We start from the raw sequence: 56,257 nt of genomic DNA on the forward strand, positions 1-56,257 counted from the left end.
TAATCTTTTTGCCTTCCAGCAAGTAGGGCAAGGCTTTTTCCAGGCCCAGCATCCGCACCATGCGCACCACACCGCCGCCACCCGGCAAAAGCCCGAGGGTGACTTCCGGCAGGCCAATCTGTACCGACTTGTGGTCCAGCGCCACACGGTGCTGGCACGCCAGGCAGATCTCCCAGCCACCGCCCAGCGCTGCGCCGTTGATCGCGGCCACTACCGGTTTGCCGAGGGTTTCCAGGGTGCGCAGTTGCGCCTTCAGCACCAGCACGCTGTCGTAGAAATCCTTGGCGTGGGGCTTGTCGACCTTGATCAGTTCATTAAGGTCGCCGCCGGCAAAGAAGGTCTTCTTCGCCGAGGTGATGATCACGCCCGCAATCGAATCCTTCTCGGCGTCCAGGCGGGCGACGGTGGCCGCCATGGCCTCGCGGTACACCCCGTTCATGGTGTTGGCGCTCTGGCCGGGCATGTCGATGGTCAGCACCACAATCTGGTCCTGGCCCTTTTCGTAACGAATGGCATCGGTCATGACTGATTCCTTAGGCTCAGAGGCGTTCGATGATAGTGGCGATACCCATGCCGCCGCCGACACACAGGGTGGCCAGGCCATAACGCTGCTGGCGTACCTCCAGCTCATCAAGCAAGGTGCCGAGAATCGCGCAGCCCGTGGCGCCCAGCGGGTGGCCCATGGCGATGGAGCCACCGTTGACGTTGACCCGGGCGGCGTCGATGCCCATGTCCTTGATGAACTTGAGCACCACCGACGCAAACGCTTCGTTGACCTCGAACAGGTCGATGTCTTCAACCCGCAAACCCGCCTTGGCCAGTGCCTTGCGGGTTGCCGGTGCCGGGCCGGTCAACATGATGGTGGGGTCGGTACTGGTGACAGCGGTGGCGACGATCCGCGCCCGGGGTTGCAGGCCGAGTTCGCGACCTTTGGCTTCAGAACCGATCAGCATCAGCGCCGCGCCATCGACGATCCCGGAACTGTTGCCCGGTGTGTGCACGTGGTTGATGCGCTCGACGTGGCTATAGACTCGCAACGCCGTGGCGTCGAAGCCCATCTGGCCCATCATTTCGAAGCTGGGCTTGAGTTTGCCCAGGCCTTCGAGGGTGGAGTCGGCACGGATGAATTCGTCCTGATCCAGCAGCACAATGCCATTTTGGTCCTGCACGGCGATCAGCGACTTGTTGAAGGAACCGTCTGATCTGGCCCGCGCCGCTTTCTGCTGTGAGTGCAGGGCAAAGGCGTCGACGTCCTGGCGGGTGAAGCCTTCCAGGGTGGCGATCAGGTCGGCACCGATGCCTTGCGGGGTGAAGTGGCTGTGCATATTGGTTTGCGGGTCGAGCACCCAGGCGCCGCCGTCACTGCCCATGGGCACTCGGGACATGGACTCGACGCCGCCCACCACCACGAGGTCTTCAAAGCCGGAGCGCACTTTCATCGCGCCGAGGTTCACGGCTTCCAGGCCCGAGGCGCAAAACCGGTTGATCTGCACACCGGCGACGCTGATATCCCAGTCCGCCACCAAGGCGGCGGTCTTGGCGATGTCGGCGCCCTGGTCGCCAATCGGTGTGACACAGCCCAGGACGATGTCATCCACTTGCCGGGTGTCGAGGTCGGTGCGCTGTTGCAGTGCCGTCAGCAAACCGGCCACCAGGTTCACCGGCTTGACGCTGTGCAGGGCGCCATCCGCCTTGCCTTTGCCCCGGGGCGTGCGTATCGCATCAAAGATCAAAGCTTGGGTCATGACGTCCTCGAATCACTATGCAACGAATCGTGTCCTTACCTTAGGCGCCAGGGCGCCGGATTCAATGACCGAACCGCTCATTGACCTTGACGCTCACGCTCAGACGAACGGTAGGAGGCTACGGGAATCGGCTGATTAATCGTTTTAGCTGTCTAGCCGTAGGGCTGGCGTCTGGCTGGCAATTGGCCTCATGCCTTTTTAATAATTTTTCTTCAGGTGATGAGACGAAATGGATCTAAGCCATGTAGAACGAGGGCTCTAAGGTTGAATCTGTAAGAGAAGTTAAAGGTTGCTGCCGGGTTTTGCTGGAGCACCTGTAGGAACTGTAAGAAAAGAGTCATGTAGCACCGTCATAGTTGAATCGACCGGCACGCATTTGACGCTCAGGAATAACAACAAAAGGCAGTCAGCCATGTTCAAGCATTCGAAAGTACGTCAGGCGGGACTTATTCTGTTCGCCACCACCCTGATTCTGATCTTGCCCAACCTCACCAAGGTCATTGGGTGACCTCTCACACCCCACATTCTGCGCAGACACAGCGCCAGGATCGCAGCCTTTGGCAGCGCCTTTCGGGATATTGCGTATAGCGATCCCGTCAGGAGCTGCCGTTTTGCGCGCCGAGATTTTGTGATTTTGCGGTATCGTGAGTTCCACCGCCTTTTCCGATATGTGGCCCTTCCTTGAAACAGATCATCGTCCTCCTGATCCTGCTGCTGGCCTTGCCGGCGCACGCCGCGAAATTGACCGTCGAGCTGGATCACGCCAGCAAAACCTGGGAAACCACCGAACTGCTCAAGCGTCCGGATGTGCAGACGGTGCAGATCGTTGATGACGTTTCCTACAAGCGCAACATGACGTATCGCGCAGTGCCGCTGGCAGCACTGTTGCCGGGCATCACGCCGGAAAACCATCTGCAGGCAGTGGCCCTCGACGGCTTTGCCGCGGAACTGACGGCGGCACCGCTGCTATCAAAAAGCGGCGCGCGGGCCTGGCTGGCGGTGGAAGATCCGGCGCATCCGTGGCCGCCACTGGCAGACGGCAAGCCCAGTGCCGGGCCGTTTTATCTGGTGTGGACCGATCCGCAGGCAGGCAATATCAGCCCTGAGCAGTGGCCGTTTCAGATTTCCGGGATCAAGCAGTTGAAGACGGTGGCGGAGCGCTTCCCGGCGTTGTTGCCGGATCCGAAACTGGCGGCGAATGACTCGGTGAATCAGGGGTTCGCACTGTTCCAGAAGAACTGCCTGGCATGTCATCGCCTGAACGGGGCCGGCGATGCGCAGGTGGGGCCGGATCTGAATATTCCTTACAACCCCACTGAATATTTTGCCGGGGATTTCCTCAAGCGCTACATCCGCGATCCGCAAAGCATGCGGCACTGGCCACAGGCGAAAATGCCGGCGTTTGCCACCAGCGTGTTGCCGGATGCGGACCTGGATCTGCTGGTGGGGTATTTGAAGCATATGGCGGGCAGAAAGCAGCCTTAAGGCTCAGGTAAATCTATGGCGAGGGAGCTTGCTCCCTCGCCACAAAAAGCTGTCCTGGCACGGAGAGCTTTCCTGCTACACACAGCTCCCTCTCTCCCTGGATCCTACTGCTGCTGCACCGAAATCACCGGTGTCGGCGCTACAAATACCTTCGCATGCATTTGCTCATGCCCTCCCCCACGACGCATGCCTCGTACCGGGCAGGCGTCCAGGTAATCCAGGCCCACCGCCAGCTTCAAATGCCGCTCCGGCCGCGCCAGTTGATTGGTCACGTCAAAACTGTACCAGGCGTCATCCAGCCACGCTTCAGCCCAGGCATGGCTGGCGAGGTGCTCGCAGTCTTCGCTATACAAATACCCCGACACATAACGCGCCGGAATCCCCAGGCTGCGGGCACAGGCGAGGAAGGCGTGGGTGTGGTCCTGGCACACCCCGGCACGCCCGGCAAACGCCTTGGCCGCACAGGTGTCGACTTCGGTAGAGCCGGGCGAATAGGTCATGTACTGGTTCAGCGCGTGCATCAGGTCGATCAATGCGCTGCGGTCGCGGCGTTGATGGCAATGCTTTTCGGCAAAGCTGCGCAGGGCCTCGTCCGGCTCGGTCAACCGGGTGCAGCGCAGGAACGGGAAGGCCGACTGGCTTTCATGTTCGGCCTCGCGCAATTCGTCGATATCCACCTGGCCACGGGCGCCAATGATGATGGCTTCATGGGGCTCGTCCAGGGTCAACACGTGCAGGATGTTGCCGAACGGGTCCAGTTGCGCCCGTACCGGCCGGGGCAAGTCCAACTGCCAACTGAGGACATGCTGGCGCTCGCTGTCGTGGGGCGTGAGCCGCAGGTACTGGATGCTGGCACGCACCTGGTCTTCGTAGTGGTAGGTGGTTTCGTGGCTGATGGAAAGTCTCATGCCGCCTCCAGGTAGGAACTGTAAATAGCATCGCCCAGCTCGCGCACGAGCGGGATGAAGTCGGTCAGCCAAGCGTGCAGGCCTTCCTCGAGAATTTCGTCGATGGCGGTATAGCGCAGGCGTGCGTCCATTTCCGCTGCCAGGCGCTGGGCCGGGCGACCGTTGATGCCGGGCAGGCTGCCAAGGATCTGGTCGATCTCTTCACTGCAGGCCCGCAGCGACCGCGGCACGTCGGCGCGCAGCAGCAACAGCTCGGCGACTTGTCGGGCGCCCGGGGCATCACGGTAGATTTCGGTGTAGGCCTCGAACGACGACAACGCCCGCAACAAAGCACTCCATTGATAGTAGGCATGGGCGGTACCATCGGTGACCGCTTCGGCCTGGTCGCCGGCCATTTCATAGCGGGCGTCGAGCAAGCGCAGGGTGTTGTCGGCGCGCTCGATAAAGGTGCCCAGGCGAATAAAACGAAAGGCGTCGTTACGCATGATGGTGCCGTAGGTGGCACCACGGAACAGGTGGGAACGTTCCTTGACCCACTCGCAGAACCGGCTCATGCCGTAGCGACTCAGGCCTTGCTGGGCGATGTCGCGAATCTCCAGCCAGGTGGCGTTGATGTTTTCCCACATGTCAGCGGTGATTCGCCCACGCACGGCATGGGCACTGGCGCGTGCAGCGCCGAGGCAGCTGTAGATGCTGGCCGGGTTCGCCGCATCCAGGGCGAAGAAGTGCAGCAGGCGTTCGGCGTGCAACTCACCGTGGCGCTCGCGGTAATCGTCGAGGGTGCCGGTGATCAGCAGCGGCATCGCCAGTTCATGCAGGCCATCGCCGCGCCCGTCCTGGGGCATCAGCGACAGCGAATAACTGACATCGAGCATCCGCGCGAGGTTTTCCGCGCGCTCCAGGTAGCGCGACATCCAATACAAATCCGAGGCAGTTCTACTCAACATATTTCAATCCTCGACCACCCAGGTGTCTTTAGTGCCGCCGCCCTGGGACGAGTTGACCACCAGCGAGCCTTCCCGCAGCGCCACACGAGTCAGGCCGCCGGGGACCACACGGGTTTCCTTGCCTTGCAGCACAAACGGGCGCAGGTCGATATGCCGTGGGGCGATGCCGTTTTCGACGAAGGTCGGGCATGTCGACAGGCACAGGGTCGGTTGCGCGATATAGGCGTGGGGCTTGGCCTTGATGCGTGCGCGGAAGGCTTCGATTTCCGCCGCCGAGGCGGCCGGGCCGACCAACATGCCATAGCCACCGGAGCCCTGGGTTTCCTTCACCACCAGTTGCGGAAGGTTGGCCAGTACGTGGGACAGTTCACTGGGATTACGGCACTGGAACGTCGGAACATTCTTCAGGATCGGTTCTTCATCCAGGTAAAAACGGATCATCTCGGTGACGAAGGGGTACACCGACTTGTCATCCGCCACCCCGGTGCCGATGGCATTGGCCAACACCACGTTGCCCGAGCGGTACGCCGCCAGCAGGCCCGGCACGCCGAGCATGGAGTCCGGGTTGAAGGCCAGCGGGTCGAGGAACGCGTCGTCGAGGCGACGGTAGATCACATCCACCGCCTTGGGACCATCGGTGGTGCGCATGAACACGCGGTCATCACGCACGAACAGGTCGGCGCCTTCCACCAGTTCCACGCCCATTTCCCGGGCCAGGAATGCATGCTCGAAGAACGCACTGTTGAAACGCCCAGGCGTCAGCACCACCACACTGGGATTATCCAGCGGGCTGGAGCTTTTCAGGGTGTCGAGCAACAGGTTGGGATAGTGGTCGATGGGCGCGATGCGCTGGGCCGCGAACAGTTCGGGGAACAGGCGCATCATCATCTTGCGGTCTTCGAGCATGTAGCTCACGCCGCTGGGGGTGCGCAGATTGTCTTCGAGGACGTAGTAAGTGCCGTCGCCATCGCGTACGAGGTCGACACCTGAGATGTGGGAATAAATATCCCGGTGCAGGTCCAGGCCCTGCATCGCCAACTGGTACTGCTCGTTGGCCAGGACTTGCTCGGCGGGGATGATCCCGGCCTTGATAATGCGTTGTTCGTGGTACAGGTCGGCGAGAAACATGTTCAGCGCCTTGACCCGCTGGATGCAGCCGCGCTCGACGATCCGCCATTCACTGGCCGGGATGCTGCGGGGGATCGTGTCGAAGGGGATCAGGCGCTCGGTACCTTGCTCATCGCCATACAAGGTGAAGGTGATACCGGCCCGGTGAAACAGCAAATCGGCTTCGCGCCGGCGCTGGGCCAGCAGTTCGGCCGGCGTGTCGGCCAACCAGCGGGCGAATTCGCGGTAATGGGGGCGCACCTGCCCTGCCCCGTCGTACATCTCATCATAATAAGTGCGGATCATGCCGTACTCCTTGTCACCCGGACGCCAGAACCATCGCAAGGCCCGTGCCAGCGGCATAAACACTTAAGTATCAATCAGTTGGATATAGACGCAGGTCTCATCGCACCGTCCCGGTGCAGCAAATGCCCGCTGTCATGGGCGGCGCCTCATTGCAATGCAGGCCATGACTATCACCAGCATAGTCAGAGTTGATTTCACTGCCCGGCAAACCCCGCGGATAATCACCTCCATCAGCTGAACAGGACGCGTCCTACAGCTTCATCCATTGCGCATTAACGCTTGTACCGAATCGCTCTCCTCCTTTGCGATCTTCCCTTTGGCCACCCTGCTCGGGTGGCTTTTTTTTGCGCAGGATTTTTCCCGCGCCAGAAACAAAAACGGCCGACCCAAAGGTCAGCCGATACGCTGTGTTGTTGCTCATGTCGCTACATGGGTAACCCACGCACCTCCTGTTTCACGCCCCATCCCTCGATGATTCCGCCCAAGGGCTCGACCACCGCCTCAAAGTCCTGCTCGAAGTCTCCTATGCCGTCGTAGGTGGCGAACATGATTTTGCTCAATTCCAGGTACCAGGCGCCGTCATCCCGCGCGCTGACCTGGGCATTCAGGGATTCCCCACGAAACCGACCCGCAGCCCGCCGCGCACGTTCCTCATCCGGGAAAATGGCGTAGAACTCGATGGGATGGAAACGCGAGAAGTCAAAGCCGCCCTCTTTCATGCGGCGCAACACGTTGGTGCTGATGTCTTCTTGATAGGCTGTGCTCATGAAACGTCCTCCTCAAACCGATGGATAGACTTTCCGTGCTTCCCAAGGCCCGCGCTGCAAGGGCGCGGGTGTTACGGCAGTGACGTCGCCGCTGGGAGACAAGCATGTAGCTGACAAGACCAGACCTTAGCGATTCATTCGCTGATCTCCATTGCAGAGTAGCGCGAAGCTATCACCTCCACCAGAGTCTGTTTAAAGGCGTACAGGGAATATTCAGGCGGCGGGTTCGACGTTGAGGTCTTTGATGCTGTTTTGATCTTTCAGAATCTTGACCGTGGGTTCGGCGATACGCCCCTCCAGATCGTTGAGATCCAGTTCCTCCAGCACCGGTGATACGCGGGCGCGAACCAGGCGCGCAGCTTCTTCAAGCGTGGGTTTTTGCTCGCACTCGAATTGCTCGACTACCGACTCACCATGATCATTGGTGAAGGAAACGTTCCACTTTGGCATCAGAGCCTCCTCGATAAAACCCATGGGTGGGCTTACATCTATCTGGACCTTGAGGGCCTGGAAATCGTTCCACTCAAGGCAGGAGGCACCTGATCAACTGCAGTTATTTTTCAGCGTGTTCTTTCAGGGCTTTCAAGGTGTTGAACGGTGCGTCCACCACGAACTTGTTGGCCAACCAAGACGGCACGCTGCCACCTGGCTCGGTGTGCACCTGGTAGGTCACTTCGGTCAGGTTGTCGCCTTTAGGCACCAGTTTCCAGTAACCATCGACCTGGGCTACGCGCACATAGCCTTTGACTTCTGGCTGGTAGGTCGGCACTTCCAACAGCTTGCGGGTGACGGTGCCATCGGCAGCCTTGGTGGTGGTGATTTCCAGGATCGAGTCACGATCGGTCACCGGGAACGGTGCCTTGAACTGGGTGTAGGTCCAGCTCTTGTCGCCTTCCTGCTTGAGCAGTTTCTGCGACTTGCATTCGTGGATCCAGGAGCAGGCCCCCGCCACGTCTTCCTGCAGCGCCTGGATCTTGGCCAGCGGCGCCTTGATGGTCGTCACACCGCGATAAGCCTTGTACTTGGAACCGGCAATTTCACTCAAGGACACTTTGATGCCGTCTTCATCCTTGGCCGTCTGCCAGTCTTCAGCATGCGCTGCGGCAGCGAACAACGCGGTAAAACCGCACAACACAGCAATTCGTTTCAGTGAACCCATGGTCTTATTCCTTATTGTTGAAGTTCAGTACTTTGAACAGCCCACTAAGCCGCCGTCATCTGTTCCCACCAGCCGATCAACCTGATCGCTTCTGCCTGGCTACTGCCGCAGACCTCGATATCCGCCTGGAACGAACTACACACTGCCGGCCGCTCAGGCTGGCCAAACAACTGGCACAGTTGTTCGACCGAAAGATGCAGGCAGCGTTCGCCCGCCGGTTTGCCGGCAGGCATTCCCGGCAACGGAGAACTGATGGATGGGGCAATGCAGCAAGCGCCACAGCCTTCACGGCATTTCATGACGAACAGATCCTCGACAACTCAAGCGTTGATGGCCACGCAAGACTACGCCCTTAAACAGACGTTTTAAATTGGCTTAACAGGGGTTTTTCACCGAAAACAAAAGTGACTGACCAGTCTGCGACAGAAGGTCAGGGGTGCGCGTCACGTTTACTCGTCGGGTTTATTGCTTGAACTGGAAATCCAGCGCCGCACCTTCAACTTCGCGGCGTTCTTCGTTGCGCAGTTGCAGCTGCATTTCATTGCTGAGCAGGCGCCCGTTGATCTGGAAGGCACTGTTGTCAGTGGGCTTTTCGGCAAACATCGGCGGCAGCAGCGGCACGTTCTTCGGCTGCGGCATGGTGCCGAGGGGTTGCAGGTGGCGAACCATGTTCGACGGCAGGCTCAAATCCAGCTCTGCGGGCGGCAGCGGCGTCTTGGCGACTTCGTGGGCCGACTTTGACTTGCTGGCGATAGGCGCACGTTTTTTAACCGGCGTTGCTTTCTTTGCGGGGGCTTTCTTCGCGACCGGTGCCTTCTTGGCCGCAGCGGCTTTTTTCGCCGGCACCGTTTGCTGGGAGCTGGCAGCAGGTGCCGCTTCACCGGCGGGAGCCGCCAGGACAGCGCCAGCGTTACACAGGCTTAACACGCAGATCAGCAGGGCAGCAGGAAAGGTATAAGTCATATCGCCAGCAGCATTAACGGCAGAAGGCCATATGCTCGCTTGTTGAGGACGGTATGACAAGCATGGTAATTAGCCAGCTACCCGTCGTGTCCCCTTTCCATGCCTCAAAAACCCGCCGCAGTCTCCTGGCATAACTGGCTTGCCAGCATCCCGAGGGTCATCAAGGCGCGCTCCGCCTCGCGGTTCCACGGGGTGCCGCAGTTCAGGCGAATACAGTGGTTGAACTGTTCCGTATTACTGAAGATCAGCCCCGGTGCAATGCTGATGCCCTGCTGCAAGGCGCGCACGTGCAGTTCCTGGGTATTGACCCGTCCAGGCAAACTGACCCACAGGATAAAACCGCCGGTCGGGCGGGTCATCTGGGTGCCTTCGGGAAAATACTGCTGCACGGCCAGCTGGAACGCGCTGAGGTTCTTGCGGTACTCCTGGCGGATATAGCGCAGGTGGCGGTCGTAACCGCCATTCTCCAGGTACGCCGCCGTGCCCATCTGGGTCACGCTGCAGGCCGAATGGGTGCTGAACATTTGCAGGCGCTGGATTTCCTGCTGGTACTTGCCGGCAATCATCCAGCCAATGCGAATGCCCGGTGACAGGGTCTTCGAGAAACTCGAGCAATAGATGACCCGGTCCAGACGGTCGTAGGCTTTCAGGGCCTTGGTGCGGCCCAGTTCGAACATCAGTTCGCCATAGATATCGTCCTCGACCACCTGGATATCGAAATCCGAGGCCAGGCGCAGCAACTGTTTCTGCCGCTCTTCGGGCATGGTGCCGCCCAGGGGATTGCTCAGGCGCGTGGTCAGCACCAGGGCCTTGATCGACCATTGGTTGGCTGCCAGTTGCAGGGCTTCCAGGCTCATGCCGGTGGCCGGGTCGCTGGGGATTTCGATGACCTTCAGGCCCAGCAGATCGGCCAGTTGCAGCAAGCCGTAATAGGTCGGCGATTCGGCGGCGATCAGGTCGCCGGGGCGGGTCAGCACCCGCAGCGACATCTGCAATGCATCGACACACCCATGGGTGATCACCACTTCAGAGGGGTCGACCACCACCCCGGCATCGCGCATACGGATCGCCACCTGGCGCCGCAGCGGCTCGAAACCCGGGCTGAACATGTAACTGAACGCCCGCGGGCTCTGGAAACGCGTGACCTTGGCCAGTTGCTGATGCAGCGCGCGCACCGGCAGGTAGTCGACACTCGGCACGGCGGCGCCCAGCGGGAACACGCCTTCGCGACGGGATTCCACCAACACCTGTTGAATGATGCTGCTGCGAGTGACCAACCCTGGACGCTCGACCCGGGCGATGTCCGGCGTGGGCGCAGTGAGCGCCGGCGTCTGGTGCACGTAATACCCGGACTGCGGCCGCGCGCGAATCAAACCCTGGTCTTCCAGGTTCGCGTAGGCCTGCAACACGGTGGCGTGGCTGACGTTGAGCTGGGAGCTCATTTTGCGTACCGAAGGCACGCGCTCGCCCGGTTGATAGACACCGCGGCGGATATCCTCAGCCAGCTGCTGGGCGATACGTTGGTAGAGCAACAGATTGGTCATGACGCAGCACTCGATTTCACGGGTATTTTATTTTTGTGTGAAACATACCGGCACAGTTTAGAAGTGTACGGGGACAGTTGCCACAATAGTCGAGCGCGGGCGGCAGTGATAGAAAAAACTGTAAGGGTTGCGAACTGAATCGCGGGCATAAAAAACCCGATCATTGATCGGGCTTATGTGGGAGCTGTCGAGCTTCAGCGAGGCTGCGATGCAGGCGCTGCGGTCTCGCAGGTCCACCGAGGCGATCCTGTCGCAGCCTCGCTGGGGCTCGACAGCTCCCACAGGAATCAGCTTTCACCTTGAGAATCAGGTTCAGCGAGCAGCGCCCAGCTGGCCTTTTTCGTCGGAGAACACAATTTCTACCCGACGGTTCTGCGCCCTGCCCCGCTCAGACGCGTTGGCTTCGACCGGATACTGATCGCCGTAGCCTTCGACCTGAATGCGTTTTTCGTCGATCCCCAGGTCGCTCAGTACATCCGCAACCGCTTGAGCGCGGTCCCGGGACAGTTTGATATTTTCCTGTTCGCCGCCGGTATTGTCGGTGTAACCCTCGATGCGCACCACGCGCTTGGGGTTCAGCTGCAGGAACTGCACCACTTTGAGCACGGTGCGGTTGGCCGAGTTTTGCAGCTCTGCATCACCCGTATCGAACAGCACGTCACCCAGGGTCATCACCAGCCCGCGATCAGGCTGGACGGTGGTCAGGCTGGATATCTGCGCCTCAATCCATTTGCCCTGTTGCTGAACGCTGGAGAGCTTGGCTTCACGCAGGGCCAGTTGCAGGCGCTGGCGTTCCAGCTCCAGCTTGACCCCACGCTCCTGATTGAGTGCCTGCTCGGTGTGTTCCCGGGCAATCGCGCTGTAGCGCTGGCTCAGGTAGGCGTAATGCGCCACATCGGCGCCGCTGCCCCAGAAGCTGGAGAAACGGTCGGCACGGGCCAGGGACTCACCGGCGCGAATCACGTCCTTGGGTGCGATACGCAGCACATTCGTATCTTCCTTGACCTTCTGGAAGTCAGTGCTGGCCTGTTGCAAGGCGAGGTTACTGTCGGGATGGGTCGCACAACCACCCAGCGCACTGCCCAGCAACACCACACAGCTCAACCCACGCATCAACGGGCTCATTGGGCGTCTCCCAACTGCAACTGCTTGCGCAGGCGGGTGATGCGGGTGTTGAGCACGTTCAGTTGCTCCTGGCTTTTGCGGGTCAGCACCCGCGCTTCCGCCAGACGGGCGTCCAGCTCGGCTTCTTCAGCCTGCATGCGGGCGTCCTTGTAGGATTCATCGGCCATGTCGGCACGGGCCTGGGTGAACTTGTCTTCCGCCAGCTTCAGCTCGGGCGAATCGCTGGCAACGGCGCCCACGGCGCTGGCTTGTTCCAGGGCTTGCTGGGTCAGGCGCATCTGTTCATTCGGCGCAGGATCGGCTGCACATCCCGCCAGAGCTACAACGGCGAGGGCCGCGAAAAGAGGTCGAATAGTCACTGAAAATCCCTACTTTGTTGGGGTGCCGACGGGTTGCTGCAACTGCGCTTTCCAGCGCTCAAGATTGCTCTGCAGCGCGGTTTCCGCCAGACCGGACGCGGGCAATTCTGTCATCTTTTTGGCGAGCTGTCCGCGCAACCACGGATCGTTGCAGGCGGAGTTGTGGGAAATGGCCAGGTACAGGCCCGGCTGGTCGATGGGGATTTCCCGCGCCACCAGGTCGTTGCTCATGCCCAACGTCTGGGCCATGGCCATTCCGGAATAACGTCCGGCGAGCACGTAGTCCACTTCTCCCAACAGCAGTTTCTGGAACGCCGGGGTCAGGCTGGGCAAGCGTTGCAAGGTCAGTTGCTCGGCGGCCAAGGTTTCAAAGTCGCGGCTCAGGCGCGCCCTTTCCGACACCGCGCCCTTGTGGCCCTGCAGGTCGCTGGCCTGGCTGTAGGCCAGGGAGGAATCCTTGCGGGTCCAGACCAGATAATCGGTTTGCACCAATGCCGGGTGGATGTAGTCGAGGGAGTCCAGGGCGTCGAGGGTCAATGGCGCGTCGGCGAGGATGTCCATGCGCCCGCTGCGCACTTCTTCCAGCGCCAGGGAACGTTTGCCGCCGTACAGCAGGTCGATTTTCACCCCGAGGTCCTTGGCCACTTGCTGCAGCATGTCGGCGGTGGCGCCGATCAAGTGCGTGGGGTCCTGGGGATCACGCCACAGATAAGGCGGGGCGTCCGGGCTGCCGGTGATCACCAGGCGATCACATTTGCCCGCCGCCAGCGACACCGTCGGCAGCAGTGACAGGGCCAGCAGTACAGTCCAGGGACGCAATTCCATGGCAGGGTTCTCCAGTTGAAAAATTACCGGGCAAAAAAAAGCCCGGTCAAAAGACCGGGCTCTTTATAAGTGAAGCGGCTGGATTAGACCAGCTTCTCCAACTCGGGTACGGCTTCGAACAAGTCCGCCACCAGGCCGTAATCAGCCACCTGGAAGATCGGTGCTTCTTCGTCCTTGTTGATCGCAACGATCACCTTGGAGTCTTTCATACCGGCCAAGTGCTGGATCGCGCCGGAGATACCGACGGCGATGTACAGCTGTGGCGCAACGATCTTGCCGGTCTGGCCGACCTGCATGTCGTTCGGTACAAAACCTGCGTCGACGGCTGCGCGGGAAGCGCCGACCGCAGCGCCCAGCTTGTCGGCCAGGGCGTACAGGTGCTTGAAGTTGTCGCCGTTCTGCATGCCGCGGCCGCCGGAAACGACGATCTTGGCAGCGGTCAGTTCCGGACGATCGGACTTGGCCAGCTCTTCGCCAACGAAGCTGGAAGTGCCAGCGTCGTGGGCAGCGGCCACAGCTTCAACCGCAGCCGAACCACCTTCAGCAGCCACCGGGTCGAAACCGGTGGCACGCACGGTGATGACTTTTACCGACGCAGTGGACTGCACGGTAGCGATGGCGTTACCGGCATAGATCGGACGCTTGAAGGTGTCGGCGCTTTCTACCGAAACGATCTCGGAGATCTGGTCAACGTCCAGTTGCGCAGCAACGCGCGGCAGGATGTTTTTGCCATTGGAGGTGGCGGCAGCCAGGATGTGGCTGTAGCCAGCGCCCAGCTCTGCTACCAGCGGCGCAACGTTTTCCGGCAACTGGTGAGCGTAGGCTGCGTTGTCGGCAACCAGTACTTTGCTCACGCCAGCGATTTTGGCAGCGGCTTCAGCCACGGCGCCAACGTTTTGGCCGGCGACCAGCACGTGGATATCACCACCGATTTTGGCGGCGGCGGCAACAGTGTTCAGGGTGGCCGGAGCCACGACCTTGTTGTCGTGTTCTGCGATTACCAAGATAGTCATGGTTAGATTACCTTCGCTTCGTTTTTCAGTTTCTCGACCAGTTCAGCCACCGACTTGACCTTGATGCCCGCGCTGCGTGCAGCCGGCGCTTCGACTTTTACGGTCTTGTTGGTGGAGGCGGTGGAAACGCCCAAAGCATCCGGAGTCAGCACTTCGAGAGGCTTCTTCTTGGCTTTCATGATGTTTGGCAGGGACGCGTAGCGCGGCTCGTTCAAACGCAGGTCGGTGGTGACGATGGCCGGCAGTTTCAGGGAAACTGTCTGCGCGCCGCCGTCGATTTCGCGGGTCACGGCAACCTTGTCGCCGCTCACTTCGACTTTCGAGGCGAAGGTGCCCTGGCCGTAACCGGTCAGTGCAGCCAGCATCTGGCCAGTCTGGTTGTTATCGCTGTCGATGGCTTGTTTGCCGAGGATCACCAGCGATGGCTGTTCCTTGTCGACAACGGCTTTCAACAATTTGGCAACGGCCAGGGAAGTCAGCTCTTCAGCGGATTCGACGAGGATGGCGCGATCGGCACCCAGCGCCAGGGCGGTACGCAGCTGCTCTTGAGCAGTGGTCGGACCGATGGAAACGACGACGATTTCAGTCGCAACGCCTTTCTCTTTCAGGCGTACGGCTTCTTCCACGGCGATTTCGCAGAAAGGGTTCATCGACATCTTGACGTTAGCGAGGTCGACGCCGGAATTGTCCGCCTTGACGCGAACTTTCACGTTGTAATCGACAACGCGTTTGACAGCTACAAGAACCTTCATGGATTCCTCGTTACTCTCCGGTGAAAAGAAAGTCGCCTAGGCGAACCTGGCGGTTTGATGCTCATCGGCACACAAGGGCACCTCCAAAAACACCGGCAATCGTCGGCGGGGGACCTTGCTCACGGGAGTGATGACCGTTCGTCAGCGGTGACTGAGAGGTCATTCATTATCGTGGCGTGTAAACTGCGCGCCATCGTGGCTCGCGCGTCACCCTTATTTGCCTTCAGCCTGTCTTTCGAGGTGGCCTTGAAACCCACAGTCTGCCTACGGGATGCGCAAAACCGACCGTATATTGACCGGAACGCCTATTCCGGTCAATACGGCAAAATGGTCAGTTATAAGCCGCGTTGCTTTGATTTACCTAGCTTGCGGGCAATTCAAACAAACGTTTGTATTGGACGCTGAGAGTGGTGTAGATATAATGCGCCACCTAGAGAGAAAGGTGGGTCGTCCCCTGCCCCTTGCATGAGATTGATGCAGGCATTGTGGGACGGATTACCGAACCTCCACCCATTAGAAAAAAAAGCCGTTGAGCCTTGAGTAGGAGATAGCCTGTGGAACGCGAATACATGGAATTCGACGTGGTCATCGTCGGCGCTGGCCCGGCAGGCCTGTCTGCCGCCTGCCGATTGAAGCAGAAGGCCGCCGAAGCCGGTAAGGAAATCAGCGTCTGCGTGGTCGAAAAAGGCTCCGAAGTCGGCGCTCATATCCTGTCCGGTGCCGTGTTTGAACCCCGTGCCCTGAACGAACTGTTCCCGGACTGGAAAGAACTCGGTGCACCGCTCAACACCCCTGTTGTGCGTGATGACATCTATGTACTGCGCTCCAGCGAAGCTTCCACCAAGGTGCCTGACTTCTTTGTGCCCAAGACCATGCACAACGAAGGCAACTACATTATTTCCCTGGGCAACCTGTGCCGCTGGCTCGCCCAGCAGGCCGAGAACCTGGGTGTGGAAGTCTACCCGGGCTTCGCCGCCCAGGAAGCGCTGTTCGACGAAAACGGCGTGGTGCGCGGGATCATCACCGGTGACCTGGGCGTCGACCGTGAAGGCAACCCGAAAGAAGGCGTCTACACCCCGGGCATGGAACTGCGTGGCAAGTACACGCTGTTCGCCGAAGGTTGCCGTGGCCACATCGGCAAGCAACTGATCCAGCGCTTCAACCTGGACAGCGACGCCGACGCCCAGCACTACGGCATCGGCCTGAAGGAAATCTGGGAAATCGACCCGGCCAAACACCAGCCAGGCCTGGTGGTGCACACCGCCGGTTGGCCGCTGGACATCATGAGCGCCGAGAACACCGGCGGTTCGTTCCTCTATCACCTGGAAAACAACCAGGTGGTCGTCGGCCTGATCGTCGACCTGTCCTACAGCAACACCTTCCTGTCGCCGTTCGACGAGTTCCAGCGCCTCAAGCATCACCCGGTGCTGGCCCAGTACCTGGAAGGCGGCAAGCGCATCAGCTACGGCGCCCGTGCCATCTGCAAAGGCGGCCTGAACTCGCTGCCGAAAATGGTGTTCAAGGGCGGCGCGCTGATCGGCTGCGACCTGGGCACCCTGAACTTCGCCAAGATCAAGGGCAGCCACACCGCGATGAAGTCCGGCATGCTCGCCGCTGACGCCGTGGCTGACCGCCTGTTCGCCGAATCCGAAGGCGGTGACGAACTGACCGCTTACGTCGACAGCTTCAAGAACAGCTGGCTCTACGAAGAACTGTTCGCCAGCCGTAACTTCGGCCCGGCGATGCACAAGTTCGGCCCGATCATTGGTGCCGGCTTCAACTGGTTCGACCAGAACATCCTCGGCGGCAAAATGCCGTTCACCCTGCACGACACCAAGCCGGACTACGCCTGCCTCAAGCTGGCCAAGGACAGCAAGAAGATCGACTACCCGAAACCCGACGGCAAGCTGAGCTTCGACAAGCTGAGTTCGGTGTTCATCTCCGGTACCAACCACGAAGAAGAACAACCGTGCCACCTGAAGCTGAAAGACCCGAGCATCCCGATCGGCACCAACCTGCCGCTCTACGATGAACCGGCGCAGCGCTACTGCCCGGCCGGCGTGTATGAAGTGATCACCAAGGAAGACGGCGAGAAGCGCTTCCAGATCAACGCCCAGAACTGCGTGCACTGCAAGACCTGTGACATCAAGGACCCTTCGCAGAACATTACGTGGGTGACGCCGGAAGGTGCGGGTGGGCCGACTTACCCGAATATGTAAATCCGCTGCTTGAACAGAAGGCTCCCAAATGGGGGCCTTTTTTGTAGCCCGGAAAAAGACCCATCGACTCGGTCAAATGTGGGAGCGGGCTTGCTCGCGAAAGCGGTGTATCAGTCACAGATGTTTTGGCTGAACCACCGCTTTCGCGAGCAAGCCCGCTCCCACATTTTTGACCGAATTGTGCCCGGGAGAGTTATGCCGCCCGCTCATCCCCAGGGCTTCGCTCGAAGTAGCGCTTGTATTCCCGGCTGAACTGCGACGTGCTCTGATACCCCACACTGTGGGCCGCCTGCGCCACGCCCATGCCCTCCACCAACAGCAACTGCTGTGCCTTGAGCAACCGCAGACGCTTGAGATACTGCACCGGCGACAACAGCGTGCAGCGCTTGAAGTGTTCGTGGAAGGTCGACGCACTCATGTGCGCATAACCTGCCAATGTCTCGATATTCAGCGGCTCGGCGTAATGGGCATGCAGGTGATTCAACGAAGTCGCCACCCGCGAAAACTGCCCCTGCTGCTCCACCAGCGCGCGCAACACATCCGCCTGTGGCCCACGCAACGCGGTGAACAACAATTCCCGCACCCGCGCCGGACCCATGATCCGGCTCTCCAGCGGATCGTGCAGGCACTGCAACAGGCGTTCGACGCAGCCACGCATGGCGTCATCCAGCACCACTGAACTCATGGACTCCAACGTCTGCGCCGCCGGCGGTGGCCCGCTCTGGATCCCCATCGCCATCACCAACTCACCCAGCACCACCCGATCAATGCCCACCGTCACCCCCAACAGCGGTGCATTCGGCATGGCAAAAGTCTCGCATTCGAACGGCACCGGCATCGCCTGGATCAGGTAATGCCCCGCGCCGTACTCCAGGGTACGCGGGCCCAGGTACGCGACCTTGCTGCCCTGGGCGACGATCATCAGGCTCGGTTCATAAATCTGCGGGCCGCGCGCCACATCGCAACTGGCACGCAATACCTGCACGCCCGGCAGGTTCGTGGGCGAGAACCCATCACGGGGTGTCAGGGGTTCGATCAAGGCAACCAACGCGGCATTGGCATCGACATGGCGGGTCAACAACATGGCAAAAACTTCGCGAAAAAGGGGATGAGACCATCATCGCAGGTCTGGCGCCACAGTGATCCAATCCAGGGGCACTCCCGGACGAATAGGCATGAGACTCGGAGCAATCGCCATGGCCGCACCCAGGCACGGCGCGGAGAATGCGCCACCTCACCTGTTACTGCACCTGCGAGGTTTCTCCATGTACACCGCCATCGGTTATGCCGCTCAATCGGCCACCACTCCCCTCGCCCCCATGTCCTTCGAACGCCGTAGCCCGCGCGTCGATGACGTGGCGATCGAAATTCTCTACTGCGGCGTCTGCCACTCCGACATCCACCAGGCACGCAACGAATGGGGCATCGCCGTGTACCCGCTGATGCCGGGCCACGAGATCGTCGGTAAAGTCACCGCCGTCGGCGCCAGCGTCACCGCGCACAAAGTCGGTGACCTGGTGGGTGTTGGCTGCATGGTCGACTCCTGCCGTCACTGCGACGCCTGCCACGCGGACCTCGAGCAATACTGCCTCGAAGGCCCGACCATGACCTACGCCACCCCGGACCGGGTCGACGGCAGCAACACCATGGGCGGCTACTCCGACAGCATCGTGGTCAGCGAGCACTTCGTGGTGAAGATCCCGGCCAAGCTCGACCTGGCCAGCGCCGCGCCGATCCTCTGCGCCGGCATCACCACCTACTCGCCGCTCAAGCACTACGGCGTGAAGGCTGGCGACAAGGTTGGCGTTCTGGGCATGGGTGGTTTGGGCCATATGGGCATCAAGTTCGCCAAGGCCATGGGCGCGGAAGTGACGCTGTTCACCCGCTCCGCGAGCAAGGCTGAAGAAGGCCGTCGCCAGGGCGCCGACCACGTGATCGTGTCCACCGACGAAGCCCAGATGAAAGCCGCTGCCGGGCATTTCGACTTCCTGCTGGACACCATCCCGGTGCAGCACGACTTGAATCCCTACCTCGACGTACTGCGCTTTGACGGCGTGCACATCCTGGTAGGTTTGATCGAGCCGGTCGACCCGCCCGTCAACGCTGCCAAGCTGGTGCTGGGCCGCAAGGTGCTGGCCGGTTCGTTGATCGGTGGGATTGCCGAAACCCAGGAAGTCCTCGACTTCTGCGCCGAGCACGGCATCACCTGCGACATCGAGATGCTCGACATCCGCCAGATCAACGAAGCCTACACCCGCATGATTGCCGGTGATGTGAAGTACCGCTTCGTGATCGACATGGCGACCCTCAAGGCCTGACCAAGATCGTTCCCACGCTCTGCGTGGGAACGCATGCTGTGACGCTCTGCGTCACCGTTGCGCAGGGCTCAAGTCCTGCTGGACGCGGAGCGTCCGAAGCGGCATTCCCACGCGGAGCATGGGAACGATCACGGCCTGATCAGGCCTTCGCGCCCAACTCCGCTGACAGCCGTGCTGCGACCTGTTTGATCACAGGGATCAGCTCGGCCATTTTCTCCAGCGGCATGTAGGGCACGGTACTGGCGATGCTGATGCCGGCGACGATTCGCCGGCTGGCATCGCGCACCGGTGCCGCGACACAACGGATCGACGGTTCGTTGTCTTCCAGATCGAATGCATAACCGCCCGCCACGTATTCCTGCATGCGCTGTTCAAACTGCGCCCAGGATTGCTCGGGGTGCTGCGGCCACTGCAGATTCTTCCCGCCCGTCGGCAAGCTGACCTGATACAGGCGCTGCCACTCTTCCACGCTGTCATCCAGCAACAACGCCTTGCCGATCCCGGTGCGCGCCAGCGGCATGCGATGGCCGACGCGCGAGCGCATTTCCGGGCCGTTGCGGCCAGGGTTCTTGTGCAGGTACAGCACGTCGTCGTATTCGCGAATAGCCAGGTGGATGGTATCGCCGGTCAACGCCGACAACTCGTCCAGATACGGCACTGCCAGGCTGACCAAAGGCAGTTCTTCACGGGCCTGGAAACCCAGCTCGATCAATTTGGGACCCAGCAGATAACCGACTTGCGGCACTACGCGCAGGTAGCGTTCTTCCACCAGGCAACTGGCCAGGCGGTGAGTGGTGCTGCGGGTGGTGCCGATGCGCTTGGCGATTTCCTTCAGATCCCGCGCACCGGCCGCCACTGCCTGCACCACGCCCAAGCCACGAAGCAGGGTTTGAGTGCCGGTGGGCGCGGCTTCTTTGACGGGAGTTTGGGCGTTTTCCTGCATATCGGGCCTATTGGGAAGTACGAAAACGGCGAGCATTATGGCAAATGCGGACCAGCAAAACAGAGGAGATCAAAATGTGGGAGCGGGCTTGCTCGCGAATGCGGTTTTCCAGTTAATGCATACGCTGACTGACACACCGTTTTCGCGAGCAAGCCCGCTCCCACATTGGTCGTGTGGCGCCCTTTTTATCGTTGTTTCATCCTGTCGATAATCACCGCCAGCAACAGGATCGAGCCGCGAATCACGTATTGGTAGAAGGTGTCGATGTTCTTGAGGTTCATCGCGTTCTCGATGATCGCCAGAATCAGCACCCCGGCAATCACATGCCGGATCATCCCGATTCCGCCGCTCAGCGACACCCCGCCCAGCACGCACGCCGAGATCACCGTCAGCTCGAACCCCTGGCCAATCATCGGTTGCCCCGAGGTCATCCGCGACGCCAGGATCACCCCGGCCAACGCGCCGATCACGCCGTGCACGGCAAAGATGATGATCTTGGTGCGATCGACATTCACCCCGGCCAACAGCGCCGCTTCCTGGTTGCCGCCGATGGCCATGGTGTTGCGCCCGTAGGTGGTGTAGTTCAGCAACCAGCCAAAAAACACAAAGCACAGCACGGTGATGACGATTGGCACCGGCACGCCAAACAGCTGGCCGTTACCAAAGACGAAGAAGTTTTCGTCCATCACGCCGACCGCCTTGCCGTTGGAAAAGATATACGCCAGCCCACGCACGATCTGCATCGTCGCCAGCGTCGTGATCAACGCGTTGATCCGCAGCTTGGCGATCACGATGCCGTTGATCAGTCCCACCACCAGGCCCATGGCCAACGCAGCCGACACGCCGAAGAACACGCTGTCGGTGTCGCGAATCACGATCCCCGCCACCACGCCCGAACAGGCGATCACCGAACCCACCGACAAGTCGAAGTGCCCCGACGCCAGGCAAAACAGCATGGTGCAGGCCGCAATCCCCACAGTGGAAATCGCCAGCCCCAGGCCACGCATGTTCAGCGGCGAGAGGAAGTTGTCGATGAAGATGGCGCTGAGCACAAAGATGCTCAAGGCCGCCAGCAGCATGACCCAATCATCGAGAAACTTGCGCTGGTTGAACCCCGGCCAGAAGCTTCTTGCGGTTTTTACCTGTGACATACCCACCTCGTATTCTTCAGTCCCGCGTACGCGGAAGAGCCAGTTGCAGCAGCCGTGCTTCGTCCGCTTGATCGCGGGTCAATTCGCCGGTCAGGGCGCCTTCGCTCATCACCAGGATGCGGTCGGAGATGCCCATCACTTCCATCAGGTCGCTGGACACCACGATCACCGCGATGCCACTGGCCGCCAGGTTGTGAATGATCTGGTAGATCTCAGACTTGGCACCGATATCGATGCCGCGGGTCGGCTCGTCCAGCAGCAACACTTTCATCGGCATCGACAACCAGCGGCCGAGAATTGCCTTCTGCTGGTTACCGCCCGACAGGAACAGAATCGGCTGGTCCGCCGACGGCGTGCGCACGTTGAGCGCGCTGATCTGCCGCTGGGCGTTGGTGCGTTCCCAGCCGCCCTGGATCAACCAGCCGAAGCGCGCATGGTCACGCCGCGCACTGATATTGATGTTCTCCGCAACACTCGCGCGGGGCACGATGCCTTCCTTCTTGCGGTCCTCGGGGCAGAGCAACACCCCCGCCGCAATCGCATCCCGTGGTGTCTTGAACGTCTGCGCCTGGCCATGCAGCACCAGGGTCCCCTGGGTGCTGCGGGACAGCCCGGCGAGCAGGCGCAACAACTCTGTGCGCCCGGCCCCCACCAGGCCGAACAGCCCGAGAATCTCGCCCTTGTTCACCTGCAGGCTCACCGGTTCCTGCAACCCCGGCCCGAGCAAACCTTCGACTCGCAGCGCTTCACCGCAGTGCTCGCGCGGCCTGTAGTCGTAGATATCCTGGATATCGCGCCCGACCATGCAGTTGACCAGTTGGTCGACGTTCAACTGCGTCATGTCCTCGAACGTGCGCACGAAGCGCCCGTCCTTGAACACCGTCACCGCATCGCAGATACGGAACACTTCTTCCATGCGGTGCGACACGTAGAGGATCACCCGGCCTTCATCCCGCAGTCGGGCGATGATCACCATCAGCCGCTCGATCTCACGGGCCGAGAGGCTGCTGGTGGGTTCGTCGAACGCAATCACATGGGCGTTGCGCGACATGGCCTTGGCGATTTCCACCAGTTGCCGCTGGCCGAGGGACAGGCTGCCCAGGCGCATGTTCGGATCGATTTCATCCGCCAGGCCCTTGAGCAGTTCCCGTGCCTTGCGCACCATCGCCCCGCGATTGACCACGCCAAAGCGCGACGGCATATGCCCCAGCAGCAGGTTCTCGGCGACGGTCATTTCCGGCACCAGTTGCAGCTCCTGGTGAATCACTGCGATGCCGCTGGCGATGCTGTCGGCCGCCGACTTGAAACTCACGCTGCGTTCGCCCAACTGCAAGCTGCCGCTGTTGGGCGGATAAAAACCGCCGAGGATTTTCAGCAAGGTCGACTTGCCCGCGCCGTTCTCGCCCATCAGCGCATGCACCGAATGGGGCCGCGCTTCAAAGCTGATCTGCGCCAGGGCCTTCACCCCGGGAAACTCCTTGCCGATGCCGTTGAAGCGCAGGCTCTCTGCAGCGGCGCTGTTCATTTCCACAGACCGATCTTGCTCAACTCTTCCTTGAAGTTGGCGCGGGTGATCAGGGTCACGTTATCCAGTGCGGTGAACTTGGCAGGCTCAGTGCCTTTGGTCACCCACTCGAACATCGAGGTCGCGGTTTTATAGCCGGACGCATCGGGGCTGAGCAGCATCGAGCCGTAGAAACCGGTGTCGGATTTCTTCAGTTCTTCGATGGCGTCGGTGCCGTTGATGCCCACGCCAATCACGTTCGTGGCCTTGAAGCCGGCGCTTTCGGTGGCGCGTACGCCGCCCAGTACGGTGCTGTCGTTCATGCCGCCAATCAGCAGGTTTTTCGCGCCGCTGGGCAGTTTCACCAGGGCCGAGTTGGTGGAGTCCATGGCGCCCGGCACGTCGAGGGTTTTCTGCGCGGTGAACAGGATATGGTCAACCGGCAGGCCGGCGGCCTTGAGGCCTTCTACCGAACCGTCGGTGCGCTTCTTGCCGGTTTCCAGCTCGTCGAAGGTATTGATGACGGCGTAGGTGTCCTTCCAGTCCCAGTTGCGATGCTTGGCTTCGGTGGCCATGGCCTCGCCTTGTTTCTGGCCGATCTTGTAGGCGTCCAGGCCGACGTAAGGCACGTCTTCCATGGGCTTGCCCTTGGCGTCGACGAAGCGGTCGTCCACCGCCAGCACTTTGAGGTTATTCAGCTTGGCCTTGGCCATGATCGCAGGGCCCAGGGACACGTCCGGCGGGCAGATCACGAAACCCTTGGCGCCGTTGGCGGCCAGGGTATCGATGGCGGACAGGGTTTTCTCGCCGTCGGGCACGGCGATCTTGATCACGGTGAAACCATGGTCCTTGCCGGCTTTTTCAGCGAAGGCCCATTCGGTCTGGAACCAGGGCTCTTCCGCCTGCTTGACCAGGAAGCCGATCTTTACTTCTTCGGCAGAGGCCAGGCCGCTGAGCGCCATCGTGAGGGCAAGGGTGCCTAGTGTTTTCTTGAGCATGAACCACCTCTTCTTGTTATTTGGAAAAGTTTTAATCGTGGTACATCACCGACCGCCCACCATCGATCATCAGGCAGGTGGCATTGATAAAGGGCGCCTCATCGGTCGCAAGAAACAGTGCCGTCATCGCCACTTCAATCGGCTGGCCGATGCGCTTGGGCGGGTGCAGGTCGAAGGCACGCTGGCGCTCGGCGTGCGGGTCGGCAAAGCCGTTCCAGTAATCGACGTTGAGTTGGGTTTCGATATAGCCCGGCGCGATGGCATTTACGCGGATGCCCTTGGGCGCGTATTCGATGCCCAGCGCGCGGGTCAGCCCGAGCAAGCCGTGCTTGGCCACCGGGTACGGGAAGCAGCCGGGAATGATGTGGCTGGAGTGGGTGGAGGCGATGTTGATGATGTTGCCGATGCCTTGCTCGATCATGTGCGGCAACACGGTACGGCAGCCGTACCAGGCGCCGTCGAGGTCGATGGCGAAGCAGCGGCGCCAGTCTTCGTCGGTCATTTCCAGCGGGTCGCGGAACACGTTGACGCCGGCGCAATTGACCAGCACATCGACGCGGCCAAAGCGTTCGATAGCGACGTCCACCAGGGCGCGCCATTGATCCTTGGAAGTGATGTCGACAGGTTGTGCGTAGATCTCGGCGCCGTGTTCCCGCCAGTGGGCGGCGACCTGCTCGACCTTCTCGCCCTGGATATCACCGATCACCAGGCGCGCCTGCTGAGCCTGGAAGCAGGCGACGATAGCCTCGCCAATGCCTTGGGCGGCACCGGTGATGACCACGACTTTGTTCTTCAGTCGCTCGCCGTAAGTCGGCTCGGGCACCGTAGGTAACGACAACGGTTGTGCCTGCATCGCTTCACCTGTTTTGTTTTTGGTAGTGAGTGCTGATGCGCAAGACTATAAACCCAGAAACCGGAACATCTCAATATATAAATTATCATCCCATATAGTGAGCAAATATATAAAAAAACCGGCTTTAAAAGCCGGTCCTTTATGCACACTTAACCCTGTGCGAAATCCCTGAGGGCGTCGCCTTCCATGCGGTAGCGTACCCACTCTTCCTGGGGCTGGGCACCGATGGATTTGTAGAACGCGATGGCCGGCTCGTTCCAGTCCAGCACGCTCCACTCGAAACGCCCGCAGCCGTTGTCGCAGGCGATTTTCGCCAGGTGGCGCAGCAACTTCTTGCCCGCCCCGCCACCGCGTTGCTCGGGGTTGATGTACAGGTCTTCGAGGTACAGGCAGTTGCTGCCCAGCCACGTGGAATAGCTGAAAAAGAACACCGCAAAGCCGATCGGCAAACCGTCGCGCAGGCAGATCAGGCCGTGGGCGGTGGCACCTTCACTGAACAGGCTGCGCTCGATGTCCACCACGCTGGCGATCACTTCGTGCCGGGCTTTTTCATAGTCGGCAAGCTCGGTGATGAAGGTCAGGATCTGCGCAGCATCGCTGGGCACGGCGGGGCGAATCTCGATGGTCATGGGCAGGCCTTGTCAGGGAAAGAGAGCGCACATACTAAGGCGCTTTAATGACCGATTGCAGTGCAATTTGATTCGCGGCTAACCTGCAGGCCATCGACCTTTGAGAATCCCCATGCCCTTCACGCCCTTGACCGACCTCGCCGCGACGTTATTGCCTCACGCCCTTGAGCCTTCGGAAGACGGCGCCCACGACCTGTCCCACTTGCAACGGGTGTGGCACAACGTGCGGTCGATCCAGGCAGAGGAAGGTGGCGATCTGGAGGTGCTGCTGGCGGCGGTGCTGCTCCATGACTGCGTCGCGGTGGAGAAGAATTCGCCGTTGCGTTCCAAGGCCTCAACATTGGCGGCGGACAAGGCCGGGCAGATTTTGCAGGGGTTGGCGTGGCAGCCCGAGACGATTGCAGCGGTGACCCACGCCATCGAGACCCACAGCTTTTCGGCGGGCCTGACGCCGGTGACGCTTGAAGCAAAGATTATGCAGGATGCCGACCGTTTGGACTCCCTGGGCATGATCGGCGTGGCCCGCACATTTTACATCGCCGGGCGCATGGGCAGCGGGCTGTATGACCCGGCTGACCCAACGGCGCAGCATCGCGAGTACGACGACAAGCGCTTTTGCCTCGACCATTTCCAGACCAAGCTGCTGCATCTGGCGGGCGGATTTCAGACGCCGACGGGGCAACGCATGGCCCTGGCGCGCCATGAGCGGTTGAAGGGATTCATGGATCTGTTCATCGAAGAAATCGGCACACCATACTCCGCTGCGGGCTAACGCAAGCGCCGCGAACCACAGAACAATCCCACGTGCCGTGCATGGTAAAAAGTTGGGCATAAATCCAACAGACGCAAGGCTCCCCCATGCACGCCTCACCTGCGGTCGGCGGAAAACTGTTCGCCCTTTTCTGCCTCGCCAGCTACCTGCTTTCCCTGTCCTATGGCTCGACATTCTTGCTGTCGCTGCTGATCCATTCGCGCGGCGGCAACGAACACGACGCCGGCAGCGTGATCTCCATGGCGATGCTCAGCACCTTTGTGGCGGTGCTGGTTTCCGGGCATCTGGCCGACCTGCTGGGGGCTGCCAGGTCGATCGCCCTGCTCGGCCTGTTGCTGGTGGTGGCGTGCCTGGGCTTTGCGCTGGCGCCGGGGTTCGGCGAGGGCTTGATGCTTTTTGGCTTGTCGTTGGGGTTGGGCTGGGGCGTCTTCTATACGCTGGGTCCGATCATCGTGGCGATGCTGGTGGAACCGGCGCAACGGGCCAAGTATTTTGCCCTGCTGTCGGGCAGCATGATGACCGGAATCGGCTCCGGGCCACTGCTGGGGCGGGCGGCAAGTGCCCTGGATTTTTCGCTGACGGCGGCCTTTCATATAGCAGCGCTGGCGAGCCTGGTGGGTGTGCTGATTTTCTGGCGACTGGGTCGCGCGCTGAGTCAACACACCGCGCCGGTGGCGAAGATTTCCTGGTCAGCGACACGCAAGGTGCTGTCGTCCCGGGCGGTGTTCGCGATCATCATGGTGGGCCTCGGCGGTTGCGTGTTTGGCGGGCTGTCGAGTTTCCAGACCAGCTACGCGGCGTTGCACGGGCTGGACTATTCGCTGTTCTTCCTGGGCTTCATGAGTGCGGCGATTACCAGCCGCCTGCTGATCGCCGGCATCGTGGTCAAGCGTGATCCGTATTGGGCGGCGTGTGTGTTGTCGGGGTTGATGCTGGTGTCGATTTTCCTGTTCGGGTTCAGGGTCAGCGGCAACTACAGCTACCTGCTGGCGGCCGTCACCCTGGGCATCGGTTACGGCCTGACGTATTCGGTGATCAATGGTTTGGCCGCCAACGAGGCACCCGCCGGCACCACCTCCCAGGCGTTGCTGCTGTTCAGCCTGGCGTACTTTATCGGGGTGTTCGGTTTCCCGCTGCTGGCGGGCAAGGTCATCGTCGAATACGGCATGCCGACCCTGTTGATGAGCGTACTGGCGGTGGCGCTGCTCAATTGGCTGATCACGGTGGCGCGGTTGATCTGGCGCCGAATCTCGTCACACAAAATCTTACAAGCGACCTAAGACCGTTCGTCGGTATCGAGGCACGAATCACAAACGGGGGCGGACCAATATCAGGTAAGGACATTAATCATATGGAGACACCATCATGACGACTTCCAAATTTGCCGCCCTCGCCCTCACCGGTTTGCTGTCTGCTGTTTCGCTGAGCAGCTTTGCCGCCACCACAGGTTCCAGCACCGGCCCGACCGACCCTGTCGGCAGCCCGCCAAGCCCGGCCACCCGGGAGTCGAATGACTCAATGGGCACTGGCCTGGACACCAACGGCGGCGCCATCATCGACAACAGCAGGGACCCACGCACCCAGGGCGACGACACCAATCGCAACAGCGGTGCGGTGCCTAACGGCAAAATGGGCCCAGGTGCCACTTCGCCCTCGATCAATAAAGGCGATGACTCCAACATCCCCGGCGCGCCAAAACAGCCAGCGCCTTAATGCGCAAGAAAGACGAACACCCAACCATTTCCCAGTGAAGAGGTATGCATGAACGTCGATCACAACCTTGAAAAAGAAGTCCTCACCCGTCTGCTCCACGCTCATCCCAGTGGGTTGGGCAAAGAAGTGCTGGACAACTACCGAGGTGAAAAAGTGGTGGCCAGCGCCTTGGCCACCTTGCAGGACCGCGGGTGGATCAAGGAAGGCCATGTGACCTGCAACGATGCCGGTGAACATTCGCTGAACCTGCCGATCAAGCTCACCGCGTCCGGCGTGGAAGCGGCTCGCAAGCTTGAAAGCGAAGCGAGCCAATAACACACCTTGCCTGGTCTGGCCCTTGTATCTTGTATGAGGGCCAGAAGGAGTATCGCAATGCCTCGTGGAAGCAAAGCCAAATACACCACCGAACAGAAGCGCAAGGCCGCCCATATCGAAGAGAGTTATGAGCACCAGGGCTTGTCGAAAGAAGAAGCCGAGGCGCGGGCCTGGGCCACCGTCAACAAGCAGTCTGGCGGCGGCGAAAAGGCCGGCGGTTCAGGCCAGCGCAAGGCGCCGGCGAAGAAGTCCCAGGACCGGCATGAGTCGGCCAAGCGGGCTGCGGCCAGTCGTGAGGGGCATCCGCGTAACAGCCGGGTTTCGCTGGGTACGCAGACCAAGGAAAGCTTGCTGAGAGAAGCGCGTGCCAAGGACATTCCCGGGCGCTCGACCATGCGCAAGGATGAGTTGATTGAGGCGCTGAAAAAGGCCGGTTAACGCGGAACAAAATGTGGGAGCGGGCTTGCTCGCGAAAGCGGTGTATCAGTGCCAGATTCATTGGCTGAGCCACCGCATTCGCGAGCAAGCCCGCTCCCACATTTTTGGTCGGGTTTTCACCCAAGGAATCAGCGGTGGGCGGCCACCAGTAGCATCATTGGGCGTTCAAGCTCTTCTGCCAGTACGGGACGGGCTTTCAGGTCCGCTTCGCTCGGGCCCCACTCGTCGACATGAGTCAGGGTAAACCCCGCCTGGATCAACAGCGTCAGCAACGTGCCCACGGTGCGATGCTGCTTGATCACGCCATCCGCCAGCCAGTTTGTCACCCGTGGTCCTTGCAACTGGTAGCTGTCCACCGGCCAGCTCTTTCGCCCTTGCTCATCAACCAGCCAGCCCGGCTGCCGGGGCGCCATGAAGATCGGATGCTCGATGGAAAATACCAACCGCCCGCCCGGCACCAACGCTTGATGGATACGCGCGAACAGGCCTTTCAGATCGACGATGTAATGAAACGCCAATGAGCTGTAGGCCAGGTCGAAAGTGGCGTCAGGCAGCTCGAGTTTTTCCAGGTCGGCAATGGCGTAGGTGATGGCCGAAGAGGACGTCATCTCCTTTGCCCGCGCCAGCATCTTTTGCGAGACATCCAGCCCCAGCACCTGTTCGGCGCCCTGCTCCTGCGCCCAGCGACTGAACCAGCCGTAGCCGCAACCCAGGTCTACGACTTTCAATCCCGACATGGGCGGCAGCATGGATTGCAACGCCGGCCACTCCGGCGCGCCGGCGAGGCCTTCTACCGAGCGACCCATTTTGCTGTAGCCCTCGAAGAAAACCTCGGTGTCGTAGATGTTCTGGGTCATGACGCTGCTCCGTGCTGAATGGCGACTATTCTGCCGAATCAGCCCTCGCTCAACAACGCATCCACTTCAGCCGTGCCCGGTGAGGTGGCCGGCCCCCAGCGCGTGACCGCCAAGGCCGCCGCCGCGTTCGCGCGACGTGCCGCGACAGCTGGCGCCAAACCATTGGCCAGGCCAGCGATAAACACCCCGGCGTGAGCATCGCCGGCACCGTTGCTGTCCACCGCCTTGACCTTGAATCCCGGCACATGCTCGCCCTGGCCATTACGGCTGATCCAGCAGCCATTCGGTCCATCGCGAACCACCAGCAAGGTGTCGGCGGGCAAGTGCTCGTTGAGCTTGAGCAATGCCCCCGCCAGATCGCTCGCGCCGGTAAAGGCCAGCGCTTCCGGACCGTTGCTGGTCCAGATATCGATACGCGGCAACAGGGCGACCATCAAGGCCGAGTCCGGTGCCTTCACCAGCGGGCCCGGATCGAACACCACCGTGATCTGGCGCGGCAATGCCAATAGCCAATCGAGCAACGCCTGGGCCTTGCCTTCCAGCAGCAGGCTGTAGCCACTGACGTACACGTAGTCGTCGTCGCGTGGTACCGCATTGGCCAGGTCTTGCGCCAGCAAGTCACCCTCAGCGCCAATATGGGAAATGAAGGTGCGCTCGGTAGTGGCTTCGGTCAGGGACACACACAGGCCTGTGTCCTTGTCGTCGCTGGCGGCCAGGGCCATTTCAATGCCCTCGGCCTGCATCGCCGCGCGCGCCAGGTCGCCGAAGCGGCCGGTGCCATGGCGGCCCAGGTAGACCACCGGCAAGCCGTTGCGTCGGGCCGCGGCCATCACGTTGAAGCCACCGCCGGCTTCGAAGCTGGCGGAGTTGGCCAATACATCGCCACCGGTGGCAGGCAATGTGTCGAGGGACATGACCAGGTCAACGATGACCTGGCCGCTGTGCAGCAATCTAGACATTAGCGCTCTCTACCAAAGCCGGGCGACGATCAGCCGCGCCACCCAGTACCGCATAAATCCCGCCGGCCACCAGGAAGGTGACGATCCAGCCCAGGCCGTTGTGGCCCAGCCACGAATCGGACAGCGGCCCGGCGAACCAGATGTTCTCGGCCGTGGTGCCGATGGTGGTGAAGCTGAAGCCCAGCACGATCGCAATCGCCCAGGCGCCGAACGCACGCCATTCAACTCCGCCACGGTACCAGTAGGCGCTGCTTGGCGTTACGTCCAGCAGGTCTTTGGGGCTGTAGTAGTGGCGATGAATCAGGTCGACCACAAAGATCCCGACCCAGGCGGTGATCGGTACCGCCAGCAACGAGATGAAGGTGATGAACGGGCCGTAGAAGCTGTCGGCGATCAGCATGAAGTAGATCGAACCGGCGAAGATCGCAACGATGTCGACGATCACCGCGTGCACGCGCTTGACCTTCAAACCGAGGGTCAAGGTGGTGAGCCCCGCCGAGTACACCGACAGGTTATTCGACAGCAACAGCCCGCCAAACGCGGTGATCAGGTACGGCACCGCCATCCAGGTCGGCAGCATGTCGCGAATCGCGATGATCGGGTCAGTGGCCGACGCCAGGTCGTTGTTGCCCACCGACAGCAAACCGCCGAGGGTGATCAACAGCACCAGCGGAATCCCCGCACCGAATGCCGCGGAGGCCACCAGGCGCACGGCCTTGACGCTGCGGTGCTGGTAGCGCGACATGTCGGCACCGGCGTTGGCCCAGCCGATACCCGTACCGGCCGCCATGGTGCCGACGCCGATGATCATCGCGCTCAACGGCGCAGGCGTGGCGTTGAACACCGCGCTCCAATCGATGGTGGCGCAGAGGAAACCGCCCACCAGGATATTCAGCGCGCCGAACACGTAGGTGGCCCACTTCTGGATCACCAGCAAGGTGGCGTGGCCCAGGCCCGATACGGCGAGGGTCAGCAGCACGAAAATGCCAATGAACAGCAGGGTCAGTACCGGCGCGCTTTTGGCGGCAACCGGCGAGTTGAACAGGATCGAGCACAACGACAACAGCACGAACGCAGCCGTAGTGGTGTTGACGGTTTCCCAGCCGAGGCGCGACATCAGCGACACCAGCGTCGGCCCGATATTGCCGCGTACGCCAAAGATCGCCCGGGACAGGGTCAGGCTCGGTGCACGGCCACGACGGCCGGCGATGGAGATGATGCCCACCACCGCAAACGAGCCGGCGGCGCCGAGGATCGCCACGATGATTGCCTGCCAGATCGCCAGGCCGCGAAACGCTACGAGGGTCGCGCCCAGGGGCAAGCCGAGGATGCTGATGTTGGCCGCAAACCAGACCCAGAACAGTTGCAGCGGATGGCCGTTGCACTCGCCTTCCGGGACCGGCTCGATGCCGCGTGTTTCCAATTGCCCGGCGCTTTGGCCGGAAGAGGACGTACTCATGGTGGGGTGCTCCTGATGCCTGTTTTTTTGTGGTTGTGGCAGGTTGGCAAGTTGAATCTGTGTTCCGGTCTTCCTGACTCGACTGGATCAATGTGTGGCTTGCCTGCGATAGCGTGGTGTCAGTCGATGATTCATCAACTGATCGACCGCTATCGCAGGCAAGCCAGCTCCCACATGTTTCGATCTGCGGTGCTCAGCGCAGCTCGAGCAGGCCTTGGACCAAGGGTTCCAGGTCCAGGCGGTTAACCTGCTTGACCTGTTCGATCATCGCCTCAGGCCAGCACTGCATCCCCAGGCACGCACCGAGCATCGCGCCGAGAATCGCCGCGATGGTGTCGGTGTCGCCGCCGAGGCTGGCGGCCATGCACAGGGCTTCGATGGCGTTCATTTCACCCACCGCGACTTGCTGCGCGAGGGCAAACGACACCACCACCGATTCCTGGGACGCCACGGAGGTGCCGATCAATTCGTAAAGCAGGTCGGTAAACAGCGCCTTGTCGCCGCTGTCGACACTCAAGGTGCGCGCCCAACTGATGCGGGTGGCGATGCGCCCGCCGGCAATCCAGTGGCCGTGGTTTTCCGCCTGCTGGGCGATCTGCGTGCCGATGTTCAGCGCTTCGCCCAGATCGACGCCGTTGATCCCGGCGGAAACCACCGCCGCTACCGCCGCCGCGCTGGAGATGCCCAGGTTGGTGTTATGGGTGACCTGGCACGCCTGGATCACCGCCTGGATAAACTGCGCCGGGTCGTTGACGTCCGCCGCGATGCCCACCGGGGTGATGCGCATGGCGGCGCCGTTGGTGGTGCCGTAGCGCCCGGACTCTTCCGGGGTATGGCCCGCCAGGATCATGTCGATCGCCCGTTTGGTTGACGGGCCCAGCAAATCCTGGGACCCCTTGGCGCGCATCACCGCTTCCCAGTCGATCAAACGTTGGGCGAGTTCGGTGGGTTCAATCCTGCCCTGCCCGTCCACCAGCAACTGGCCGACGAGGATCGCCTGTTCGGTGTCATCGGTGATCGAGCCCTTGGGCATGTTCGGCGCGATCGGCTGATCGGCGTCGGCATCTTCCAGGCCGGTGATCGCGCCGAAACGCGCCTTGACCTGCTCGCGGCTCAGGGACTGGGTGGGCATGCCCAACGCATCGCCCAAGGCCAGGCCGTAGAAGGCGCCGAGGGCGCGGGTGGTGGCGGTCATGTCGGTGTTCCAAATTGAAGGTGCAAGCGGAAATGCAGAGGGTCGAGCAAGCTTTCGACGGACTCCATGAAGCGGTCCTGGCGGTCGTAGGTGGTGCGCAGGGCCTTGAGGAACACCGTGCCCACCGGGCGCCCCAGGAGCTGGGCGTCTTCTTCGCTCAGAGGCTCGGCACCGATCCATTGGTTGCCGGTGGCGCCGACATAGCCATAGGCCGCCAGGGTGATGGTCAGGGAATTATCGATCAGGCCGACTTGCGGCAGGCTTTCGAGGCCACCCGAGGCCGGCATCAGCGAGCGCTCCAGGGACACGAACGTGCCGTCGGCAGCGCGACGGCGGCGGTCGAGGGCGATGAATTGGTCGCTGCCGTGACGGCTGAGCAGGTCCGGACGGGTGACGGCTTCCAGGCGCAGGATTTCGGAGGTCACCACCGCGCCGGTGTCGGCCAGGGCTTGGGCCCAGCCGCTGCGCTGGTCGAGCACCATGCCGTCGAAGGTGACGATGGAGCCGACACCGCTTTGGGTGGCGATGTAGCTGCGGCGCTTGAGTTCGGCCAGGGCTTCACGCAGGGTGCCGCGGCTGACGGAAAACTCTTCGGCCAGTTGGTGCTCGCCCGGCAGCAGGACACCGTCGGCCATCACTCCACCCTCGATACGGCGGATCAGCTCGTCGACGACGCGTTTTTTCTTATCAAATCGGACATGTCTAATCATGTACAAATTGATAACCGAAAGCGCCCGGCTACAGCAAGCGAATTATTTCAGGGAGAGCGAGAAATCAGCCTCAGGGCTCCAGGCCGATGGGGAAAAATACCCCGCCGCTCCAGACGCCAAGCCAGTTCTTACCGTTGATCGGACGGGTCACCGCCAGCTCCACCAGCTGGTAGAACGCATTGCGGTGAACCAGGGCTTCGAGGTTGGTGCGCACCCGCAGGTATGGCGAGGGTTCCTGGGTGTCCGGGTCGATCACCACCCGCAGCGGATGCTCGATACCGGCCTCGACCTGCTCATCCACGTTGGTGGTAAAGCGCAGGACCTGGCTTTCGCCCTGCCCTTCGACTTCCAGGGTCACGGCGACGAAGGGCGCGTCATCGACCTTGATCCCGACCTTTTCCACCGGGGTGATCAGGAAATAATCATCGCCATCGCGGCGGATGATGTTGGAGAACAGCTTGACCATCGGCTTGCGGCCAATCGGCGTGCCCATGTAGAACCAGGTGCCGTCACGGGCGATGCGCATGTCGATATCGCCGCAAAACGCCGGGTTCCACAGATGCACCGGCGCGGGCCCCTTGCCCTTGGGCAATTGCGCCAACAACTCATTGGCCTTGGCCGAATCGGTCATGCTGCTCTCCTTGTGTCTTACTGATCGCTCATGCCCAACAGGCTGCGCGCGTAGTGCGCCAGGGGCTTGCCGATCAGATCTTCAGGCTTGTTGTCGTGGAACGTCAGTAAACCGCCACGGCTATGGATGCGCACAGTATCAATCAAATATTGGGTACTGGTCTCGATCAACATGACCTGGATGGTTCCGGTGTCGATACCCAGGCGATCCACCGCCTCCTGGTCAGACCATTCATCGGCGTTGCCGATACGGTCATCCGCCTGGGCAAAGCGGCAGTACAAGAGGTAATGCGCGCCGGCTGCGCGGGCTTCAGACATCGCCTGTTCCAGGCCTTCCGGCTTGCGGGCGCGGCGGACCATCGGGAAATATTCGACAAAGCCGTTGAAGGCTTCCTCGGCCACCACGTTAGGCCGTGGATAAGCACTGCCCGGCGGGGTGAAGGCGCCCTGGGCGATGAAGACGAAGGAGTCGGGCTGTATGCGGACCGAATTGACGCGGCGAGTATCGCTGTGGTCCAGCAGCCCGGCATCGCTCATCTGATAGCGCGTGCCTTCGGCCATATCACTGACGGTCATGCAGCCACCCAGCGCGAGTGACGCCAGCACCAAAACCAGACTACGCATCCTAATTCTCCAAAGGCCGGTGACGGAAAACCGGCGAATGGGCACGAGATGCAGATTTTGCGCCAGCTTGCGAGACTAGCCGCCGATGATCTTCATGATGGTGGCGCCGCCGGAGAAGGCCACTTCCTGCTTGTCACCCAAGGCCTTGACCAACAAGCGCTGCAAGGCCGGCAGGGCCTGGTGGCGGGGTTTGTCCAGCAGGTCGCCGACGTAGTGGCGGTTGCTCGACGACAGGCAGCCATGCAGCCAGCCGGTGGACGACAGGCGCAAACGCGAACAGGTCCGGCAGAACGGCACGCTTTCGTTGGCGATGACACCGAAGAAACCTTTGCCGGGCACTTCGTAGCGCACGGCAGTGGCGTCCACCGGGGCGTTGGCTTGCAGGTATTCGTACTGTTCGCCGATCAGGCTGAGCAATTGCTGGAGGCTGACGAATTGCTGCAGGAACGCGTTGGAATCGTTGGCCAGGTGGCCCATGCGCATCAATTCGATAAAGCGCAACTCGTAGCCACGCTCCAGGCAGTAGTCGAGCAGCGGCATCACCTGGTCGAGGTTCTGGCCGCGCAGCGGCACCATGTTGACCTTGATCTTGATTCCGGCGGCGCTCGCCTGGTCCATGCCATCGAGCACGGTGGCCAGGTCGCCACCGCGAGCGATGCTGCGGAAGGCGTCGGCGTCCAGGGTGTCGAGGGACACGTTGATCCGGCGAATCCCGGCGTCCACCAGCAGCGGCAGTTTGCGCGCCAGCAGTTGGCCGTTGGTGGTCAGGCTGATATCACTGAGCCCCATCTGCCCCACCGCGCCCATGAAGGCTTCCAGCTTGGGGCTGACCAACGGTTCACCGCCGGTAATCCGCAGGCGCTCGATGCCGGCGGCCTCGATCAGGTACTCGACACCCCGCGCCATCGCCTCGGCCGACAGTTCGTCCTGCGCAGCCACCAGCCGCTTGCCGTTGGGCACGCAGTAGGTACAGGCGTAATTGCAGGCTGAGGTCAGGCTGATCCGCAAATTGCGGAATCGCCTGCCTTGACGATCAACGATCATGGATCACTCCGGCAGAGGATAATTCGGGCGCACTAAAACCTGACTGAAAAATCAAGTTTTAGCAAGGTCCTTGCCTGAGTATATTCCTGGGTTACTGCGCTGGGCAGGAAATCATATCGCCATCACGCTGGCGAATGATTCAAGTGGCCGGCGTTTCGGCGTTCGGCAAATCGGTGCTGTGCTTGCGCTTGTTGCCCATGCGCACGCCGATGTCCATCAGGAACTGGAAGAAACCTTCCTGGTCTTCCAGCACATTGCTCCAGAACGGCGAGTGGTACAACGCCACGGCGCCGTGCACCAACGCCCAGGCGGCGCAGTAGTGGAAATACGGTGGCACGTCTTCGAGCTTGCCTTCGCTGATGCGGCCCTTGATCAGCAGGGTCAGGCGCTCGAAGTTCGAGGCACGGATCTTGTGCAGCTCCTCGACCATTTCCGGCACCTGATGGCCCTTCACCACTTTTTCTTCCAGGCGATCAAACAAGCGGTAGCGCTGCGGGTCACGCATGCGGAACTCGAAGTAGGCGCGGGACAGCGCTTCCTTGTCCTTGTCGACATCGGCCGAGTGCAGCAGCTCGTTCAGGTCGCGCTCGTAGTCGAGCATCAGGCGCAGGTAGATCTCGGCCTTGGACTTGAAGTGCTTGTAGATGGTGCCTTTGCCGATACCCACGGCATCCGCAATCATCTCGACGGTGACGCTGTCTTCACCCTGGTCGAGGAACAGCTTGAGTGCGGTGTCGAGAATTTCCTGCTCGCGGCGGCGAAACTCACGGACCTTGCGGGGTTCTTTGTGCATAAGAAAAAGGTCTGCAGAGATGGATATTGGAAGGGCGTTCGCTCCCCAAGCCGTGCTTGTCGGAACGTTTTACCCGGTGCGCGGGATTATCCCGACTGAACGGTCGTTGGGCAACGCCTATATGAACAACCTTTGCACTTAACTTACAGCACGCCAACGAATGTGCCGATTCGAGTCAGAAATAAAACAGGTGATTGGCGCGTGTGCATCGCATCCAATGAGAACTCAACCGAAGCGGGCGTATTCCAAATCTGTTTAAAAAACGATCAGATGTGGCTGGACTGAATCGGATACTGATCAATACTTGAAATGTCGGCGTGGCATCTCCCCCAAGTGACGCGTCGACCTGGGTACCGACGGACTGCGTACCCTTGTTTTACTCCTAATGGTCTTAGCCCGGATTCACCCCCCAGAACCCGGGTTTTTTTTGCCTGCGATTCAGTGGCCGACGTGGGCCAGCGGGAACAGGCGCTTGAAGTTTTCGGTGGTCTGTTCGGCAAAGCGCTCGTAGGACTCGCCCCGCAGCATCGCCAGGTAATCCGCCACATCCCGTACGTATTCCGGCAGGTTGGGTTTGCCGCGATGGGGAATTGGCGCCAGGTACGGCGAATCGGTTTCCACCAGCAGGCGGTCTGCCGGGACCTGGCGCGCGACATCGCGCAGGGCATCGGCGTTGCGGAAGGTCACGATGCCCGACAAGGAAATGTAGAAACCAAGGTCCAGCGCGGCCTTGGCCATGTCCCAGTCTTCAGTGAAGCAATGCAGCACACCAGCCTGGGGCAGCGCGGCTTCGCGCAGCAGGGTCAGGGTGTCGGCACGGGCGCCACGGGTGTGGACGATCACCGGCTTGCCAGTCTGCTGGGCGGCTTGCAGGTGCAGACGGAACGACGCCTGCTGCAACTCGGCAGCTTCCGGTTCGTAGTGGTAATCCAGGCCGGTCTCACCGATGGCCACCACGCGCGGGTGATTGAGTTCACCGAGCAGCCAGTCGAGGGCCGGGGCTTCGCCGGGCTTGAGGTCCAGCGGGTGAATGCCCACCGAGCAGTCGACATCCGCATAACGATCGGCCAGGGCTTTGACGTCGGCGGCGTTTTCCGCGCTGACGCCGATGCACAGGAAGTGCCCTACCCCACGCTGGCGCGCAGCTTCAAGGGCGGCGTCGAGGGAGCCGCCGTGCTGGGCCAGGTCGAGGCGATCAAGGTGGCAATGGGAATCTACGAGCATAGGGATCTACAACTTGAGTCACGGAAAGTGTCTGGCCAACGATACACCCGTCGGCCACTGAAATTAACGGCGGCCGAGCAAACCGACCCACTGCACCAGCAAGGCCTCAAGCAACAGCACGCGATTGAGGTTGGCCTTGCCGAGGACTTTCTGGCGTTGGGCGAGGATCCAGTCCTGGATGTTCAGCACCTTGTCCTGGGCGCTCTTCTGCGCCAGGTATTGCACGACTTTGCGCATGTCCGGCAGCCCAAGGCCGTTTTCGTCCTGGGTCAGCTGGTAGCGCAGGATCAGGCTCGACCAGTCGCAAAACCAGTCGAACAGCAGCAGCAAGGGAATGTCTTTCCAGGCGCTTTCGGCCAGTTGCGTGGCCGACACTTCCTGCTTGAGCAGTTTCTTCACCCCGTCCACCACCAGCGCACGCTGTTCACGCACGCCCTGGGCCTGGAGCTTGACCGCCGCCAGAGGCGAACCGGCCGCCAGGGTCAGCAACTCGACGCGCTCCGCCTCGCCGCAGTCCGGCAACGCCTGGGCCAGCCACTGCAGGCTCATGGCTTCGCTCGGCAACGGGCAGGCCTGCTGCACGCAGCGGCTGCGAATGGTCGGCAGCAGGCGGCTGGACTGGTGGCTGACCAGCAGCAGCACGGTATCGCCGGACGGTTCTTCCAGGCTCTTGAGCAAGGCGTTGGCGGCGTTGATGTTCATCGACTCCACCGGTTCGATCAGCACCACCTTGCGCCCGCCCATCTGCGCGGTCTGCACCACGAAGCTGACCAGATCACGCACCTGGTCGACCTTGATCGCCTTGTCGGCCTCTTCCGGTTCCAGCAGATAGTTGTCCGGGTGGCTGCCGGCCTTGAGCAGCATGCAGGATTTACATTCGCCGCAGGCTTCCAGGCCGTTGGGCCGCTGGCACAACAAGCTGGCCATCAGCCGCTCGGCCAGGGCGCGCTTGCCGATGCCCACCGGGCCGTGGAGCAGGTAGGCGTGGGCGTGCTGGGCACGGCCCGCCAGTTGCTGCCAGAGGCTGTCCTGCCACGGGTAGGCTTCAGCCACGGACACGCTCCACAAGCTTCGGCAACAGGGCGTCAATGCACTGCTGAACCTGAGTCAACGGTTGTGCGGCGTCCAACAGGTAGTAACGGGCGGGGTCGGCTTCGGCGCGCTTGAGAAACGCGCCGCGCACAGCTTCAAAAAAGACTCGGGTTTCCAGTTCGAAACGATCGAGGCGACCCCGGGCGGTGGCACGGGCCATGCCGACTTCCACCGGGAGATCGAACACCAGGGTCAGGTCGGGCCGCAAATCGCCCTGGACGAAGGTTTCCAAGGCCGCAATGCGCTCCAGGGACAAGCCACGGCCGCCGCCCTGATAGGCATAGGTGGAATCGGTAAACCGGTCACAAATCACCACGGCGCCCCGGGCCAGTGCCGGGCGAATGACTTCGGCCAGGTGCTGGGCGCGGGCGGCGAACACCAGCAACAGTTCGGTGTCGGGGTTCATCTGTTCGTCGCCCGGGGTCAGCAGCACTTCACGGATACGCTCGGCCAGTGGCGTGCCGCCAGGCTCACGGGTCAGCAGCACCTCGATACCTTCGGCGCGCAGGCGCTCGGCCAGGTATTCACGGTTGGTGCTCTTGCCGGCGCCTTCCGGGCCTTCCAGGGTAATAAACAAGCCAGTCACAGGCAGTCCTTAGTCAGAGTCATTGCGGGCTGTGCGGCGCGGCGTCATCAGGTGCCGGAGCCGGCTCGGCGGGCGTATCCAGCGGCGCGTCCGCAGGCTTTGCCGCCGGCGCCGGGCTGGAACGGTAATCGGCGCGACGCTTCATCTGGAACTCACGCACTGCTGCGTTATGCGCATCCAGGTTATCCGAGAAAATATGGCTGCCATCGCCTCGGGCAACGAAATACAGGCTGCTGCCCGCCACCGGGTTCAGCGCAGCATGAATCGCCTCCCGCCCGACCATGGCGATCGGCGTCGGCGGCAGGCCGGCGATCACGTAGGTGTTGTAGGGCGTGGCTTCCTTGAGGTGTGCGCGGGTCAGCTTGCCGGTGTAGCGCTCACCGAGGCCGTAGATCACCGTCGGGTCGGTTTGCAGCAGCATGCCGATCTGCATGCGCCGCACGAATACCCCGGCGATCTGGCCGCGCTCTTCCGGCACGCCGGTTTCTTTCTCCACCAGCGAGGCCATGATCAGCGCTTGATAGGGGTCGGTGTACGGCGCATCGGCCGCGCGCTTGCTCCACTCCTGGGCGAGGACATCGTCCAGACGGTTGTAGGATTTTTTCAGTAGTTCAACGTCGCTCATGCCACGCACGAAGCGGTAGGTGTCCGGGAAGAAGCGCCCTTCAGGGAATACGCCCGGGTGCCCGAGTTTTTCCATCACCTCGCTGTCACTCAGGCCGGACAGGGTCTGCTCGATCTTTTCATGCTTGGCCAGGGCCGCGCGCACCTGGCGGAAGTTCCAGCCTTCCACCAGCGTAATGCTGTACTGCACCACTTCGCCACGCTGCCACAGGCCGATCAGGCCCTCGGCGGTGAGGCCCGGGGTCATGCGGTATTCGCCGCTGTGCAGCGGCTGGCCGTCGAGGTTGAAGCGCCAGTAGAGACGCAACCAGAACGCATCCTTGAGCACGCCGTCATTTTCCAGGCGATTGAAGGTGCCGGTGGGCGTCGCGCCAGCCGGTACGTCCAGCAATTGCTCCTGGGTCAGATTCAAGGGCTGTTCAAGGGCCGAGTTCAGCTTCCAGGCCGAAGCGCCCAGCAGCAAACCCGCCAGGACCAGACCGATCTCCAGCAACAATACAAATTTACGTCTCAAATCAAATATCCAATAGTGCGCGAACAATGCCCTGCAGTTTACGGGTGAGCGGCCCAACCGGCCAGCTCATCGCAGCACATCCGCGCACCGGCCAAATGCCATATACGCTGTTGCACACCAAGACTTCATCGGCCTGTTGCAGCTGCTCAAGGCTGATATCGGCCACGCTTGTCGGGATGCCCAACGCCTGCGCCTGGGCCAACAGCTCGGCCCGCATGACGCCGGCGACGCCACAGCGATTCAGATCAGCGGTCAGCAACACGCCGTTACGCACCAGAAACAGGTTGCTGAAGACGCCTTCGATGACTCGACCGGACATATCCAGCATCAAACCTTCGGCGTGTTCGGCATCCTGCCACTCGGCGCGGGCGAATACCTGTTCCAGGCGATTGAGGTGCTTGAGGCCGGCAAGCAACGGTTGCTCGGACAAACGCGTGGTACACGCAAACAGGCGGATGCCTGACGCTGCATGTTCCGGGGGATAAGTGGCAGGTGGACTGCCTTGCAGAATGCGCCGCGCCGGAGCGCCAGCACTGATGCCATAACCGCGCTGGCTGTCGCCACGGGTCAGGATCAACTTGAGTACACCGTCACCGAGGGCGGCGGCGTAGGCCAGCAATTCGCTGCGGATCAGGGGTTGATCCGCAACAATCGCCAACCGCCTGCAACCTTCTTCAAGGCGCTGCAGGTGGCGGTCAAGCAGCACGGGCTGCCCGACCTTGACGGCAATGGTCTCGAACAGCCCATCACCGTATGCCAGGCCACGGTCTTTCAGGGGCACTGCGCCCGCCGGCTGACCGTCGACCCAGCTCTCCATCACTCGGCGAACCGGCGGAACACCAGGGAACCGTTGGTACCACCAAAACCGAACGAGTTGGACAGCACCACGTCGATCGGCATCTTCTGCGGCTCGTGAGGCACGAAATTCAGGTCGCAGCCCTCATCCGGTTCATCGAGGTTGATGGTCGGCGGAGCGACCTGATCCTTGATGGCCAGCACGCTGAAGATTGCCTCGACCGCGCCCGCCGCACCCAACAGGTGCCCGGTCATGGACTTGGTGGAACTGACCGCCAGCTTGTAGGCATGCTCGCCGAACACCGACTTGATGGCCTCGGCTTCCGCCAGGTCGCCGGTCGGGGTCGAAGTGCCATGGGCATTGATGTACTGCACCTGGTCAACGTTGACCTTGGCATCACGCAACGCATTGGTGATGCAGCGTGCAGCGCCCGCGCCGTCCGACGGAGGCGAGGTCATGTGGTACGCATCACCGCTCATGCCGAAACCAATCAGCTCGGCGTAGATGGTGGCGCCACGGGCCTTCGCGTGCTCCAGCTCTTCGAGTACCAGCGCACCGGCACCGTCGGCCAGAACAAAACCGTCGCGGCCCTTGTCCCACGGACGGCTGGCACGGGTCGGCTCGTCATTGCGGGTCGATAACGCACGGGACGCGCCGAAGCCGCCCATGCCCAAACCGCAGGCGGCCATCTCGGCACCGCCGGCGATCATCACGTCGGCCTCGTCATAGGCGATATTGCGCGCCGCCATGCCGATGCAGTGAGTGCCCGTGGTGCACGCCGTGGAAATGGCGTAGTTAGGCCCCTGGGCACCCAAGTGGATGGACAGGAAACCGGAAATCATGTTGATGATCGAGCCAGGCACGAAGAACGGTGAAATTCTGCGAGGGCCGGACTCATGCAGGGTGCGGCTGGTTTCTTCGATATTGGTCAGACCGCCAATACCCGAACCCATGGCCACGCCGATGCGCTCACGGTTGGCGTCGGTGACTTCCAGGCCGGCATTACGCACCGCCTGAAATCCGGCTGCCAGGCCGTATTGAATGAACAGGTCGAGTTTGCGGGACTCTTTGACCGAGAGATATTCCTCGACATTGAAGTCCTTTACCGAGCCGCCAAAACGGGTGGAATAGGCAGAAAGGTCCGTGTGTTCGATCAGACCAATACCACTGCGGCCAGCCAGAATGCCCTGCCAACTGCTCGGCACATCCGTACCCAGTGGCGACAACATACCCATACCGGTGACTACGACGCGTCTACGCGACACAGCACTCTCCTTTTTCTAATGACGACACTTTGCATCAGGCTTAAAGGAAAAAACCGCACGCCATAGGGCAGTGCGGTTTTTCCATCACAGCAAGCGACGATTACAAACTATTACGCCTGGTGGCTAGTAACGTAGTCGATAGCAGCTTGAACGGTAGTGATTTTTTCAGCTTCTTCGTCCGGGATTTCGGTCTCGAATTCCTCTTCCAGAGCCATCACCAGCTCAACGGTGTCAAGGGAGTCGGCACCCAGGTCTTCAACGAAGGAAGCGCTGTTGGTCACTTCTTCTTCTTTAACGCCCAGTTGCTCGGCAACGATTTTCTTGACGCGCTCTTCGATGGTGCTCATACCTTGTTTTCACTCCTAATGGACAAATTCAGGCAGCTGGCCAGTGGGTAAGTGTATAGAAAGACTTTTCAGCTTTTCAACTGAAAGCTTCACCCTCGTACCCTATTGGCCATCTGCCTATAAATAGATTGCAGCTTTATAACGGATTTTAGACAGCTCGTATGACATTTTTTTGAAGCGATCCGTCACAATTTAACTCATGTACATCCCGCCGTTCACCGGGATTGTAGCCCCAGTCACGTATGCCGCACCGTCGGATGCCAGGAAAGCGACCACATTCGCGATCTCTTGAGCCTGGCCCAGACGGCCCAGCGGAATCTGCGTCAGCAACGCTTCACGCTGCGCTTCAGGCAATTCGCGGGTCATATCGGTGTCGATGAACCCTGGGGCCACCGAGTTGACCGTAATCGACCGCGAGCCTACTTCACGCGCCAATGCACGGCTGAAACCTTCCAGACCGGCCTTGGCGGCTGCGTAGTTTACTTGGCCTGCGTTGCCCATGGCACCCACAACAGAGCCAATATTGATAATTCGACCCCAACGAGCCTTGGTCATGCCGCGCAAAACACCCTTGGACAGGCGAAACAGACTGTTCAGGTTGGTATCAACGACGTCATGCCACTCGTCGTCTTTCATACGCATCATCAGGTTATCGCGGGTAATACCGGCATTGTTCACCAGAATAGCCGGTGCACCGAATTGCGCCGTGATTTCAGCCAATACGGCCGCCACGGACTCATCGCTGGTCACGTTAAGCTCAAGACCGGTGCCCTGGACGCCGTTTTCCTTCAGCGTCGCGGCAATACGTTCAGCGCCGGCGGCGGAGGTTGCGGTACCGATGACCACAGCGCCCAGACGGCCCAGCTCCAGGGCGATCGCCTGGCCAATGCCACGGCTTGCGCCGGTGACCAGTGCAACTTTACCTTGCAGACTCATGCAGGCTTCTCCTAGGTTCGGAAATTAACGTCAGGCCAGGGCTGCGCGAGCGGCAGCGAAGGCATCCGGGGTATTGAGGTTGGAAGTCGACACGCCTTCGGCGCAACGCTTGTTCAGGCCGGCGAGGACTTTGCCCGGGCCGCACTCTACCAATTGGGTGGCGCCGTTGGCGGCCAGGGTCTGCACCGACTCAACCCAGCGAACCGGCTTGTACAGCTGTTCCAGCAGATCGCGCTTGAGGGTTTCCAGGTCAGAGGCCACGGCGGCACTGACGTTCTGCACCAACGGAATCTGCGGCGCCTGCCAGTTGATCGCAGCGATCGACTCGGCGAAACGCTCGGCAGCCGGGCGCATCAGTTCGCAGTGAGACGGCACGCTGACCGGCAACGGCAACGCACGCTTGGCGCCACGGGCCTTGCAGCCTTCGATGGCGCGCTCTACCGCCGCCTTGGCGCCGGCGATCACCACCTGGCCAGGGGAGTTGAAGTTCACGGCGCTGACCACTTCGCCCTGGGCCGCTTCGGCGCAGGCGGCAATCACGTCAGCATCTTCCAGGCCGAGAATGGCAGCCATGCCGCCCTGCCCGGCAGGAACCGCTTCCTGCATCAACTGGCCACGACGCTCCACCAGCTTGACTGCTTCACCGAGGGTCAGGCTGCCAGCAGCTACCAGGGCGCTGTATTCGCCCAGGCTATGACCGGCAACGTAGGCCGGACGTGCGCCGCCTTCAGCCAGCCACAGGCGCCACAGGGCGATGGAGGCGGTGAGGATGGCGGGTTGGGTCTTGTCGGTTTGATTGAGCAGCTCTTCCGGCCCTTGCTGGGTCAGTGCCCACAGGTCGTAACCCAAGGCATCGGAGGCTTCCTTGAAAGTGTCCAGGACCAACTGATGTTCCGCGCCCAGCTCGGCCAACATGCCGAGGGACTGCGAACCCTGCCCTGGAAAGACGAATGCGAGGGATGTAGACATGTAACAAGCCCCTAATGATCTGGTCGTCGGAAATTGGCGCCCCACACGTGGGAGCGCAAGAAACTGACAGATTGGATGGTCAATTGAACTGGCCGGTCACATTTAAGCATTTCCGGCCCGATTCGCCTAAGGCAACAGATCCTCAAGGCGGCCGTGCAAGCGTTGCGGCAGGTTTTCCTGGATCTCGATCAAGGCGCGCTGGATGGCACTTTGAAAACCCTGCACCCCCGCCGAACCATGACTTTTCACCACGATGCCCTGCAACCCGAGGAAACTCGCACCATTGTGCCGCGCCGGAGCCAGGTCAGCCTGCAAGCGCCGCATCAAGGGCAGCGCCAGGGCGCCCACCAGGCGTGACGCCAGGTTGCGCTTGAACAAGGCCTCGATGCGCGCAGCAATCATCGTCGCCAGGCCCTCGCTGGACTTGAGCAGGATATTGCCGACAAAACCGTCGCATACCACCACGTCGGCTTCGCCGCGGTACAGACCGTCACCCTCGACAAAGCCGATGTAGTTCAGGCCTCGCGCGCTTTGCAACAGCGTCGCCGCCAGCTTGACCTGCTGGTTGCCCTTGATGTCTTCGGTGCCGATATTCAGCAGCGCCACCCGAGGCCGGGCCACGCCCAGCGCTTCGGCCGCCACCGAGCCCATCAGGGCAAAGTGCAGCAGATGCTCGGCACTGCAATCGACGTTCGCCCCCAGGTCCAGCAACTGGCAATAGCCCTGCTGGGTCGGAATAGCCGCAACCATCGCCGGCCGGTCAATGCCCGGCAGGGTTTTCAGCACATGCCGGGACAACGCCATCAACGCCCCGGTATTGCCGGCACTGACACAGGCCTGGGCCTTGCCGTCGCGTACCAGCTCAAGCGCCACCCGCATCGAAGAATCAGGCTTGCCGCGCAAGGCCTGCGCAGGCTTTTCATCCATGGTGATGGTTTCGCTGGCCGGTGTAATAGTCAGGCGCGCGCTATCCACCGCCGGATGGCTGGCAATCAGTTCTTCAAGTAAGGAGGGTTGACCGACGAGGGTCAGGTGCAGCGAGGGCGTGGCAGACAGGCAAGCAATGCAGGCCTGAACAATGCTGCGGGGACCGAAGTCCCCGCCCATTGCGTCAATCGCGATGACTTGAGCAGACAAGTGATTACTCGTCAGCGCCCTTGTCGATCACTTTACGGCCACGGTATACGCCTTCTGGCGATACGTGGTGACGCAGGTGAACTTCACCGGTGGTTTTTTCTACAGACAGAGTGCTTGCCGTCAGGGCGTCGTGCGAACGACGCATGTCACGGGCAGAGCGGGATTTTTTGTTCTGCTGAACAGCCATAATTGATTAACTCCTAAACGTTTGGGTCACGCTTTAACTGCGCCAATACACTGAACGGGTTGGACCGCGTTACCTCGTCCTCGCTCGGTTCGGGCTCATCGAGACCCGCCGGCTGCTGGCATTCTTCCGGATGATGAGCAGGCACAATGGGCAAGGCGAGCAAAAGCTCCTCCTCGATCAGTGACTGCAGATCCAAAGGATCTTCGCCCAGTTCCAGCACGTCATAACCTTTCGGCAACGACTGGGTATTCGCACCCTCTTTCACCACAGCATAACTGCATTCGCTGTGGATCGGCAGGGTGACCAGCTCAAGACAACGCTGGCAAACCATTTTGACTTCGGTGTCGATAAAGCTGTGGATTACCACAGACTTACGTTCATCTCGTTCAAAAACGAATTTAGCCTGCACCGTACCGACAGTGTCGGAAAGCGGGTCGCAGAGTCTCTCCAAATCGGCCAGGAGCAGCTCACCTTGAAGGGTGGTGCCACGATCAGCCAATTTGCGCGGGTCAACGTGAGGTGGAATCGGGTCATTCAACATAGGCGCAGCATTATAGGGATGCACCCGGCCATGTCAAAGGAAATTCAGCCCTGTCCGTCACCGGGCCTCCCCGCTAGAATCCGCGACTGCCTTGAGGAGACGCCCATGCTGCCTTTATTACTCGCTTCCAGCTCGGTTTATCGCCGGGAATTGTTGAACCGCCTGCACCTGCCGTTCATCTGCAGTTCGCCGGATATCGACGAAAGCCACCGCCCGGACGAGTCCGCCGTGGAGCTGGTCAAGCGCCTGGCCGAGGAAAAGGCCCGCGCCCTGGCTGACAGCCATCCGGGCCACCTGATCATCGGCTCGGACCAGGTCGCCGCGCTCGACGGCCAGATCATCGGCAAGCCCCACACTTTCGAGAAGGCCCGTGAGCAACTGCTGGCGGCCAGCGGCAAGCGAGTCAGCTTCCTCACCGGCCTGGCTGTACTGAACAGCGCCACCGGCCATTGCCAGGTCGACTGCATCCCCTTCACCGTACACATGCGCACGCTGGGCGCCGCACGCATCGAACGCTACCTGCGCATCGAGCAGCCCTACGACTGCGCTGGCAGCTTCAAGGCCGAAGGCCTGGGGGTGAGCCTGTTTCAAAGCACCGAAGGTCCAGACGCCACCAGCCTGGTCGGACTGCCGCTGATCCGACTGGTGGACATGCTACTGGCCGAAGGCGTACAGATTCCCTGAGAACACCACAAACGAATGTGGGAGCTGGCTTGCCTGCGATGCAGACACCTCGGTACATCAGTTGCACCGAGGTGATGCTATCGCAGGCAAGCCAGCTCCCACACTTTGAGCCTTGTCGCGCTCAAGATCTCAGCGCAGGGTCGGACCCTGAAAGCCCATCCACATCGCCAACTGCTCAGCCACACTGGCACCCAGCTTCTTGGAGAAACGATCAAACGGCGATTCCTGAACAGTGAAGTCCACCAGTTCTTTCTCGCCAATCACGTCCCGCGCCACCGAACTGGCACTGCCCAGGCCATCGATCAAGCCCAATGGCAGCGCTTGCTCGCCAGACCAGACCAGACCGGAGAACAGCTCCGGATGCTCCTTATCCTTGAGCCGGTCACCGCGCCCCTGCTTCACACTGGCGATGAACTGCCGATGAGTGGTATCCAGCACACCCTGCCAGAACTGGGTTTCATCCGCCTTTTGCGGCTGGAACGGGTCCAGGAACGACTTGTGCTCACCCGACGTGTAGGTACGACGCTCAACCCCGAGCTTCTCCATGGTGCCGACAAAGCCATAACCGGCCGCCGTCACACCAATCGAACCCACCAGACTGGCCTTGTCGGCGTAGATCTGGTCGGCTGCACTGGCGATGTAATAGGCACCCGAGGCACCCAGGTCGGAAATCACTGCATACAGCTTGATGTCCGGGTGCAAGGCGCGCAGGCGACGAATCTCGTCATACACATAACCCGACTGCACCGGACTGCCGCCCGGGCTGTTGATGCGCAGGATCACAGCCTTGACCTTGGAGTCCTCGAAGGCCGCCCGCAGACTGCTGACGATGTTGTCTGCACTGGCAGACTCCTTGTCGGCAATCACTCCGCGCACTTCGATCAACGCCGTGTAATGACCGCTTCGGGTGGCGCTCTTCTCCATGTCCATCAGCGGACTGAACAGCACCAGCATGCCCAACAGATAAATAAAGGTCAGAAGCTTGAAAAAGATCCCCCAACGCCGGGAGCGGCGCTGCTCCTGAACACTGGCCAGCAAGGTCTTCTCCAGCAACTTCCAGCTTCTGTCATCGCCATTGTTATCGGCATTGGCCTTATCAGGCGCTTTCCACTCATCGGTCATGCCATCTACCCCAGCAAAGACTTAATGGGCCCGGCTGAGCCAGGCCTGCAATTCAGAAAAACGGTCAATTGTCAGGCGCGGCTCGTAGGCCTGCAACACCTGGGCAGATTGGGCGCCGTAGCTGACCGCCACGGAGTCCATGCCAGCATTACGCGCCATCATCAGGTCGAACGACGCATCACCCACCATCAACGCCTGCCGAGGCGACACGCCACATTGAGCGAGGATCTGCTCGAGCATCAGAGGGTGGGGCTTGCTGGCAGTTTCGTCCGCCGCACGGGTGGCGTCGAAATAATCTTCCCAGCCATGAGCCTTGAGCACCCGGTCCAGGCCGCGACGGGCCTTGCCGGTCGCGACCGCAAGGTGATAACCGTCGGCGCGAAATGCTTCCATGGCCTGCGCCACGCCTTCAAACAGCGGCGAAGGCTGGGCGTCGAGCGCCATGTAGTGATCGGCGTAGTGCTGACGAAACGCTATCAGCTCGTCATCACCAATCTCCGGGTACAGGGTGCGGATCGCTTCCGGCAGGCCCAGGCCAATAATGCCCTTGACCGCCAGGTCGTCGCACAATGCATAACCGGAACGGGTCGACGCCGCGTGCATCGACTCGACAATCCGACCAATGGAATTACACAGCGTGCCATCCCAGTCAAAGATCAACAGCTTGTAGTCAGGGTGCGACACTCAGGCGCTCCACGGTCTTGGCCCACATTTCATCGACAGGCGCCTGCAGCTTCAATTCGCCGCCATCGGGCAGCGGCACGGTCAGCATGTAGGCGTGCAGGAACAGGCGTTTGCCGCCCAGGTCGCGGATTTCCTTGGAGAAATCCTCGTCGCCGTATTTGGTATCGCCTGCGATGCAGTGGCCCGCGTGCAGGGTATGCACACGAATCTGGTGGGTACGGCCAGTCACAGGCTTGGCCTCGACCATGGTGGCAAAGTCACCAAAGCGGCGCAGCACCTTGAACAGGGTCAGCGCCTCCTTGCCCTCCTCGTCCACCTCGACCATGCGCTCGCCGGAACGCAGGTTGCTCTTCTGCAACGGCGCGCGCACGCTCTTGATCGAGGTGGCCCAGTTGCCACGCACCAGCGCCATGTAGCGCTTGTCCACGCCATCACCGCGCAGGGCGGCATGCAGGTGGCGCAACATGCTGCGTTTCTTGGCGATCATCAACAGGCCGGAGGTGTCACGGTCCAGACGGTGGACCAGCTCCAGCTCCTTGGCATCCGGGCGCAACTGACGAAAGGCTTCGATCACCCCGTAGTTGAGGCCGCTGCCACCGTGAACCGCGATGCCACACGGCTTGTTGATCACGATCAGTGCCTTGTCTTCGAAGACAATCGACGCTTCAAGGCGCTGCAACAAGCCCTGGGCCAGTGGGACCGGTTCGTCACGCTCAGGCACCCGCACCGGCGGCACGCGGACGATGTCGCCCGCCTGCAGCTTGTACTCGGGCTTGATCCGGCCCTTGTTCACGCGCACTTCGCCTTTACGCAAAATGCGGTAAATCAAGGTCTTGGGCACGCCTTTGAGCCTGGCAAGAAGAAAGTTGTCGATGCGTTGGCCGGCATATTCCGGCGAGACCTCGAGCAGCTGGACGCTGGGGGTCTGGGGGGCGGTAGTCGTCATGGCGGCGATGATAACAATTTTTTATGGAATTGAAGCACTTAATCATTGCTGCTATAGTCGCGAACGCCGCCAAAAGCGGCCTGGACAGAGGACTAGCGGCAAACTGCCGGCCCTGACCATCGCAATTCATCAGGACGCGAGGCCGTCCTACGGGGCTTTCGCCACCCTGGAAGGCTCGAGATTGTAACAAGCGCAGGTGACATGAGGCCTGAAGCGAGTGCAAAAAGCAGAGTGATTACTCGCCTTTTGCGCCGATATTTACGGCCAGTTCACAAAGTGCAGTCAGTCTGGAGCCAGACCACGGCGAATGCTTCGGAAACAACGCCTGTTACGAGCTGAGTGAGAGCACAATCGCCCACACCCGGTCTTGTTTAGCCATGAGCGTGGACTCCCCATTGGAGAACACGGTAAATGCCAACCCGCTGCGGATTCTGCGCGCGGCAGCACCCGAATTATCAGGGATACGTGTAGGGTGGAGATGCACAACCGTCGGACTGTGTAGCACTAGGCTTATATTTAGACGCTTCATCTCGTCCACAGTCGCCGGTTGATTCCTCCTCCTGACTGAGTGCTTAAGTCACCACAGCAAGCAGGAAGCGTACGTCGCGATACCGCCCATTTTGGCGGGTATTGCTGGACACTGGAGTGGCCAACCACTCTTGACGCACCTGACACCGACCGTGAGAAGTCGTGTGTGCCGAACGCCGTTTCCGGCAGCCCGGAAACCGACGGTACAACATGAAAAGAATGCTGATTAACGCAACTCAACCCGAAGAGTTGCGTGTTGCACTGGTAGACGGCCAACGCCTCTACGACCTGGACATCGAGTCCGGTGCACGCGAGCAAAAGAAGGCCAACATCTATAAAGGCCGGATTACTCGCATCGAACCAAGCCTTGAGGCTGCCTTTGTCGATTTCGGCTCCGAGCGCCATGGCTTCCTGCCCCTCAAAGAAATCTCCCGCGAATACTTCAAGAAATCCCCTGAAGGCCGCGTGAACATCAAGGACGTCCTGAGCGAAGGCCAGGAAGTCATCGTTCAGGTAGAAAAAGAAGAACGTGGCAACAAGGGCGCCGCCCTGACCACCTTCATCAGCCTGGCTGGCCGCTATCTGGTCCTGATGCCGAACAACCCGCGTGCCGGCGGTATCTCCCGTCGCATCGAAGGCGAAGAGCGCAACGAACTGCGTGAAGCGCTGAACGGCTTGATCGCTCCAGCAGACATGGGCCTGATCGTGCGCACTGCCGGCCTGGGCCGCAGCAGCGAAGAAATGCAGTGGGACCTCGACTACCTGCTGCAGCTGTGGACCGCTATCAAGGAAGCGTCCCTGGATCGTTCCGCGCCGTTCCTGATCTACCAGGAAAGCAACGTGATCATCCGCGCCATCCGCGATTACCTGCGCCAGGACATCGGCGAAGTGCTGATCGACAGCGTCGAAGCCCAGGACGAAGCCCTGACCTTCATCCGCCAGGTGATGCCGCAGTACGCCAGCAAGATCAAGCTGTACGAAGACAGCGTTCCGCTGTTCAACCGTTTCCAGATCGAAAGCCAGATCGAAACCGCTTTCCAGCGCGTCGTCGAACTGCCTTCCGGCGGCTCCATCGTGATCGACCCGACCGAAGCCCTGGTGTCCATCGACATCAACTCGGCGCGTGCCACCAAGGGTAGCGACATCGAAGAAACCGCCCTGCAGACCAACCTGGAAGCGGCTGAAGAAATCGCCCGCCAGCTGCGCCTGCGTGACATCGGCGGCCTGATCGTGATCGACTTCATCGACATGACCCCGGCCAAGAACCAGCGCGCCGTGGAAGAGAAAGTCCGCGAATGCCTGGAAGCTGACCGTGCCCGCGTACAGGTCGGCCGCATCTCGCGCTTCGGCCTGCTGGAAATGTCCCGTCAGCGCCTGCGTCCATCCTTGGGTGAAAGCAGCGGCATCGTCTGCCCGCGTTGCAACGGCACCGGCATCATCCGTGACGTTGAATCGCTGTCGCTGGCGATCCTGCGCCTGATCGAAGAAGAAGCCCTGAAAGACCGCACTGCCGAAGTGCGCGCCCAGGTGCCGATCCCGGTCGCTGCGTTCCTGCTCAACGAAAAACGCAACTCGATCACCAAGATCGAACTGCGCACCCGTGCCCGTATCGTCATCCTGCCGAACGATCACCTCGAGACGCCGCACTTCGAAGTGCAGCGCCTGCGTGATGACAGCCCGGAAGCCCACGTCAACCAGTCCAGCTACGAAATCGCTGCTGCCGCTGCCGAAGTGGAAGAAGTCCAGCCAGCCGCTGCGACCCGCACCCTGGTTCGCCAGGAAGCCGCCGTGAAGACCGCGCCAGCCCGTGCCAACGCACCGGTTCCGGTCGAGGCTGCCGCGCCGGTTGCCGCACCAGCTGCCCTGCCTGAGCCAAGCCTGTTCAAAGGCCTGGTGAAGTCGCTGGTCAGCCTGTTCGCCACCAAGGAAGAGCCAGTGGCTCCAGTTGTGGTCGAGAAGCCTGTGACTGAACGCCCTGCACGCAATGAAGAGCGTCGCAACGGTCGCCAGCAGAGCCGCAATCGCAACGGTCGCCGTGACGAAGAGCGCAAGCCTCGTGAAGAACGTGCACCCCGCGAAGAACGCGCTCCACGTGAAGAACGCCAACCGCGCGAAGCCCGTGAAGAAACACCAACCGTAGCCCGTGAAGAGCGTGCACCACGCGAAGAACGTGCACCGCGTGCTCCACGCGCTCCACGTGAAGACCGCAAGCCACGTGGCGAGCGTGAAGAACGCGTGCGTGAATTGCGCGAGCCGTTGGATGCCGCTCCAGCCGTAGCCGCTGCTGCTGCCACCGCTGCCACTGCTGAAGAGCGTCCAGCTCGTCAGCCGCGTGAAGAACGTGCGCCACGCCCTCCTCGTGAAGAGCGTCAACCACGTGCCGAGCAAGCGGCTCCAGCCGGTGAAGAAGAAGAGCTGCTGTCCAACGAAGACCAGCAACAGGAAGACGGCCAGGACAACGCCGAAGGCGATCGTCCACGCCGCCGCTCCCGTGGCCAGCGTCGTCGCAGCAACCGTCGTGAGCGTCAACGTGATGCCAACGGCAACGAAATCGAAGGCTCGGAAGAGACCGGCGAAGCCAACGCAGCCGCTACCGGCGAACCGACTGGCGCCGAACTGGCTGCCGGCCTGGCCGTTACCGCTGCTGTCGCCAGCTCGGTCATCAGCGCACCTGCTGAAGCCCAGGCCAACGAGCAAGCTGAAGCAGCCACCGCTGCCATCCAGGAAAACACTGTTGTAGAGACGCCAGCCGTCGAAGCGCCAGTGGTTGAAGCAACGACCCCGGTCGAAGCCCCGGTTGTTCCGGAAGTGGAAGTAGCTCCGGCTCGTCACGTTCGTGAAGTTCGTGAAGTTCGCGAGCCTCAGCCTGAAATCGACGTGGTTGCCGAGCCTGCCGTGGTTGTTGAACAACCGCCCGTGGTTGAAGCTGCCGTTGAAGCACCGGTAGCCGAGCCAACCCCTGAAGTGCGTGAAGTTCGCGAAGAACAGACCGCCTTCCAGTGGTCTGCCGAACCTGCCCCGGTGGTTGAAGCGGTTGAAGCTCCAGCGCCTGCGCCAGTGGTCGAAGAAGCTCCAGTGCCAGTCGCTGAAGTGGTGGTCGCTGCTGAACCTGTTGCCGTTGTTGCCGAGCCTGCGCCAGTGGTTGAAGCGCCAGTGGTTGCCGAAGTGGCAGCCCCGGTGGTTGAAGCCGCTCCGGCCAGCGCCCTGACCGAAAATGGCCGTGCGCCGAACGACCCACGCGAAGTGCGTCGTCGTCGCAAGGAAGCTGAAGCGGCCGCCGCTGCTGCCAAGGCCGCTGCCGAAGCTGCTCCAGCCGTCGCTGAAGTTGCCCAAGCAACCCCTGCTCCGGTCACCGAAGCCGTGGTTGAGCACACTGCCCCTGCCATCGACGAGAACGTACGTTCCGTTGAAGAAGTGGTAGAGCACCACCCTAAGGCGCTGGAAGAAGAGCACGAGCCTAAACCCCTCGTCTGATTCCATCGGCCACTAAAAAGCCCCGCCTGAGTGATCAGGCGGGGCTTTTTTATGCCCGCTACATCAGTTAGCGGTAGTCCAACAACCCTGGCACATCGACGTCCCACAACACACCGGGATCATCGACTACGACTTCCTGCACCGAAGCCTTGGCAAATAACGGTTTTGCCCCGCGGTCTCCGGTCAGCGCGATCAAGGCCGGGCCGAATGAACGGCCAAACCCCACGGGGTGCCCGTACTGACCTGCATGCACCGGGGCGCTGATACCGTCTTCCTCCAGGCCTGCCATCACTTGCTCGATACTTGCCGGCAGGATAAACGGCATATCCCCCAACACCACCAGCCAACCAGCCGACGGCCCACTGGCCGCCACCGCTGCTGCGATGCTGTCACCCATGCCCGGCGAGCGCAAAAGCAATACTTCGCAACCGTGCACCTTAGCCAACCGAATCACTTCGGTGCGATCCGATGACGTCACCAGCCAACGTCTCGTAGCCACAGGCGGCAAATTCACCAATACCTGCTCGATCACCGGCCGCGTGATGCCATCCCGGCCCACGCAGGGCGCCAGCAACTTGTCCTGATCGGCACCCGCCTCGGCCCGAAAACGACTGCCCTGCCCCGCCGCCAGGATGATTACGGCGATGCCCGTCAACTGACCGCTGCCTGCAACGGCTTTTTCTGCAGCAGATCGATCCCGTTCTTGATGGCGACAATTTCCGCCATCAACGACAAGGCGATTTCCGCCGGCGTATGGCTGCCGATATGCAGGCCAATCGGCCCATGCAGCCGCGCAATGGCGTCCGCACTGAGCCCCAGTGCCGCGAGGTTTTCCCGGCGCTTCTGGCTGTTGACCCGCGAACCCAGCGCGCCTATGTAGAACGCCCGGGAATTGAGGGCCGTCAGCAACGCCATGTCATCCAGGCGCGGGTCATGGGTGAGCGCGACAATGGCGGTGCGTTCATCGGTCTGGATATTCAACACCGCTTCATCCGGCATACCCGGCACAAAGCGCCCGTGCTGCTCCTCCCAGCCATAAACAAACTCCTGGCGCGGGTCGCAGATCAGCACTTCGAAATCCAGCAACCGAGCCATTTCCGCCACATAACGTGACAGCTGGCCCGCGCCGATCAGCAGCAGGCGCCAGCGCGGACCGTAGATCGCGCGCAAACGCTCGCCGTTGAAGCTGACCACATCGGTCTTGCTCGCACCGCTCAACACCACCTCGCCGGTGGCCAGGTCCAACTCACGGGCGACAATCTCGTGGGCCTCACAGCGCGCCAGCAGTTCAGCTACCCAACCCGGATCACTCACCCGCTCTTCGGTGAGACGCAGGGTGCCGCCACACGGCAGGCCAAAACGCGCCGCTTCGTCCCGGGTGACACCGTAGGTGACAAGCTGCACCGGCGGCCCGTCGTCAGGCAGCCGACCGTCCTGCAACCGGGCGATCAAGTCGTCCTCGATGCAGCCGC

The 56,257-nt window shown here is 61.1% G+C and carries 59 protein-coding genes (2 of these 59 running past the window's edge); 10 read left to right on the plus strand and 49 right to left on the minus strand.

Annotated features, from left to right (window positions below):
* Positions 1-523, minus strand: partial view of a 3-hydroxyacyl-CoA dehydrogenase NAD-binding domain-containing protein gene (locus tag HX821_RS00830; RefSeq protein WP_177035133.1) — the beginning only. The gene continues 1,625 nt to the left of window position 1, outside the view; the window shows 523 of its 2,148 coding nt (coding positions 1-523); it begins with the start codon at positions 521-523; its stop codon lies off the left edge, out of view.
* Between the two features lie 16 nt (positions 524-539).
* Positions 540-1,745 carry an acetyl-CoA C-acetyltransferase gene (locus HX821_RS00835; protein WP_008434901.1) on the minus strand — a complete coding sequence of 402 codons (1,206 nt, stop codon included), beginning with the start codon at positions 1,743-1,745 and terminating at the stop codon, positions 540-542.
* Positions 1,746-2,426: 681 nt separating this feature from the next.
* On the opposite strand from HX821_RS00835, the gene HX821_RS00840 reads away from it, so the two are divergent.
* Entirely contained in the window at positions 2,427-3,230 is an 804-nt protein-coding gene (locus HX821_RS00840; RefSeq protein ID WP_177035134.1) for a cytochrome c, read from the plus strand.
* Between the two features lie 104 nt (positions 3,231-3,334).
* On the opposite strand, the gene HX821_RS00845 is transcribed toward HX821_RS00840, so the two are convergent.
* From HX821_RS00845 to HX821_RS00910, 14 genes are all read right to left on the minus strand, one after another.
* Complete coding sequence (locus tag HX821_RS00845; protein WP_004371203.1) at positions 3,335-4,138, minus strand: transglutaminase family protein; 804 nt, start codon at positions 4,136-4,138, stop codon at positions 3,335-3,337.
* Complete coding sequence (locus HX821_RS00850; RefSeq protein ID WP_004371204.1) at positions 4,135-5,085, minus strand: alpha-E domain-containing protein; 951 nt, start codon at positions 5,083-5,085, stop codon at positions 4,135-4,137. The genes HX821_RS00845 and HX821_RS00850 overlap by 4 nt, the downstream gene beginning before the upstream one ends.
* A gap of 3 nt (positions 5,086-5,088) precedes the next feature.
* Positions 5,089-6,498, minus strand: coding sequence for a circularly permuted type 2 ATP-grasp protein (locus HX821_RS00855; RefSeq protein WP_004371206.1), 1,410 nt, complete (start codon positions 6,496-6,498; stop codon positions 5,089-5,091).
* 425 nt (positions 6,499-6,923) lie between these two features.
* The gene (locus HX821_RS00860) at positions 6,924-7,265 is read right to left on the minus strand and encodes a ribonuclease E inhibitor RraB (RefSeq protein ID WP_003193463.1); all 342 of its coding nucleotides are present in this window, start codon (positions 7,263-7,265) and stop codon (positions 6,924-6,926) included.
* Between the two features lie 213 nt (positions 7,266-7,478).
* Positions 7,479-7,739 carry a hypothetical protein gene (locus HX821_RS00865; RefSeq protein WP_008434908.1) on the minus strand — a complete coding sequence of 87 codons (261 nt, stop codon included), beginning with the start codon at positions 7,737-7,739 and terminating at the stop codon, positions 7,479-7,481.
* 79 nt (positions 7,740-7,818) lie between these two features.
* A complete protein-coding gene (locus tag HX821_RS00870) occupies positions 7,819-8,424 on the minus strand; it encodes an START domain-containing protein (protein WP_004371215.1) in 606 nt (201 codons plus the stop codon).
* A gap of 44 nt (positions 8,425-8,468) precedes the next feature.
* The gene (locus HX821_RS00875; protein ID WP_004371217.1) at positions 8,469-8,723 is read right to left on the minus strand and encodes a YkgJ family cysteine cluster protein; all 255 of its coding nucleotides are present in this window, start codon (positions 8,721-8,723) and stop codon (positions 8,469-8,471) included.
* A gap of 163 nt (positions 8,724-8,886) precedes the next feature.
* Positions 8,887-9,387, minus strand: coding sequence for a hypothetical protein (locus tag HX821_RS00880; RefSeq protein ID WP_004371218.1), 501 nt, complete (start codon positions 9,385-9,387; stop codon positions 8,887-8,889).
* Positions 9,388-9,491: 104 nt separating this feature from the next.
* Positions 9,492-10,931, minus strand: coding sequence for a PLP-dependent aminotransferase family protein (locus tag HX821_RS00885; protein WP_008434911.1), 1,440 nt, complete (start codon positions 10,929-10,931; stop codon positions 9,492-9,494).
* Positions 10,932-11,243: 312 nt separating this feature from the next.
* Entirely contained in the window at positions 11,244-12,056 is an 813-nt protein-coding gene (locus tag HX821_RS00890; RefSeq protein WP_177035135.1) for an OmpA family protein, read from the minus strand.
* The gene (locus HX821_RS00895) at positions 12,053-12,415 is read right to left on the minus strand and encodes a DUF4398 domain-containing protein (protein ID WP_008434912.1); all 363 of its coding nucleotides are present in this window, start codon (positions 12,413-12,415) and stop codon (positions 12,053-12,055) included. Before HX821_RS00895 ends, HX821_RS00890 begins: the two co-directional genes overlap by 4 nt.
* 9 nt (positions 12,416-12,424) lie before the next feature.
* A complete protein-coding gene (locus HX821_RS00900; protein WP_087692762.1) occupies positions 12,425-13,240 on the minus strand; it encodes an ABC transporter substrate-binding protein in 816 nt (271 codons plus the stop codon).
* 83 nt (positions 13,241-13,323) lie between these two features.
* Positions 13,324-14,253 (minus strand): electron transfer flavoprotein subunit alpha/FixB family protein, encoded by a 930-nt coding sequence (locus HX821_RS00905; RefSeq protein WP_004371223.1) that lies wholly within the window; start codon positions 14,251-14,253, stop codon positions 13,324-13,326.
* Between the two features lie 2 nt (positions 14,254-14,255).
* Positions 14,256-15,005: an electron transfer flavoprotein subunit beta/FixA family protein gene (locus HX821_RS00910; protein WP_004371224.1), complete on the minus strand. Its 750-nt coding sequence runs from the start codon at positions 15,003-15,005 to the stop codon at positions 14,256-14,258.
* 554 nt (positions 15,006-15,559) lie between these two features.
* Here HX821_RS00910 and HX821_RS00915 point away from each other — a divergent pair.
* Positions 15,560-17,224, plus strand: coding sequence for an electron transfer flavoprotein-ubiquinone oxidoreductase (locus tag HX821_RS00915; RefSeq protein WP_008434918.1), 1,665 nt, complete (start codon positions 15,560-15,562; stop codon positions 17,222-17,224).
* Between the two features lie 193 nt (positions 17,225-17,417).
* Here HX821_RS00915 and HX821_RS00920 read toward each other — a convergent pair whose 3' ends face one another.
* Complete coding sequence (locus HX821_RS00920) at positions 17,418-18,308, minus strand: AraC family transcriptional regulator (protein WP_004371227.1); 891 nt, start codon at positions 18,306-18,308, stop codon at positions 17,418-17,420.
* A gap of 181 nt (positions 18,309-18,489) precedes the next feature.
* Between HX821_RS00920 and HX821_RS00925 the strand changes: the two genes are divergently transcribed.
* Positions 18,490-19,542, plus strand: a complete 1,053-nt coding sequence (locus HX821_RS00925) for an NAD(P)-dependent alcohol dehydrogenase (protein ID WP_177019619.1) — start codon at positions 18,490-18,492, stop codon at positions 19,540-19,542.
* Positions 19,543-19,681: 139 nt separating this feature from the next.
* Here the strand turns inward: HX821_RS00925 and HX821_RS00930 are convergent, their stop codons facing one another.
* The 6 genes from HX821_RS00930 to HX821_RS00955 all read right to left on the minus strand — a co-directional run bounded on the left by HX821_RS00930 (position 19,682) and on the right by HX821_RS00955 (position 25,620).
* A complete protein-coding gene (locus HX821_RS00930) occupies positions 19,682-20,485 on the minus strand; it encodes an IclR family transcriptional regulator (protein ID WP_004371229.1) in 804 nt (267 codons plus the stop codon).
* A 185-nt stretch (positions 20,486-20,670) separates the two neighbouring features.
* On the minus strand, positions 20,671-21,636 hold the full coding sequence (gene araH / locus HX821_RS00935) for an L-arabinose ABC transporter permease AraH (protein ID WP_004371231.1): 966 nt from the start codon (positions 21,634-21,636) through the stop codon (positions 20,671-20,673).
* A gap of 16 nt (positions 21,637-21,652) precedes the next feature.
* Positions 21,653-23,161, minus strand: a complete 1,509-nt coding sequence (gene araG, locus HX821_RS00940; RefSeq protein WP_004371233.1) for an L-arabinose ABC transporter ATP-binding protein AraG — start codon at positions 23,159-23,161, stop codon at positions 21,653-21,655.
* Entirely contained in the window at positions 23,158-24,138 is a 981-nt protein-coding gene (locus HX821_RS00945) for a substrate-binding domain-containing protein (RefSeq protein WP_008434927.1), read from the minus strand. The genes araG and HX821_RS00945 overlap by 4 nt, the downstream gene beginning before the upstream one ends.
* A 31-nt stretch (positions 24,139-24,169) precedes the next feature.
* A complete protein-coding gene (locus HX821_RS00950; protein WP_177035136.1) occupies positions 24,170-24,991 on the minus strand; it encodes an SDR family oxidoreductase in 822 nt (273 codons plus the stop codon).
* 149 nt (positions 24,992-25,140) lie between these two features.
* Positions 25,141-25,620, minus strand: coding sequence for a GNAT family N-acetyltransferase (locus HX821_RS00955; protein WP_004371239.1), 480 nt, complete (start codon positions 25,618-25,620; stop codon positions 25,141-25,143).
* Positions 25,621-25,732: 112 nt separating this feature from the next.
* Here HX821_RS00955 and HX821_RS00960 point away from each other — a divergent pair, with 112 nt between their 5' ends.
* The 5 genes from HX821_RS00960 to HX821_RS00980 all read left to right on the plus strand — a co-directional run bounded on the left by HX821_RS00960 (position 25,733) and on the right by HX821_RS00980 (position 28,858).
* Positions 25,733-26,392 (plus strand): HD domain-containing protein, encoded by a 660-nt coding sequence (locus HX821_RS00960; RefSeq protein ID WP_177035137.1) that lies wholly within the window; start codon positions 25,733-25,735, stop codon positions 26,390-26,392.
* An 86-nt stretch (positions 26,393-26,478) separates the two neighbouring features.
* Positions 26,479-27,672: an MFS transporter gene (locus HX821_RS00965; protein ID WP_177035138.1), complete on the plus strand. Its 1,194-nt coding sequence runs from the start codon at positions 26,479-26,481 to the stop codon at positions 27,670-27,672.
* Between the two features lie 85 nt (positions 27,673-27,757).
* Positions 27,758-28,105, plus strand: a complete 348-nt coding sequence (locus tag HX821_RS00970) for a hypothetical protein (RefSeq protein ID WP_177035139.1) — start codon at positions 27,758-27,760, stop codon at positions 28,103-28,105.
* A 48-nt stretch (positions 28,106-28,153) separates the two neighbouring features.
* Positions 28,154-28,420 (plus strand): hypothetical protein, encoded by a 267-nt coding sequence (locus tag HX821_RS00975; RefSeq protein ID WP_087692767.1) that lies wholly within the window; start codon positions 28,154-28,156, stop codon positions 28,418-28,420.
* A 57-nt stretch (positions 28,421-28,477) separates the two neighbouring features.
* Positions 28,478-28,858, plus strand: coding sequence for a Rho termination factor N-terminal domain-containing protein (locus tag HX821_RS00980; RefSeq protein ID WP_087692768.1), 381 nt, complete (start codon positions 28,478-28,480; stop codon positions 28,856-28,858).
* A gap of 128 nt (positions 28,859-28,986) precedes the next feature.
* Here the strand turns inward: HX821_RS00980 and HX821_RS00985 are convergent, their stop codons facing one another.
* From HX821_RS00985 to HX821_RS01085, 21 genes are all read right to left on the minus strand, one after another.
* A complete protein-coding gene (locus HX821_RS00985; protein ID WP_177035140.1) occupies positions 28,987-29,715 on the minus strand; it encodes a bifunctional 2-polyprenyl-6-hydroxyphenol methylase/3-demethylubiquinol 3-O-methyltransferase UbiG in 729 nt (242 codons plus the stop codon).
* Positions 29,716-29,753: 38 nt separating this feature from the next.
* Positions 29,754-30,674, minus strand: coding sequence for a PfkB family carbohydrate kinase (locus tag HX821_RS00990; RefSeq protein WP_177035141.1), 921 nt, complete (start codon positions 30,672-30,674; stop codon positions 29,754-29,756).
* Positions 30,667-32,133: a cytosine permease gene (locus HX821_RS00995; RefSeq protein WP_008434943.1), complete on the minus strand. Its 1,467-nt coding sequence runs from the start codon at positions 32,131-32,133 to the stop codon at positions 30,667-30,669. The genes HX821_RS00990 and HX821_RS00995 overlap by 8 nt, the downstream gene beginning before the upstream one ends.
* A gap of 193 nt (positions 32,134-32,326) precedes the next feature.
* Complete coding sequence (locus HX821_RS01000) at positions 32,327-33,328, minus strand: ADP-ribosylglycohydrolase family protein (RefSeq protein WP_004371263.1); 1,002 nt, start codon at positions 33,326-33,328, stop codon at positions 32,327-32,329.
* Positions 33,325-34,038 carry a GntR family transcriptional regulator gene (locus tag HX821_RS01005; protein WP_177035142.1) on the minus strand — a complete coding sequence of 238 codons (714 nt, stop codon included), beginning with the start codon at positions 34,036-34,038 and terminating at the stop codon, positions 33,325-33,327. Before HX821_RS01005 ends, HX821_RS01000 begins: the two co-directional genes overlap by 4 nt.
* Before the next feature lie 70 nt (positions 34,039-34,108).
* Positions 34,109-34,669, minus strand: coding sequence for a DUF1285 domain-containing protein (locus tag HX821_RS01010; RefSeq protein WP_102369697.1), 561 nt, complete (start codon positions 34,667-34,669; stop codon positions 34,109-34,111).
* A gap of 17 nt (positions 34,670-34,686) precedes the next feature.
* Entirely contained in the window at positions 34,687-35,292 is a 606-nt protein-coding gene (locus HX821_RS01015; RefSeq protein WP_004371272.1) for a DUF4823 domain-containing protein, read from the minus strand.
* A 75-nt stretch (positions 35,293-35,367) separates the two neighbouring features.
* Positions 35,368-36,336, minus strand: coding sequence for a GTP 3',8-cyclase MoaA (locus HX821_RS01020; protein ID WP_004371275.1), 969 nt, complete (start codon positions 36,334-36,336; stop codon positions 35,368-35,370).
* A gap of 139 nt (positions 36,337-36,475) precedes the next feature.
* The gene (locus tag HX821_RS01025; protein WP_004371278.1) at positions 36,476-37,129 is read right to left on the minus strand and encodes a TetR/AcrR family transcriptional regulator; all 654 of its coding nucleotides are present in this window, start codon (positions 37,127-37,129) and stop codon (positions 36,476-36,478) included.
* 438 nt (positions 37,130-37,567) lie between these two features.
* Positions 37,568-38,353: a TatD family hydrolase gene (locus HX821_RS01030; RefSeq protein ID WP_017475806.1), complete on the minus strand. Its 786-nt coding sequence runs from the start codon at positions 38,351-38,353 to the stop codon at positions 37,568-37,570.
* Between the two features lie 63 nt (positions 38,354-38,416).
* Positions 38,417-39,406, minus strand: coding sequence for a DNA polymerase III subunit delta' (locus tag HX821_RS01035; RefSeq protein ID WP_004371282.1), 990 nt, complete (start codon positions 39,404-39,406; stop codon positions 38,417-38,419).
* Complete coding sequence (gene tmk, locus HX821_RS01040; protein WP_008434959.1) at positions 39,399-40,031, minus strand: dTMP kinase; 633 nt, start codon at positions 40,029-40,031, stop codon at positions 39,399-39,401. Before tmk ends, HX821_RS01035 begins: the two co-directional genes overlap by 8 nt.
* A gap of 19 nt (positions 40,032-40,050) precedes the next feature.
* Complete coding sequence (gene mltG / locus HX821_RS01045; protein WP_177035143.1) at positions 40,051-41,169, minus strand: endolytic transglycosylase MltG; 1,119 nt, start codon at positions 41,167-41,169, stop codon at positions 40,051-40,053.
* Position 41,170: 1 nt separating this feature from the next.
* Complete coding sequence (gene pabC / locus HX821_RS01050) at positions 41,171-41,986, minus strand: aminodeoxychorismate lyase (RefSeq protein ID WP_177035221.1); 816 nt, start codon at positions 41,984-41,986, stop codon at positions 41,171-41,173.
* Positions 41,986-43,230 carry a beta-ketoacyl-ACP synthase II gene (gene fabF / locus HX821_RS01055; RefSeq protein ID WP_004371291.1) on the minus strand — a complete coding sequence of 415 codons (1,245 nt, stop codon included), beginning with the start codon at positions 43,228-43,230 and terminating at the stop codon, positions 41,986-41,988. Before fabF ends, pabC begins: the two co-directional genes overlap by 1 nt.
* A 110-nt stretch (positions 43,231-43,340) precedes the next feature.
* On the minus strand, positions 43,341-43,577 hold the full coding sequence (acpP, locus tag HX821_RS01060; protein ID WP_004371293.1) for an acyl carrier protein: 237 nt from the start codon (positions 43,575-43,577) through the stop codon (positions 43,341-43,343).
* 192 nt (positions 43,578-43,769) lie between these two features.
* On the minus strand, positions 43,770-44,513 hold the full coding sequence (gene fabG, locus HX821_RS01065; protein WP_004371297.1) for a 3-oxoacyl-ACP reductase FabG: 744 nt from the start codon (positions 44,511-44,513) through the stop codon (positions 43,770-43,772).
* A 30-nt stretch (positions 44,514-44,543) separates the two neighbouring features.
* Positions 44,544-45,482, minus strand: a complete 939-nt coding sequence (gene fabD / locus HX821_RS01070; protein ID WP_023659248.1) for an ACP S-malonyltransferase — start codon at positions 45,480-45,482, stop codon at positions 44,544-44,546.
* A 126-nt stretch (positions 45,483-45,608) separates the two neighbouring features.
* Complete coding sequence (plsX, locus tag HX821_RS01075) at positions 45,609-46,619, minus strand: phosphate acyltransferase PlsX (RefSeq protein WP_177035144.1); 1,011 nt, start codon at positions 46,617-46,619, stop codon at positions 45,609-45,611.
* Between the two features lie 4 nt (positions 46,620-46,623).
* Positions 46,624-46,806: a 50S ribosomal protein L32 gene (rpmF, locus tag HX821_RS01080; RefSeq protein ID WP_004371305.1), complete on the minus strand. Its 183-nt coding sequence runs from the start codon at positions 46,804-46,806 to the stop codon at positions 46,624-46,626.
* A 13-nt stretch (positions 46,807-46,819) separates the two neighbouring features.
* Complete coding sequence (locus HX821_RS01085; protein WP_004371317.1) at positions 46,820-47,347, minus strand: YceD family protein; 528 nt, start codon at positions 47,345-47,347, stop codon at positions 46,820-46,822.
* 105 nt (positions 47,348-47,452) lie between these two features.
* Here HX821_RS01085 and HX821_RS01090 point away from each other — a divergent pair, with 105 nt between their 5' ends.
* Positions 47,453-48,031: a nucleoside triphosphate pyrophosphatase gene (locus HX821_RS01090; protein WP_177035145.1), complete on the plus strand. Its 579-nt coding sequence runs from the start codon at positions 47,453-47,455 to the stop codon at positions 48,029-48,031.
* A gap of 129 nt (positions 48,032-48,160) precedes the next feature.
* On the opposite strand, the gene HX821_RS01095 is transcribed toward HX821_RS01090, so the two are convergent.
* From HX821_RS01095 to rluC, 3 genes are read right to left on the minus strand one after another with little or no spacing between them, the layout of a single operon-like run.
* The gene (locus tag HX821_RS01095) at positions 48,161-49,153 is read right to left on the minus strand and encodes a S49 family peptidase (protein ID WP_177035146.1); all 993 of its coding nucleotides are present in this window, start codon (positions 49,151-49,153) and stop codon (positions 48,161-48,163) included.
* Between the two features lie 21 nt (positions 49,154-49,174).
* On the minus strand, positions 49,175-49,837 hold the full coding sequence (locus HX821_RS01100) for an HAD-IA family hydrolase (protein ID WP_177035147.1): 663 nt from the start codon (positions 49,835-49,837) through the stop codon (positions 49,175-49,177).
* Complete coding sequence (gene rluC / locus HX821_RS01105) at positions 49,824-50,783, minus strand: 23S rRNA pseudouridine(955/2504/2580) synthase RluC (RefSeq protein WP_004371325.1); 960 nt, start codon at positions 50,781-50,783, stop codon at positions 49,824-49,826. The genes HX821_RS01100 and rluC overlap by 14 nt, the downstream gene beginning before the upstream one ends.
* A 738-nt stretch (positions 50,784-51,521) precedes the next feature.
* Here rluC and rne point away from each other — a divergent pair.
* Positions 51,522-54,785 (plus strand): ribonuclease E, encoded by a 3,264-nt coding sequence (gene rne / locus HX821_RS01110; RefSeq protein ID WP_177035148.1) that lies wholly within the window; start codon positions 51,522-51,524, stop codon positions 54,783-54,785.
* A gap of 67 nt (positions 54,786-54,852) precedes the next feature.
* Here the strand turns inward: rne and HX821_RS01115 are convergent, their stop codons facing one another.
* Both HX821_RS01115 and HX821_RS01120 read right to left on the minus strand, forming a co-directional pair.
* Positions 54,853-55,440 (minus strand): nucleotidyltransferase family protein, encoded by a 588-nt coding sequence (locus tag HX821_RS01115; RefSeq protein WP_087692778.1) that lies wholly within the window; start codon positions 55,438-55,440, stop codon positions 54,853-54,855.
* Positions 55,437-56,257 carry the 3' portion of an XdhC family protein gene (locus HX821_RS01120; RefSeq protein WP_008434978.1) on the minus strand. The gene runs 166 nt beyond the window's last position, so 821 of the gene's 987 nt are visible here — the last part of the coding sequence; the start codon falls outside the window, past its right edge; it ends in the stop codon at positions 55,437-55,439. Before HX821_RS01120 ends, HX821_RS01115 begins: the two co-directional genes overlap by 4 nt.

The sequence above is a fragment of the Pseudomonas sp. B6001 genome, from assembly GCF_013386015.1.
Lineage (GTDB): Bacteria > Pseudomonadota > Gammaproteobacteria > Pseudomonadales > Pseudomonadaceae > Aquipseudomonas.

Bases quoted from the DNA above. Each gene is read 5' to 3' on its own strand.
- HX821_RS00835 (WP_008434901.1), bottom strand. From the start codon at position 1,745: ATGACCCAAGCTTTGATCTTTGATGCGATACGCACGCCCCGGGGCAAA.
- HX821_RS00845 (WP_004371203.1), bottom strand. From the start codon at position 4,138: ATGAGACTTTCCATCAGCCACGAAACCACCTACCACTACGAAGACCAG.
- HX821_RS00850 (WP_004371204.1), bottom strand. From the start codon at position 5,085: ATGTTGAGTAGAACTGCCTCGGATTTGTATTGGATGTCGCGCTACCTG.
- HX821_RS00855 (WP_004371206.1), bottom strand. From the start codon at position 6,498: ATGATCCGCACTTATTATGATGAGATGTACGACGGGGCAGGGCAGGTG.
- HX821_RS00860 (WP_003193463.1), bottom strand. From the start codon at position 7,265: ATGAGCACAGCCTATCAAGAAGACATCAGCACCAACGTGTTGCGCCGC.
- HX821_RS00865 (WP_008434908.1), bottom strand. From the start codon at position 7,739: ATGGGTTTTATCGAGGAGGCTCTGATGCCAAAGTGGAACGTTTCCTTC.
- HX821_RS00870 (WP_004371215.1), bottom strand. From the start codon at position 8,424: ATGGGTTCACTGAAACGAATTGCTGTGTTGTGCGGTTTTACCGCGTTG.
- HX821_RS00875 (WP_004371217.1), bottom strand. From the start codon at position 8,723: ATGAAATGCCGTGAAGGCTGTGGCGCTTGCTGCATTGCCCCATCCATC.
- HX821_RS00880 (WP_004371218.1), bottom strand. From the start codon at position 9,387: ATGACTTATACCTTTCCTGCTGCCCTGCTGATCTGCGTGTTAAGCCTG.
- HX821_RS00885 (WP_008434911.1), bottom strand. From the start codon at position 10,931: ATGACCAATCTGTTGCTCTACCAACGTATCGCCCAGCAGCTGGCTGAG.
- HX821_RS00890 (WP_177035135.1), bottom strand. From the start codon at position 12,056: ATGAGCCCGTTGATGCGTGGGTTGAGCTGTGTGGTGTTGCTGGGCAGT.
- HX821_RS00900 (WP_087692762.1), bottom strand. From the start codon at position 13,240: ATGGAATTGCGTCCCTGGACTGTACTGCTGGCCCTGTCACTGCTGCCG.
- HX821_RS00905 (WP_004371223.1), bottom strand. From the start codon at position 14,253: ATGACTATCTTGGTAATCGCAGAACACGACAACAAGGTCGTGGCTCCG.
- HX821_RS00910 (WP_004371224.1), bottom strand. From the start codon at position 15,005: ATGAAGGTTCTTGTAGCTGTCAAACGCGTTGTCGATTACAACGTGAAA.
- HX821_RS00920 (WP_004371227.1), bottom strand. From the start codon at position 18,308: ATGTTGTTGACCCGCCATGTCGATGCCAATGCCGCGTTGGTTGCCTTG.
- HX821_RS00925 (WP_177019619.1), top strand. From the start codon at position 18,490: ATGTACACCGCCATCGGTTATGCCGCTCAATCGGCCACCACTCCCCTC.
- HX821_RS00930 (WP_004371229.1), bottom strand. From the start codon at position 20,485: ATGCAGGAAAACGCCCAAACTCCCGTCAAAGAAGCCGCGCCCACCGGC.
- araH (WP_004371231.1), bottom strand. From the start codon at position 21,636: ATGTCACAGGTAAAAACCGCAAGAAGCTTCTGGCCGGGGTTCAACCAG.
- araG (WP_004371233.1), bottom strand. From the start codon at position 23,161: ATGAACAGCGCCGCTGCAGAGAGCCTGCGCTTCAACGGCATCGGCAAG.
- HX821_RS00945 (WP_008434927.1), bottom strand. From the start codon at position 24,138: ATGCTCAAGAAAACACTAGGCACCCTTGCCCTCACGATGGCGCTCAGC.
- HX821_RS00950 (WP_177035136.1), bottom strand. From the start codon at position 24,991: ATGCAGGCACAACCGTTGTCGTTACCTACGGTGCCCGAGCCGACTTAC.
- HX821_RS00955 (WP_004371239.1), bottom strand. From the start codon at position 25,620: ATGACCATCGAGATTCGCCCCGCCGTGCCCAGCGATGCTGCGCAGATC.
- HX821_RS00960 (WP_177035137.1), top strand. From the start codon at position 25,733: ATGCCCTTCACGCCCTTGACCGACCTCGCCGCGACGTTATTGCCTCAC.
- HX821_RS00965 (WP_177035138.1), top strand. From the start codon at position 26,479: ATGCACGCCTCACCTGCGGTCGGCGGAAAACTGTTCGCCCTTTTCTGC.
- HX821_RS00970 (WP_177035139.1), top strand. From the start codon at position 27,758: ATGACGACTTCCAAATTTGCCGCCCTCGCCCTCACCGGTTTGCTGTCT.
- HX821_RS00975 (WP_087692767.1), top strand. From the start codon at position 28,154: ATGAACGTCGATCACAACCTTGAAAAAGAAGTCCTCACCCGTCTGCTC.
- HX821_RS00980 (WP_087692768.1), top strand. From the start codon at position 28,478: ATGCCTCGTGGAAGCAAAGCCAAATACACCACCGAACAGAAGCGCAAG.
- HX821_RS00985 (WP_177035140.1), bottom strand. From the start codon at position 29,715: ATGACCCAGAACATCTACGACACCGAGGTTTTCTTCGAGGGCTACAGC.
- HX821_RS00990 (WP_177035141.1), bottom strand. From the start codon at position 30,674: ATGTCTAGATTGCTGCACAGCGGCCAGGTCATCGTTGACCTGGTCATG.
- HX821_RS00995 (WP_008434943.1), bottom strand. From the start codon at position 32,133: ATGAGTACGTCCTCTTCCGGCCAAAGCGCCGGGCAATTGGAAACACGC.
- HX821_RS01000 (WP_004371263.1), bottom strand. From the start codon at position 33,328: ATGACCGCCACCACCCGCGCCCTCGGCGCCTTCTACGGCCTGGCCTTG.
- HX821_RS01005 (WP_177035142.1), bottom strand. From the start codon at position 34,038: ATGATTAGACATGTCCGATTTGATAAGAAAAAACGCGTCGTCGACGAG.
- HX821_RS01010 (WP_102369697.1), bottom strand. From the start codon at position 34,669: ATGACCGATTCGGCCAAGGCCAATGAGTTGTTGGCGCAATTGCCCAAG.
- HX821_RS01015 (WP_004371272.1), bottom strand. From the start codon at position 35,292: ATGCGTAGTCTGGTTTTGGTGCTGGCGTCACTCGCGCTGGGTGGCTGC.
- HX821_RS01020 (WP_004371275.1), bottom strand. From the start codon at position 36,336: ATGATCGTTGATCGTCAAGGCAGGCGATTCCGCAATTTGCGGATCAGC.
- HX821_RS01025 (WP_004371278.1), bottom strand. From the start codon at position 37,129: ATGCACAAAGAACCCCGCAAGGTCCGTGAGTTTCGCCGCCGCGAGCAG.
- HX821_RS01030 (WP_017475806.1), bottom strand. From the start codon at position 38,353: ATGCTCGTAGATTCCCATTGCCACCTTGATCGCCTCGACCTGGCCCAG.
- pabC (WP_177035221.1), bottom strand. From the start codon at position 41,986: ATGGAGAGCTGGGTCGACGGTCAGCCGGCGGGCGCAGTGCCCCTGAAA.
- acpP (WP_004371293.1), bottom strand. From the start codon at position 43,577: ATGAGCACCATCGAAGAGCGCGTCAAGAAAATCGTTGCCGAGCAACTG.
- fabG (WP_004371297.1), bottom strand. From the start codon at position 44,513: ATGAGTCTGCAAGGTAAAGTTGCACTGGTCACCGGCGCAAGCCGTGGC.
- fabD (WP_023659248.1), bottom strand. From the start codon at position 45,482: ATGTCTACATCCCTCGCATTCGTCTTTCCAGGGCAGGGTTCGCAGTCC.
- rpmF (WP_004371305.1), bottom strand. From the start codon at position 46,806: ATGGCTGTTCAGCAGAACAAAAAATCCCGCTCTGCCCGTGACATGCGT.
- HX821_RS01085 (WP_004371317.1), bottom strand. From the start codon at position 47,347: ATGTTGAATGACCCGATTCCACCTCACGTTGACCCGCGCAAATTGGCT.
- HX821_RS01090 (WP_177035145.1), top strand. From the start codon at position 47,453: ATGCTGCCTTTATTACTCGCTTCCAGCTCGGTTTATCGCCGGGAATTG.
- HX821_RS01095 (WP_177035146.1), bottom strand. From the start codon at position 49,153: ATGACCGATGAGTGGAAAGCGCCTGATAAGGCCAATGCCGATAACAAT.
- rluC (WP_004371325.1), bottom strand. From the start codon at position 50,783: ATGACGACTACCGCCCCCCAGACCCCCAGCGTCCAGCTGCTCGAGGTC.
- rne (WP_177035148.1), top strand. From the start codon at position 51,522: ATGAAAAGAATGCTGATTAACGCAACTCAACCCGAAGAGTTGCGTGTT.